The 57,671-nt window shown below is 64.5% G+C and carries 48 protein-coding genes (2 of these 48 cut by a window edge); 13 read left to right on the top strand and 35 right to left on the bottom strand.

Translation table 11 applies throughout. From position 1 onward, the window contains the following. The 9 genes from AC3WL8_RS18465 to AC3WL8_RS18425 form a co-directional block, all read right to left on the bottom strand. Nucleotides 1–252 carry the start of a gamma-glutamyltransferase family protein gene (locus AC3WL8_RS18465; protein WP_153954087.1) on the bottom strand. 1,329 nt of this gene lie to the left of the window's left edge, so the window shows 252 of its 1,581 coding nt (coding positions 1–252); the start codon lies at nt 250–252; its stop codon lies beyond the left edge, outside the window. 238 nt (nt 253–490) lie between these two features. Continuing rightward, nucleotides 491–1,573, bottom strand: a complete 1,083-nt coding sequence (locus tag AC3WL8_RS18460; protein ID WP_371827399.1) for a GntR family transcriptional regulator — start codon at nt 1,571–1,573, stop codon at nt 491–493. 19 nt (nt 1,574–1,592) lie between these two features. Then, complete coding sequence (locus AC3WL8_RS18455) at nt 1,593–2,513, bottom strand: 2OG-Fe(II) oxygenase (RefSeq protein WP_153954060.1); 921 nt, start codon at nt 2,511–2,513, stop codon at nt 1,593–1,595. 16 nt (nt 2,514–2,529) lie between these two features. After that, nucleotides 2,530–3,276, bottom strand: coding sequence for a hypothetical protein (locus tag AC3WL8_RS18450; RefSeq protein ID WP_492378523.1), 747 nt, complete (start codon nt 3,274–3,276; stop codon nt 2,530–2,532). Nucleotides 3,277–3,734: 458 nt separating this feature from the next. Beyond that, complete coding sequence (locus AC3WL8_RS18445; RefSeq protein WP_211981348.1) at nt 3,735–4,544, bottom strand: NAD-dependent epimerase/dehydratase family protein; 810 nt, start codon at nt 4,542–4,544, stop codon at nt 3,735–3,737. A gap of 105 nt (nt 4,545–4,649) precedes the next feature. Then, nucleotides 4,650–5,942, bottom strand: a complete 1,293-nt coding sequence (locus tag AC3WL8_RS18440; protein ID WP_211981349.1) for an MFS transporter — start codon at nt 5,940–5,942, stop codon at nt 4,650–4,652. 82 nt (nt 5,943–6,024) lie between these two features. Continuing rightward, nucleotides 6,025–6,966: an SMP-30/gluconolactonase/LRE family protein gene (locus tag AC3WL8_RS18435; protein WP_153954053.1), complete on the bottom strand. Its 942-nt coding sequence runs from the start codon at nt 6,964–6,966 to the stop codon at nt 6,025–6,027. Between the two features lie 37 nt (nt 6,967–7,003). After that, nucleotides 7,004–8,548 carry a UxaA family hydrolase gene (locus tag AC3WL8_RS18430; protein ID WP_211981352.1) on the bottom strand — a complete coding sequence of 515 codons (1,545 nt, stop codon included), beginning with the start codon at nt 8,546–8,548 and terminating at the stop codon, nt 7,004–7,006. Between the two features lie 45 nt (nt 8,549–8,593). Further along, complete coding sequence (locus AC3WL8_RS18425) at nt 8,594–9,619, bottom strand: Bug family tripartite tricarboxylate transporter substrate binding protein (protein ID WP_153954051.1); 1,026 nt, start codon at nt 9,617–9,619, stop codon at nt 8,594–8,596. Between the two features lie 203 nt (nt 9,620–9,822). On the opposite strand from AC3WL8_RS18425, the gene AC3WL8_RS18420 reads away from it, so the two are divergent. Further along, nucleotides 9,823–10,704 (top strand): LysR family transcriptional regulator, encoded by an 882-nt coding sequence (locus AC3WL8_RS18420; RefSeq protein ID WP_153954050.1) that lies wholly within the window; start codon nt 9,823–9,825, stop codon nt 10,702–10,704. A 51-nt stretch (nt 10,705–10,755) separates the two neighbouring features. On the opposite strand, the gene AC3WL8_RS18415 is transcribed toward AC3WL8_RS18420, so the two are convergent. From AC3WL8_RS18415 to AC3WL8_RS18370, 10 genes are all read right to left on the bottom strand, one after another. Further along, the gene (locus tag AC3WL8_RS18415; protein WP_153954049.1) at nt 10,756–11,487 is read right to left on the bottom strand and encodes a ribonuclease activity regulator RraA; all 732 of its coding nucleotides are present in this window, start codon (nt 11,485–11,487) and stop codon (nt 10,756–10,758) included. A 30-nt stretch (nt 11,488–11,517) separates the two neighbouring features. Beyond that, nucleotides 11,518–12,453 carry a dihydrodipicolinate synthase family protein gene (locus tag AC3WL8_RS18410; RefSeq protein ID WP_211981354.1) on the bottom strand — a complete coding sequence of 312 codons (936 nt, stop codon included), beginning with the start codon at nt 12,451–12,453 and terminating at the stop codon, nt 11,518–11,520. Nucleotides 12,454–12,527: 74 nt separating this feature from the next. After that, a complete protein-coding gene (locus AC3WL8_RS18405; RefSeq protein WP_153954047.1) occupies nt 12,528–13,313 on the bottom strand; it encodes an SDR family oxidoreductase in 786 nt (261 codons plus the stop codon). An 89-nt stretch (nt 13,314–13,402) separates the two neighbouring features. Continuing rightward, the gene (locus AC3WL8_RS18400) at nt 13,403–14,350 is read right to left on the bottom strand and encodes an NAD(P)-dependent oxidoreductase (RefSeq protein ID WP_153954046.1); all 948 of its coding nucleotides are present in this window, start codon (nt 14,348–14,350) and stop codon (nt 13,403–13,405) included. A 12-nt stretch (nt 14,351–14,362) separates the two neighbouring features. Further along, the gene (locus AC3WL8_RS18395) at nt 14,363–16,114 is read right to left on the bottom strand and encodes an IlvD/Edd family dehydratase (protein ID WP_153954045.1); all 1,752 of its coding nucleotides are present in this window, start codon (nt 16,112–16,114) and stop codon (nt 14,363–14,365) included. A gap of 14 nt (nt 16,115–16,128) precedes the next feature. Then, nucleotides 16,129–17,142 (bottom strand): Bug family tripartite tricarboxylate transporter substrate binding protein, encoded by a 1,014-nt coding sequence (locus tag AC3WL8_RS18390; RefSeq protein WP_211981356.1) that lies wholly within the window; start codon nt 17,140–17,142, stop codon nt 16,129–16,131. 254 nt (nt 17,143–17,396) lie between these two features. Then, nucleotides 17,397–18,026, bottom strand: coding sequence for a helix-turn-helix transcriptional regulator (locus tag AC3WL8_RS18385; RefSeq protein WP_153954043.1), 630 nt, complete (start codon nt 18,024–18,026; stop codon nt 17,397–17,399). 67 nt (nt 18,027–18,093) lie between these two features. Further along, complete coding sequence (locus AC3WL8_RS18380; RefSeq protein ID WP_153954042.1) at nt 18,094–19,548, bottom strand: N-acyl-D-amino-acid deacylase family protein; 1,455 nt, start codon at nt 19,546–19,548, stop codon at nt 18,094–18,096. A gap of 129 nt (nt 19,549–19,677) precedes the next feature. Further along, on the bottom strand, nt 19,678–20,790 hold the full coding sequence (locus AC3WL8_RS18375) for a DSD1 family PLP-dependent enzyme (protein ID WP_211981358.1): 1,113 nt from the start codon (nt 20,788–20,790) through the stop codon (nt 19,678–19,680). A gap of 11 nt (nt 20,791–20,801) precedes the next feature. Next, nucleotides 20,802–21,770, bottom strand: coding sequence for a Bug family tripartite tricarboxylate transporter substrate binding protein (locus AC3WL8_RS18370; protein WP_153954041.1), 969 nt, complete (start codon nt 21,768–21,770; stop codon nt 20,802–20,804). Between the two features lie 310 nt (nt 21,771–22,080). Between AC3WL8_RS18370 and AC3WL8_RS18365 the strand changes: the two genes are divergently transcribed. Beyond that, nucleotides 22,081–22,836 carry a sulfite exporter TauE/SafE family protein gene (locus AC3WL8_RS18365; protein WP_153954040.1) on the top strand — a complete coding sequence of 252 codons (756 nt, stop codon included), beginning with the start codon at nt 22,081–22,083 and terminating at the stop codon, nt 22,834–22,836. Nucleotides 22,837–22,965: 129 nt separating this feature from the next. On the opposite strand, the gene ggt is transcribed toward AC3WL8_RS18365, so the two are convergent. The 7 genes from ggt to AC3WL8_RS18330 form a co-directional block, all read right to left on the bottom strand. After that, on the bottom strand, nt 22,966–24,573 hold the full coding sequence (gene ggt / locus AC3WL8_RS18360) for a gamma-glutamyltransferase (RefSeq protein ID WP_211982173.1): 1,608 nt from the start codon (nt 24,571–24,573) through the stop codon (nt 22,966–22,968). 149 nt (nt 24,574–24,722) lie between these two features. Further along, complete coding sequence (locus AC3WL8_RS18355) at nt 24,723–25,715, bottom strand: tripartite tricarboxylate transporter substrate binding protein (protein WP_371827411.1); 993 nt, start codon at nt 25,713–25,715, stop codon at nt 24,723–24,725. A 304-nt stretch (nt 25,716–26,019) separates the two neighbouring features. Beyond that, nucleotides 26,020–28,338, bottom strand: a complete 2,319-nt coding sequence (locus AC3WL8_RS18350) for a xanthine dehydrogenase family protein molybdopterin-binding subunit (protein WP_211982177.1) — start codon at nt 28,336–28,338, stop codon at nt 26,020–26,022. Between the two features lie 20 nt (nt 28,339–28,358). Then, nucleotides 28,359–28,838, bottom strand: coding sequence for a (2Fe-2S)-binding protein (locus tag AC3WL8_RS18345; RefSeq protein ID WP_115213844.1), 480 nt, complete (start codon nt 28,836–28,838; stop codon nt 28,359–28,361). A gap of 197 nt (nt 28,839–29,035) precedes the next feature. Then, the gene (locus AC3WL8_RS18340) at nt 29,036–29,983 is read right to left on the bottom strand and encodes a LysR family transcriptional regulator (RefSeq protein WP_153954037.1); all 948 of its coding nucleotides are present in this window, start codon (nt 29,981–29,983) and stop codon (nt 29,036–29,038) included. A 162-nt stretch (nt 29,984–30,145) separates the two neighbouring features. Next, entirely contained in the window at nt 30,146–32,095 is a 1,950-nt protein-coding gene (locus tag AC3WL8_RS18335) for a sigma-54-dependent Fis family transcriptional regulator (RefSeq protein WP_249221285.1), read from the bottom strand. Between the two features lie 344 nt (nt 32,096–32,439). Continuing rightward, entirely contained in the window at nt 32,440–32,973 is a 534-nt protein-coding gene (locus AC3WL8_RS18330; RefSeq protein ID WP_492378522.1) for a lecithin retinol acyltransferase family protein, read from the bottom strand. 439 nt (nt 32,974–33,412) lie between these two features. Here AC3WL8_RS18330 and AC3WL8_RS18325 point away from each other — a divergent pair, with 439 nt between their 5' ends. The 5 genes from AC3WL8_RS18325 to AC3WL8_RS18305 all read left to right on the top strand — a co-directional run bounded on the left by AC3WL8_RS18325 (nt 33,413) and on the right by AC3WL8_RS18305 (nt 40,372). Continuing rightward, nucleotides 33,413–35,557 (top strand): hydantoinase/oxoprolinase family protein, encoded by a 2,145-nt coding sequence (locus AC3WL8_RS18325; protein WP_153954035.1) that lies wholly within the window; start codon nt 33,413–33,415, stop codon nt 35,555–35,557. A gap of 11 nt (nt 35,558–35,568) precedes the next feature. Beyond that, nucleotides 35,569–37,893: a hydantoinase B/oxoprolinase family protein gene (locus AC3WL8_RS18320; protein ID WP_153954034.1), complete on the top strand. Its 2,325-nt coding sequence runs from the start codon at nt 35,569–35,571 to the stop codon at nt 37,891–37,893. A 23-nt stretch (nt 37,894–37,916) separates the two neighbouring features. Next, on the top strand, nt 37,917–38,426 hold the full coding sequence (locus AC3WL8_RS18315) for an acetone carboxylase subunit gamma (RefSeq protein ID WP_153954033.1): 510 nt from the start codon (nt 37,917–37,919) through the stop codon (nt 38,424–38,426). A gap of 68 nt (nt 38,427–38,494) precedes the next feature. Then, entirely contained in the window at nt 38,495–40,042 is a 1,548-nt protein-coding gene (locus tag AC3WL8_RS18310) for a class I adenylate-forming enzyme family protein (RefSeq protein WP_492378521.1), read from the top strand. A 114-nt stretch (nt 40,043–40,156) separates the two neighbouring features. Then, a complete protein-coding gene (locus tag AC3WL8_RS18305) occupies nt 40,157–40,372 on the top strand; it encodes a hypothetical protein (RefSeq protein ID WP_153954031.1) in 216 nt (71 codons plus the stop codon). Nucleotide 40,373: 1 nt separating this feature from the next. On the opposite strand, the gene AC3WL8_RS18300 is transcribed toward AC3WL8_RS18305, so the two are convergent. The 4 genes from AC3WL8_RS18300 to AC3WL8_RS18285 all read right to left on the bottom strand — a co-directional run bounded on the left by AC3WL8_RS18300 (nt 40,374) and on the right by AC3WL8_RS18285 (nt 44,347). After that, nucleotides 40,374–41,780: a heavy metal sensor histidine kinase gene (locus AC3WL8_RS18300; RefSeq protein WP_211981364.1), complete on the bottom strand. Its 1,407-nt coding sequence runs from the start codon at nt 41,778–41,780 to the stop codon at nt 40,374–40,376. Then, nucleotides 41,777–42,451: a heavy metal response regulator transcription factor gene (locus tag AC3WL8_RS18295; protein ID WP_153954030.1), complete on the bottom strand. Its 675-nt coding sequence runs from the start codon at nt 42,449–42,451 to the stop codon at nt 41,777–41,779. The genes AC3WL8_RS18300 and AC3WL8_RS18295 overlap by 4 nt, the downstream gene beginning before the upstream one ends. A 212-nt stretch (nt 42,452–42,663) precedes the next feature. Then, nucleotides 42,664–43,173: a lecithin retinol acyltransferase family protein gene (locus tag AC3WL8_RS18290; RefSeq protein ID WP_153954029.1), complete on the bottom strand. Its 510-nt coding sequence runs from the start codon at nt 43,171–43,173 to the stop codon at nt 42,664–42,666. Between the two features lie 229 nt (nt 43,174–43,402). After that, complete coding sequence (locus AC3WL8_RS18285) at nt 43,403–44,347, bottom strand: COG4280 domain-containing protein (protein WP_492378520.1); 945 nt, start codon at nt 44,345–44,347, stop codon at nt 43,403–43,405. Between the two features lie 368 nt (nt 44,348–44,715). Here AC3WL8_RS18285 and AC3WL8_RS18280 point away from each other — a divergent pair, with 368 nt between their 5' ends. The 5 genes from AC3WL8_RS18280 to AC3WL8_RS18260 all read left to right on the top strand — a co-directional run bounded on the left by AC3WL8_RS18280 (nt 44,716) and on the right by AC3WL8_RS18260 (nt 52,719). Continuing rightward, nucleotides 44,716–45,945 carry an efflux RND transporter periplasmic adaptor subunit gene (locus AC3WL8_RS18280; protein ID WP_492378519.1) on the top strand — a complete coding sequence of 410 codons (1,230 nt, stop codon included), beginning with the start codon at nt 44,716–44,718 and terminating at the stop codon, nt 45,943–45,945. Between the two features lie 14 nt (nt 45,946–45,959). Next, entirely contained in the window at nt 45,960–49,121 is a 3,162-nt protein-coding gene (locus AC3WL8_RS18275; RefSeq protein WP_492378518.1) for an efflux RND transporter permease subunit, read from the top strand. 1 nt (nt 49,122) lies between these two features. Next, nucleotides 49,123–50,580, top strand: coding sequence for an efflux transporter outer membrane subunit (locus tag AC3WL8_RS18270; RefSeq protein WP_211981368.1), 1,458 nt, complete (start codon nt 49,123–49,125; stop codon nt 50,578–50,580). Nucleotides 50,581–50,684: 104 nt separating this feature from the next. Beyond that, entirely contained in the window at nt 50,685–51,365 is a 681-nt protein-coding gene (locus AC3WL8_RS18265) for a winged helix-turn-helix domain-containing protein (RefSeq protein ID WP_114135028.1), read from the top strand. Beyond that, nucleotides 51,358–52,719, top strand: a complete 1,362-nt coding sequence (locus tag AC3WL8_RS18260) for a sensor histidine kinase (protein WP_492378517.1) — start codon at nt 51,358–51,360, stop codon at nt 52,717–52,719. The genes AC3WL8_RS18265 and AC3WL8_RS18260 overlap by 8 nt, the downstream gene beginning before the upstream one ends. A gap of 38 nt (nt 52,720–52,757) precedes the next feature. On the opposite strand, the gene AC3WL8_RS18255 is transcribed toward AC3WL8_RS18260, so the two are convergent. Continuing rightward, nucleotides 52,758–52,943, bottom strand: coding sequence for a Rid family hydrolase (locus tag AC3WL8_RS18255; RefSeq protein ID WP_249679159.1), 186 nt, complete (start codon nt 52,941–52,943; stop codon nt 52,758–52,760). 123 nt (nt 52,944–53,066) lie between these two features. Between AC3WL8_RS18255 and AC3WL8_RS18250 the strand changes: the two genes are divergently transcribed. Then, nucleotides 53,067–53,735 carry a DUF2076 domain-containing protein gene (locus AC3WL8_RS18250; RefSeq protein WP_492378516.1) on the top strand — a complete coding sequence of 223 codons (669 nt, stop codon included), beginning with the start codon at nt 53,067–53,069 and terminating at the stop codon, nt 53,733–53,735. A 47-nt stretch (nt 53,736–53,782) separates the two neighbouring features. Here the strand turns inward: AC3WL8_RS18250 and AC3WL8_RS18245 are convergent, their stop codons facing one another. The 4 genes from AC3WL8_RS18245 to paaN all read right to left on the bottom strand — a co-directional run. Beyond that, a complete protein-coding gene (locus tag AC3WL8_RS18245; RefSeq protein WP_492378515.1) occupies nt 53,783–55,447 on the bottom strand; it encodes a cation acetate symporter in 1,665 nt (554 codons plus the stop codon). Beyond that, nucleotides 55,444–55,752 (bottom strand): DUF485 domain-containing protein, encoded by a 309-nt coding sequence (locus AC3WL8_RS18240; protein ID WP_153954022.1) that lies wholly within the window; start codon nt 55,750–55,752, stop codon nt 55,444–55,446. The genes AC3WL8_RS18245 and AC3WL8_RS18240 overlap by 4 nt, the downstream gene beginning before the upstream one ends. Nucleotides 55,753–56,005: 253 nt before the next feature. Continuing rightward, nucleotides 56,006–57,355: a phenylacetate--CoA ligase PaaK gene (paaK, locus tag AC3WL8_RS18235; protein ID WP_153954021.1), complete on the bottom strand. Its 1,350-nt coding sequence runs from the start codon at nt 57,353–57,355 to the stop codon at nt 56,006–56,008. An 81-nt stretch (nt 57,356–57,436) separates the two neighbouring features. Next, nucleotides 57,437–57,671, bottom strand: the 3' portion of a protein-coding gene (paaN, locus tag AC3WL8_RS18230) for a phenylacetic acid degradation protein PaaN (RefSeq protein WP_492378514.1). It continues 1,430 nt past the right edge of the window; the window shows 235 of its 1,665 coding nt (coding positions 1,431–1,665); its start codon lies off the right edge, out of view; its stop codon occupies nt 57,437–57,439.

Raw genomic sequence — 57,671 nt, 5'->3', positions numbered from 1 at the left:
CGTCGCGAGGCCCGCTTCACGGTAGCGCTCGATGCTGGCAGCCCCTGCCGCCGCACCGCACGCTTCGAGGCCGCGGGGCGCCTCATTCGGGCGCGCGATCAGCCAGAAGCTGTCGCCGCCGATGCTGTTCATATGCGGGTAGGCAACCGCGATCGTGGCCGCGGCCGCGATCATCGCTTCGACGGCGTTTCCGCCTTCGCGCAGGATCGCCAGTGCACTCTGCGAAGCCAGGGCGTGCGGCGCGACCGCCATGCCGCGGCTGCCGCGGATGGGGTTCCGATGAAATGTCACAATGTGCTCCGGAAATTATGTATACATAAAATTCACGGAACACAACGCAAGGCCTGTGCCACGCCATCCCCTGCCACTACTGCAGGGCAAGCGATGCCGCGCCGGTCAAGGCGTTGCTAGCGATAGCGGGGAATTCCCCGACAGGGGAAGGTAACGGGAAGTGGGAAAAATTATGGCGCCGACGGCACCATATTGGGGCTTACCCGAAGCGCCTGCGACGCGGCGGTGCGTCGGTGGCAAGCGGGCGCTCGAGGTTGGTGCGGGCTTGTTCCAGCCGTTCGGTGGTCAGGCGGCTGACCTCGACGCGCCCTTCTTCGATATGGCCGGTCAACAACTCGACCGCCCGCGCGCCATCACAGGCCAGCAGCGCCGTGAGGATATTGGCGTGCTCCTCATACGTGAGGGCGATGCGCTCGCCGTAGGCAAAATCGAGGCGCCGGATGATCCGGATGCGGTCCGTGACCTGTTGATGTACCGCGGCTGCCTCCGGATTACCCGCGGCGCAGACGATGGCTCGGTGGAACGCCTCGTCCAGGTCGGCAACCTGGTTGCCGTCGGTCAGGCGTTCGGCAGGCGGGACTTGCCACGTGGCTGCCAGCACCTCCAGGCACGCGCGATCCACGCGCGGCGACACCGGCTGCTGGCACAGGCGCATGGCGGCATGGGTCTCCAGCAAGGTGCGCAGGTCATAAAGTGCCTCGAAGCGCGCCAGGTCGATCGGCACCACCTCCCAGCCGTTGCGGAAGTGCCCGCGCACCAGTCCTTCGGACTGCAGGCGCAGCAGCGCCTCGCGTACCGGCGTACGGGAGATGCCGAACCGCTCCGCGACATCGTTCTCGGAAAAGCGGTCGCCAGGCAACAGCCGGAACGCAAAGATGTCGTCCCGCAGGCTGAAGTAGGCACGTTGCGAACGGGACGATTCGCCGGTTATTGCCGCGCCGCCCTGGCGCTCCTGTACCTCTGGCGGAGAGCCTGGAAAGCCGGAGTCTGCTTGGGTAGCTGAAGAAGGGCCTGGCAGGGGCGTCGTGCGGCGCATCGGACTGACATCGAAATGGGCATCGCTTTGGCGGGCGGCAGAGCGACACGCGTGGCGTGCGCGAAAGCATACCACCGATTTGCGGGCATCCCGAAGACGTTGAAAACCGGCCGGACCGCACCGGGCCTCGGCCTGTGCCTGCGCGAGCAGGCACAGGCCATCAAAGCAGCGGACAAGGCGGCCAAGGCACCGCTGCCGTTGTTCCCGATCATGCTTGCGCTGAGCTTGTTGATCGCCATCGTGCAAGTGCGCTCTATCTCGGCCACTAACTGGACACACGATCCTTTCCGCCGGCGGGCACGAAGCGCCGCTGCCGCATCCATTTAGTGACGACCCATTTCTCGCCGGCCTGCACTGGCGCCCCCGCGTGCAGCGTCCTGCCGTCGAGTTGACCGGCCGCATCGCAGTACTCGAAATACACCGCATTGCCCTTGCGCGGCGAAACCGCGAAGCCGATCTCGGGAAACGTGGTCTCGCCGCCGGCGTCGACATCGTTGAGATACACGACCAACGTGCTGACCCGTTGCCCGCTGCGCGCCAGCGAAGCCCGGTTGGCCGCGTTGGTTGGCATCAGGAAGTCGTAGTGCGGCGTGCTTTGCGCGCCCACGCCATAGCGCAGCACCTGCAAGCCTTCGCCGTTCTCCACTGGCAGCCGCATCAGCGCGGAGATGCGCTGGTCGATGCGCGCCACCAGCGCGTTTTCCTGCAGCCGGAAGAACATGCCGTGGCTGGTGCGCTCGTCGCTAACCACTGTGAAACCCGTCGAAGGATCGACCGTAGTGGAGGGCACGAGCCGCGGCTGCGCCATCGCGACCAGCGCGTCGCATTCGTCATGGCTGAGCACGCCTTCGAGCACGGCGACCGCCGGATTGTCCATGCGCGACAGCACGCGTACCTCGCGATCGGTGGCGCCGAGCAGCGTGCCTCGTCCCAGTCGCGCCAGGCGCACGCCAGGAGCCGTCGGCTTGCCGCGGGACACCGTGATGCTGTTCCGCGGCAAGGGCGCGCCGTCGCGGTACGCGCGCTCGAAGGCAGCCACCAGCTCGCGCGCGACCAGCGGATCGTAGCCCTGCGAGGCCAGGGCCTGCGCCATTTCGCCGGGCGCGCCGCCGCGCTGCAGCCCCTGCGTGATCCAGTCGCGCAGCGCGGGAGGGAAGTTGATTAGGGCGAGCGTAGTCTCTGACATGGCAGGCAGGCTCCGTTCAGCTGAGATCGTCGTTCGGGGCCCATCCATCCGTCGTCAGGTGGAAGCCTTCGCGCAACTGCATCGTCCCGGCCCCTTCAATCACGCGCGCGGCCATCGGGAATGCGCGCAGTGCTTCCGGCGTTCGCATCCACGGCGCGGCCGCCGTCCCCGACGCCGAGCCGATGTCTGCCAGCACCGCATCGATGCCGACGTCGAGGCGCTGGGCCAGGTTGGCCTTCTCAATCGCATAGCTCGTGCCGTTCGCCTCGACGAGGCGCTCCACCTCGCTCGACAAGGGGCTGATCACGACACCCCCGCCGATCTGTTCATTCACCTGATCCAGCGAGGCGCGCAGCACCATCCGGCTGGTGACGGGCGCGCGCGTCCCCGTGTTCACGGCCGAGGTACCAATATCGGCGATCAACGAAGTGGGGCCGCTGACGTTCAGCTTGAAGGCGCCATGCGCGTCGGTGGTAGCCGGATTCTCCGAGCTCTCACACTTGCCGTTTTCATTGGCGTCAGCGCAGACCAGGGCGCCCTGATAGTACCCGGGTTTCAGCGTGGGCTCGGTCGCGCTGCCGGGGATGAAGCCGCTGGTCGCGACGACGCCGGCAATGGACTGCGTGCCCTGGCCCTGGCCCTGGCCCGGGTCCGTGCTGGTGCCAGCGCTGGTGCTGCCGTCTCCGCCGCATGCCGTCAGTATGCAGGCCGATGCGACCGCGGGTAAAACAAGAATACAGCGAGTTGATTGGAACGTTGCCATTCCTGGTCCAGAATGTTGGGACCTGCCCTTTTGATCAAGGCGGTCGGAATAATGTGAGGGAGTTGTTCTTGCGTGAGGCGCGACCAGTATTAGATGACGACATGACAATTCTGTGTCGAGGTGCAGTTAGCACAAAAAGGACCGGAGACGGGACGACGCATTGCGGAGGGACGCGCCGCCGCCTGGATCCGGCGGCGCGGTGTTAAGGATGTATTGACGTATGCAGATTGTGCGTGAGCGCGAATTGCGCTGCAGCAGCGGGCGGCTCAGCTTCAATCCCGCCGCACCATCAACGGGGTGGCGGCGGGACTGCGTAATAGCGGACTGAGCCAATGCGCGTTCAGCTCAGTCAGTGCGGGGCATGGCCCGGAGGAGCGACGCGCAGTGCCCGTTCAAAGATAGCGAGCGTATCAAGGAAGACACCATACCGAGGCGATTATCGACCCAACAGTACACGTTCAATCGATATCCTCAAGCCGTCCCGCAAATTCGACAAGACAACCAAAACCGCCGTGGAACAGAGCTTCGCGCTTATCCTCACGGACACCGGATTCCAGGACGCCAGCACCGGATCGCTCCGCATCATCCTCTGGTACATAGCCAAGGAAGCGTACGTTGGCGTTGTCCCAACGATTTCTGGCATTGGCGGACACGCCATATGCGATCAGGAAGTGGTACTTCGGAGCATCTATCGCCCGGCGCGTCAACTGCACCATGTCTCGATGACTGATCCAAGAGAAAAGGTGGCGTTCCACCGTGGGTTGGTCGTCTGGACGGAATGACCCGATACGCAGACAAGCCACTGACAGGCCATATTTGTCCGCGTAGAGACGGCCAAGCGCTTCGCCAAATACTTTGGACAGACCATAGCGGCTGTCCGGTCGCGGCATGACTCGGTCATCGATCATCCGATCACGGCGATGAAAGCCAACAGCATGATTCGAGCTGGCAAAAATCACGCGTTTGACGCCAGCCATGCGGGCCGCCTCGAACACGTTGTAGCAGCCTTCAATGTTCAGGCGGCGAATACGGTCCCATGTGTCCTCGTCGGGAATGCCGGCCAGGTGAACGACACAATCGATTCCCTGCATCGCATGCGCTAGCTGTTCGATGTCGGTAATGTCAGCCGTCACGACTTCCTCGCCGGCAGCGGCAGGCGCCTGGGATGCGACATCGGCAAGCCGTATCAGTTCGTACTGCCCTTGCAACCCTTTGCGCAGCGCACGGCCGATGTGGCCGGCAGCACCGGTAATCAAAATCCGCTTCATGTACTTATCCAAAATGGTGTGTGGTCGGCCTGCTTATGCAAGCCGGCACCTCTGACGGGAAGGATGGACAGCCGCCATCCTTGCTGAGGCAGCGGTGAACGCAAGCTATGCAGCGGACCTGCTCACCGCCGGTTGACTCTGTGTGGCGCGGCCATTGATCACGAATACCATGGCCAGTACGCCCACCACGTCGATGGTTGCGCCAAGCGCGAAGGCGCTGCCGTAGCCTCCGAAGTACTGAACCGCGAAGCCTGTTACGGTGGGGCCGATGATGCCGGAGATATTGCCCATGAGGTGCACAAAGCCACTGACGCCGCCCAGATGCTTCCCCGGAACGAGTTCGTGCATCAGGGCCCAGCAAGACTGAGAGGCGGCGGTCAGGAACAGCACCGCAGCCGCCACCAGAGCCACTGCTGTCGCTGTCTGCGTAGCGAAACTCACTACGAGCATGGCGACTGCGGACAAGGCGAGCGGCACGACCGCAGAGAGCTTGCGTGCATTCAGCGGGTTCTTCATGCGCTTGTAGATGAAATCGCCCACGAGGCCGCCGCCGAAATAGCCGATTGCGCCGCACGCCCAGGGAATCGTGCTCAGCATGCTCATCTGTTTCAGGTCAAGGTGCAGGGCATTGGTGAAATAGCTCGGCAGCCACGATACAAAAATGAACAGTGTGTAGTTCACGGCAAACAAGCCGGTGCCCAGCGCCAGTACGCTGGGCTTGAACAGATGCTCGCGCAGCGTCGTTCCGCGGTCGCCGTCGTCGGCTGGGTGCGCGGCACTGCGGCTCTCTTCGATCAGACGCAATTCGTCCGCGCCCACACGGCGGCTCTGTACCGGGCTATCGGTAACGAAGAAGCGCCAGAAGACGATCCAGATCAAGCCAATCAGCGCAATCACGACAAAGGAAATACGCCACCCGAAAGCGATTGCCACCAGTCCCACAATCGGGCCGGCAATGGCACTGCCGAGCGTTTGCCCCGAGAAGGAAAAGCCGATCATTCGGCCGGTTTCACTACGCGGGAACCAGTTGGTAATGGTCCGGTTGGTGGTCGAATTCATCGGCCCTTCGCCGAAACCAAATAGCGCACGCGTCACCAGCAGGGTCGTGAAGCCGGTCACGGCGGCGGTGAGTCCACACACCAGTGACCAGCCGCCCATCGCCCAGGAAAAAACGCGCTTGGGCCCGTAGCGGTCGGCAAGATGTCCGCCGACAAAAGCAAAGATGGAATAGCCAAAAAAGAAGCTGCTAAAGACAATGCCGAGCTCCGACGGGGAAATGTCCAGCTCTTTGCTAATAATCGGTGCAACGACGCCCAGCGCTGCGCGATCCATGTAGTTGATCATCCCGGCCGAAAATAGTAACCCGGCTACTACATAGCGATACTTTCCAGACATCATTGCCTCCAAAAACCTATACTATTTGTAAATAAAATTACAAAAAAATTATTTGCGAATTAATTGAGTGCCAAAAGACTGAGATTCAGCCGCCGACGGCGCCTTGCGTGTTGACATACAAGGCATAGATCGACTGGGAAGAAGCCATAAAGAGGCGATTGCGCATTGGTCCGCCAAAACAAAGATTGGCACAGCGTTCCGGAAGTGCGATGCGCCCGATCAGTCTTCCTGCGGGTGACACGCACATGACGCCGTCAAGATCGTCGCTGCCCATGCCCCAGCCACACCAGAGGTTTCCGTGAACATCGCAGCGCATACCGTCGAGGGTTCCTGCGCCCGCATCAAGCAGGATCCTTCCGTTGGCGATGCGCGTGCCACTGTCGACGACGTCATAGGCCCAGATCTTGCGCCCGGGCGTCCCGCGCGACTCGATGACGTACAGGATGCGCTCGTCGGCCGAGAAGCACAGGCCGTTAGGCCCCTTCAGTTCCGTTGTCATGACGGTCGGCGAGCCCGAGCCGGCGTCGATCCGGTAGACCGAATGCGGCAGTTCCGGGGTCGCGGCGCGACCTTCGTAATTGCCCTGTATCCCCATGGGCGGATCGGTGAACCAGATGGAGCCGTCGGATTTGACGACGACGTCGTTGGGCGAATTGAGGCGCTTTCCCTCAAAGCTGTCGATCAGCACCGTGAGGCTGCCGTCATATTCGGTGCGCACAACGCGGCGGCCGCCGTGCTCGCATGTGATCAACCGCCCTTGCCGGTCGCGCGTGTTGCCATTGGCGTAGCCGGATGGTTGCCGGTACACGCTGACCGCGCCAGTCTCCTCTTCCCACTTCATCATCCGGTTATTCGGAATGTCGCTCCACAACAAAAAGCGGCCATCGCCGAACCAGACTGGCCCTTCCGCCCAGCGGAATCCAGTTGCGATCTGCTCCACGGCGGCGTAGGCGATCCGGTATTTCTCGAACTCCGGTTCCAGCACCTGGATGCGGGGATCGGGGTAGCGTGCACTTGGTTGCCACATGACTACTTTCCTTCTGGCTGTTCCCGTATGTCGGAAATCAGCTCATGATGCCGATATGCCAGGGCACGAATTCGTTGTCCCCGAGCCCAAGCAGTTCGCTCTTCGACGCCTTGCCCGAAGCGGTACGCAGCATCAACTGGAAGATCTCTTCGCCGACCTGCTCAATGGTTTTCTCGCCGTCGAGAATCGTGCCGCAATTCAGGTCCATGTCTTCCTCCAGCCGGCGATACATCGGCGAATTGGTGGCCAGCTTGACGCTGGGGACAGGCTTGGCGCCGAACATCGAGCCGCGTCCGGTGGTAAAGGCGATCAGGTTGGCGCCGCCGGCGATCTGGCCGGTGGCCGAGACCGGGTCGTAGCCCGGCGTGTCCATGAATACCAGCCCGTGCTGCGTGACCGGCTCGGCGTAGCGGTACACCTCCATCAGCGGACCTGTACCGCCCTTCATCGACGAGCCCAGTGACTTCTCGAAGATGTTGGCCAGGCCGCCCATCTGGTTGCCCGGGCTGACGGCGCCGTTGATCTGCACATCGCGTCCGACGGAATAGTCCTCCTTCCACCAGCGCACGCGTTCCAGCAGCTTCTCGCCGACTGCGCGGCTGGCGGCACGGCGCGTCAGCGTGTGCTCCACCCCATAGATTTCCGGCGTCTCCGACAGGATGGCGGTGCCGCCGTGGTGCACCAGCAGATCCACGGCCGCGCCCAGCGCCGGATTGGCGGTGATGGACGAAAACCCGTCCGAGCCGCCGCACTGCAGGCCCACGGTCAGGTGGCTGGCCGGCACCGGACGGCGCTCCACGCGATTGACTTGCGGTAGCAGTTCCATGACCGCGGCAATGCCGGCCTCAATGGTCTGGCGCGTGCCGCCGCTTTCCTGCATGACGAAGGTACGCAGCAAGGGGCCAGGTTGCAGAGACTGCGTGTCGAGCAGGCCGTTGAGCTGGTTGCGTTCGCAGCCCAGCCCCACGATCAGCGCGGCGCCCAGGTTGGCGTGGCGCGCATAGCCGGCCATGGTCCGGCGCAGCAGATCCATCGGCTCGCCGGACATCTCCATGCCGCAGCCCAGCGAGTGACTGAACGCCACCACGCCATCGACGTTGGGGAAATCTGCCAGCCGCTCCGCCGTGAACCACTCCGCTATCTTGCGTACAACGGTAGCCGAGCAATTCACCGTGGAAAGGATGCCGAGATAGTTGCGCGTGCCCACCCGGCCGTCGGCGCGCACGATGCCGTCGAAGCTCGCCTGCCGGCCGGCCTCGACCGGGACCACGGGCTGGTAGTCGCGGCCGAAGGCGTAGTCCCGCTCGTATTCCTGGAAGCTGACGTTGTGCGAATGCACGTAGCTGCCCGGCTGGATATCGGCCGCGGCAAAACCGATGCACACGTTGTACTTCAGGATCGGCTCACCGGCCTTGATCAAGCGGGCGGCGATCTTGTGGCCGGCGGGCACCTGGCTGCGCACGCCCCAGGTTTCCCCCGGCACTTGCGCGCCGATGGCCACGTTCATGCGGGCTACCAACACGTTGTCCGCGGGATGCAGGCGGATGCAAGGTCCGATGATGCTCTTCTTCTGGGTTTCCATACTACTTTTCCTGGATTGCGGAATCGGATAAAGGCCAGGCGCCGCTCACTCGGGCTGGATGCCGGCGCTCTTCACCACGCTGGCCCACTTGGGGACTTCGGTGGCCATGAACTTGCCAAACTGTTCGGGACTGGTGCCGAGGATAGTGAAGCCCTGCTCGGCGAACTTGGCGCGCAGCCCAGGATCCTTCAGGGCTACGCTGACTTCGTCGCTGATCTTGCTGGCGATGGCCCTGGGCGTCCTGGCAGGCACGAACAGGCCATACCAGGTCAGCACCTCGAAGCGGTTCAGCCCCCCTTCCGACAGCGTCGGCACCTGCGGCAGCGCCTGGGCGCGCGCGAGACTGGACACCGCGATTGCCTTGAGCTTGCCGCTCTTGATGAACGGCGCAGCCACCGGCACGTTGGCAAACATCACCGGCACCGTGCCCGCCATCACGTCGGTCAGCGCCGCCGACTCACCCTTGTAAGGCACGTGCGTCAGGCCGATGCCACCCATCGAATCGAACAGCGCACCGGCAATGTGCTGCGGGCCGCCAAGGCCCGACGAGGCATAGCTGCTCAGCTTGCCGGCGCGCGCGAGCGCGATCACGTCCCGCGCCGTACTGGCCTGCACCGACGGGTGCACCACCATCACCAGCGGCATCGACACCACTTGCGTCACCGGCATGAAGTCTTTCAGCGGATCGAAGGGCAGCTTTGCATACATGCTCGGCGCGATGACCATGGTCGACTGCGACGCCAGCATGATCGAATAGCCGTCGGCGGCCGACTGGGCCAGGTTGGCCGCCGCGATGGTGCCGGTGGCGCCGGGCCGGTTATCGACGATCACAGTCTGGCCGGTTTGCCTGGCGAGCTGGGCGCCAAGTTCGCGGGCCACGATGTCGGCGCCGCCGCCGGGGGCGAAGCCCACCACGATGCGGATAGTCTTGGTCGGATAGGCGTCGGCCGCGCCTGAAGGCGCGGCGCAGAGTGTCGCGACGATGCCGGCAATCGACGCGCAGAGCACAATGCGGCGGCGCTCATCGCTGACCCGGCGGCTGACGGGCGTGGTTGGGGGCGTGGTGGGCATGGACTGTCTCCTGGTTGTTATGTCCTGCTTTCAGCACTCGTCCATCGCAGATCTTTGTCCACGGATGGGGCGATGCTCCTGTTATCGATTCAGGCCGCGTTGTTTCCTGCGGAATCCTGATTTGATTTGAGACAGATTTTAGAAACTGGCAGAATGCAAAAACAGCATTGACCGCCTTGTTCAATCAATAGAATTTTTTTGTTATGGACACCCGCTACCTGCAGAGTTTTGTCGCCGTGGTCGAGTACGGTTCCTTCGCGGAAGCCGCGCGTCGCCTGGGCCTCACGGCAGCCGCCATTGCGGCGCGGGTCCAGGCGCTGGAGGACGCGCTGGATACCCCGCTGGTTCAGCGCGCGGGCCGCACGGTGCTGCCGACCCAGGGGGGCTTGCGCATCCTGCCCAAGGCGCGCGCGGTGGTGCGCGACGTGCGCGACCTGAGCGCGGTGGCGCATGACGACAGCCTGGTGGGAGAACTGCGGCTGGGCGTGTCGACTTCGTCGTTGACCGGCCTGTTGCCGCCGATACTGGAAGGGCTCTACACGGCGCATCCGCAGCTGAAGATTTACGTGGAGCCAGGCGCCTCTTCGCACCTGTACCGGCGCATCGTCTCGGGTGAACTGGACGCTGGCATCATCGTGGCACCGCAGTTCACGATTCCCAAGGCATTCGCCTGGCAAGTGCTGGTGGAAGAACCGTTCATCGTGCTGGCATCGCAGGCCATGGCCGGCCGCGGCGCGCATGACCTGCTCGCCGGCGAGCCGTTCATTCGCTATGACCGCGCCGTGTGGGGCGGCATGGTGGCAGACCGCTACCTGCAGGAGCACAACATCGTGCCGCAGGAGCGATTGGAGATCGATGCGCTCAATGCCATCGCCACCCTGGTCCACCAGGGCATCGGCGTCTCGCTGGTGCCGGACTGGACGCCGCCATGGCCCGAGGGCCTGAAGGTGGCGCGGATCCCGCTGCCCGGGCGGGCGCCGGTGCGCAAGGTGGGGTTCCTGTGGTCGCCACACGGCGCGCACGCCGCCCTGTCGCAGGCATTCCTGGAGTTCGGCATGGCCTCGCGGCGTGCACGGGGAACCTGAACGCGCGGCCGCCGCAATGACGGCGCGGGCGCGCGTTGGCGCCCACAGCGTTTAGCGGCCCGCGCCTTCGCCTTCCGTCCAGGCCTTGTACCGCGCCTTGTTCTCCTCATTGGGCGGATACAAGCCGGGCAACGGCATGCCGCGCTCCACTTCCTGCATGATCCAGCCCTCCAGGCGCTCCTGTTCCACCGAGGCGGCAATCACTTCGTCAAGCATGGCGGCGGGAATCAGCACCGCGCCGTCCTGGTCCACCACGATGACATCGTTGGGGAACACCGCAACGCCGCCGCAGTCGATGGGTTCCTGCCAGCCGACGAAAGTGAGACCGGCGACCGAAGCGGGTGCCGCTGCGCCCTGGCACCATACCGGCAATCCCGTGCCCAGCACCCCAGCCACATCGCGCACCACGCCGTCGGTCACCAGCCCGGCCACGCCGCGCTTGCGCAGGCGCGCGCACAGGATATCGCCGAAGATGCCTGCATCGGTCACACCCAGGGCGCCCACCACCGCAATGCAGCCGGCCGGCATGTCCTCGATGGCCGCGCGCGTGGAAATCGGCGAACCCCAGGAGGCCGGCGTGGCCAGGTCTTCGCGCGCGGGCACGAAGCGCAAGGTAAAAGCGCGGCCGACCAGGCGCGGCTGTCCGGGTGCCAGAGGCCGCGTGCCGCGCAGCCAGACGTTGCGCAGGCCATGCTTGAGCAGCACGGTGGTCAGGGTTGCGGTGGTCACGCCTTGCAGCGCCTTGATCACACTTTCGTCGAGGGGAAGCGATGTGGTCGCCATGATGTTTCCTTGTTGCATTTGGTTTGGGGATTAATCTGCCAGTGCCGCGCGCGAGTCATGCCTTGCGAGACGCCGCAGCAGATGCTCCACTTCGTGCCGGGCCGTCGCCGACATGGCCGCCGCTGGCTTGCGCTGCGCCGCGGAGGCGAGGAGCCCACGGCGCATCATCACGTACTTGCGCACGGCCAGGCCGGCACCGGGCTGCTGCTCATAGCGCAGCAGCGGCAGGTGGCCATCGAAGAGATCGTGCGCGGCCTCGCGCTCGCCCTGGGCCGACAAGCGCACCAGGTCGCAGAGCATATCGGGGAAGCTGTAGCCGGTATTGGCGCCATCCGCGCCGCGCTCCATTTCATAGTCCAGGAACAGCCCGTTGTTTCCACAAAGAATGGAGATGTGCCGCATTGAACCGTCCTTCTCGAAAGCGCGCAGGGCGGAGATCTTTTCCAGGCCGGGCCAGTCTTCGTGCTTGAGCATGACGCACGAGGGCAACTCGCCGACGATGCGGCGGATCACGCCGGGCGTCATCTGCACCGAGAACGTCAGCGGATAGTCCTGCAGCACGAACGGCACGTCGGCGCCGATCGCGTCTACCGCCTGCCGGTAGTAGCCGACGATCTGGTCGTCGGTGCGCAGCGTGTTGGGCGGCGCGATCATGACGCCGGCCGCACCCAGGTCCATCACCTCGCGCGTCAGCGCGCGCATGGCGGCGAAACCCGGCGCCGAGACCCCGACCACCACCGGCAGCCCGCCCGCGCGCCGGATCATGCGCGCGGCCACGTCGATCGACTCGGCGTGCTCGAGCTTGGGCGCTTCGCCGAGTTGGCCGAGCACGGTCACGCCGGTCGCGCCGCAGCCGAGATAGAAGTCCATCAAACGATCGATCGAACTCACGTCGATCGATCCGTCGTCCAGGAATGGAGTGGGCGCGATGGGGAAGACGCCCTTGGCGTCAGCGGTCAACAGCATCTTTGGGTCTCCGCGAAAGCTGGTGTTGGGTCGGGTCGGTCGTGCCGGGGCGCGGGGGGCAGTTCCCGCGAGCCTCAGATACTCTGGATAAGGCCGCCGTCGATGCGGATGGTGGAGCCGGTGATATAGCCGGCGCGGTCGCTGGCCAGGAACGTCACCGCATCGGCATATTCCTCCGGGCGGCCGTAGCGGCCCACCGCGATGGCCGCGGTGCTTTCAGCCGACACCTCCTCCACCGGGCGCTGCTCGCGGCCGGCCTTGACTTCATCCAGGAAGCGGATGCGGTCGGTGGCGATGCGCCCCGGCAGCACGATATTGACCGTCACGCCGTCTCGGCCGACTTCACGCGCCAGGGTCTTGGACCAGCCCACCAGCGACAGGCGCAGCGCATTGGAAATGCCCAGGTTCGGAATCGGCGCGACCACGCCGGACGAGGTGCTGGTGACGATGCGCCCCCACTGCCTGGCCCGCATGCCGGGCAGCACCCGGTCGGTGATCGCGATCACCGACAGCACCATGCTTTCGAAGTGCTTGCGCCACAGTGCCGGTTCCTGGCCGAACGCGGTGGTGGGCGGCGGGCCGCCGGTATTGTTGACCAGGATATCGACCTGGCCAAACTGGGCCTCGATGGCGGCGACATGGGTCTCGATCGACGCCAGGTCCGCCAGATCCCAGGTGCGCGCAAGCGCCGTGCCCCCCTTGGCGACGATCGTTGCCACGGTGCGGCTTGCCGCTTCCTCATTGACATCGGCGACCACGACCTTCACACCCTCCGCCGCCAGCGCCAGCGCGATGGCGCTGCCCAGGCCGCCGCCGCCGCCCAGCACCAGTCCTACCTTGCCTTCGATTCCTAGTTGCATGAATACCTCGCTTGAATATCTTGAAACGCCTGGATTGACAAATTACGTTCGCCGCGCGCTCGATTGAGCTGCCGCGCCAGGGCCCGCCCTCACGCCACCGCCACCGCCACCGGCGTCAGCGCCGTTCGCCCTGCCAGCACGGCTTGCACGTTGTCCAGCATCAGCCGCAGCATCACCGCGCGCGTTTCCCGGGTGGCCGTACCCGCGTGCGGAGACAGCAACACGTTGGGCAGCGCGGTCAGCGGCGAATCGGCCAACGGCTCGAACTCGAACACATCGAGCGCCGCGCCCCGGATCGTGCCGGCTTGCAGGGCCTCGCAGAGTGCCGCCTCGTCGACCACGCTGCCGCGCGCCAGATTGAGCAGGTAGCCGTCCGGCCCCAGCGCAGCCAGTAACGCGGCATCGACCAGGTGGCGATTCTGTTCGGTCGCACGGCAGGTGAGGAGCAGGATGTCCACCGACGCAGCCAGCGCGATCGGGCTCTCGCAATAGCGGTATGGCAGGCTTGCTCGCTGCGTGCCGGTGTAGGCCAGCTCCACGCCGAAGGGCGCCAGCCGCTGCGCAATGCCCGTGCCGATGCGACCGAGCCCGATGATGCCGACGCGCTTGCCGGCCAGGCTGGTGGTGAGCGGGAAGTCGTCCTCGCGCCAGGCGCCGCCGCGCACATGGCGATCGGCGGCGGGAATCCGGCGCAGCAGCGCCAGCAACAGGCCGATGCCGAGTTCGCAGACGGCCGCGTCCAGCACCCCGGGCGTGTTGGTGACCACGATGCCGCGCCTGGCGGCATGGGCGACGGGGATGCCGTCGTAGCCCACGCCGGAAGTCGCAATCACCCGCAACGCAGGCAGGCTGTCTATCACCGCCGCGGGTACCTGGTAATTGCTGCGCGTGACGATGGCGCGCACCGCGCCGCGCAAGCCGGCGTCAGCCGCAATCTCGGCCTCGGAGACGCAGCGGAATGCGGCGTCGATCGCGTCTTGCTGCGCAGCTTCAAAGACGCCGATGCGCAGCACGGGCTCACGTGTATCGCTTGTCATGTCCCCCCCTTCTTACTCAGGTGCCTTGCCGCGCGTTTCGGGCGCGCGCAGGAAGTCGAAGTCGACGCCCTGGTCGGCCTGCGTCACGGTCTGCAGGAACAGCTTCAGGTAGCCGCGCGGCGCGCTCGGCTCAACCACCGGGGCGGCCGCGCGGCGGCGCGCCAGTTCCTCATCCGATACCAGCAGGGCCAGCTCGCGGCGGCTCACGCTCAGGCGGATGCGGTCGCCAGTCTGCACCAGCGCCAGCGGCCCGCCCACGGCGGCTTCGGGGGTCACATGCAGCACCACCGTACCGAACGCGGTGCCGCTCATGCGTCCGTCGGAAATCCGCACCATGTCCTTGACACCGGCCCGCGCCAGCTTGCGCGGGATCGGGATATAGCCGGCCTCGGGCATGCCGGGCGCGCCCTTGGGGCCGATGTTCTTCAGCACCAGGATGTCATCGGCGCTCACGTCGAGGTCGTCCAGGTCGATGCGCTCGATCAGGTCCTGCGCGTTCTCGAACACCACCACGCGGCCCTCGTGCTCCATCAGCTCCGCGCTCGCCGCGGACTGCTTGATGATGGCGCCGCCAGGCGCCAGGTTGCCGGCGAGCACGGCAATGCCGCCTTGCGGGTAGATCGGGTTGTCGAAGCTGCGCACCACATCCTGCGCGAAGCCCGGGCCGGCATTGTCTATCTCCTCGCCCAGCGTGCGCCCCGTGACGGTCAGCGCATCGAGGCGCAGCAGCGGGCGCAGTTCACGCAGCAAGGTGGCCATCCCGCCGGCCTTGTGGAAGTCCTCCATATAGTGCTGGCCGTTCGGCTTCAGGTCGAGCAGCACCGGGGTTTCGCGGCCCATGCGGTCAAGCGCCTGCATATCGATATCCAGGCCCATGCGACCCGCGATGGCCGCCAGGTGCACGATGCCGTTGGTCGAGCCGCCGATGGCCAGCAGCACGCGCATGGCATTCTCGAACGCGGCCGGCGTCAGGATGCTGTCGATAGTCAGGCGCTCGTGTGCCATCGCCACGGCACGTGCGCCGGTTTCCTCGGCAATGCGGATGCGGTCGGCGGTCACGGCCGGCGGCGTGGCGCTGCCTGGAAGGCTCATGCCCATCGCTTCGGCCAGGCAGGCCATGGTACTGGCGGTGCCCATCACCGAGCAGGTGCCGACGCTGGCCACCAGCTGGTTGTTGACCTGCGAGGCTTCCTCCGCGTCGATTTCCCCGGCGCGGAACTTGCCCCAATAGCGGCGGCAGTCGGTGCAAGCACCGACCCGCTCGCTGCGGTGCGAACCCGTCAGCATCGCGCCAGTAACCAGTTGGATCGCGGGCACACCGGCAGAAGCCGCGCCCATCAGCTGCGCAGGCACGGTCTTGTCGCAGCCGCCGATCAGCACCACCGCATCCATCGGCTGGGCGCGGATCATTTCCTCCGTATCCATCGACATCAGGTTGCGCAGATACATGCTGGTCGGCGCGGCAAAGCTCTCGTGGATGGAGATGGTCGGGAATTCCATCGGCAGCCCGCCGGCAAGCATGATGCCGCGCTTCACCGCATCGATCAGCTGCGGCATGTTGCCGTGGCACGGGTTGAATGCGCTGCCGGTATCGGCGATACCGATCACCGGGCGGTCGAGTGCTGCATCGGTATAGCCCGAGCCCTTGATAAACGCCTTGCGCAGGAACAGCGAGAACCCAAGGTCGCCATAGTTGGTCAGTCCCTTGCGCAGGCCTGTATCCCCGGAGGAAGCGTCCGGTCCTTTGGGTTTATTGGTGGTCATGGTTCGTGGTCGGTTCAGCTATCGGAATTGATATGGGCGTCGGTGATGACCTTCTCCCAGCGTGTGACTTCGGTACGCAAGCGCTCGGCCGATTTTTCAGGGCTGGTTGGCGGCAAGGCATAGACACCCTGTTTCAGGAACTGTGCCTTGACGTCGGGCAATGCCAGAATCCTGGCCAGCGCCGCATTCAGGCGCTCAACCACCGGCGCGGGCGTGCCCGCCGGTGCCAGCACGCCGAAGGTGGAGCTGACGTCCAGGGTAGGCATGCCGCTCTCTGCGGCAGCCGGCACGTCCGGCAGCATCGAGATGCGCTTGGGTGCTGCCACGGCAAGCGCGCGCAACTGGCCTGCCTTGATGAACGGCTGCGCGGCCGGCACCGTCTCCACCATCATGTTGACCTGCCCGGCCACCAGGTCTGTCATGGCTGGACCACTGCCTTTGTACGGCACGTGGGTCATGTCGATATTGGCCTCTTTCTTGAAGATCTCAGCCGCCATGCGCTGCGGGGCGCCGGCACCGGAAGAGGCGTAGTTAAGCTTGCCGGGATTGGCCTTGCCGTAGCTGACCAGTTCCTGGAGCGTCTTGACCGGCACCCTCGGATTGACCACCACGACCAGTGGCACCGAGCCAACGACCATCACCGGGGCGAAGTCCTTGAGGATGTCGTAACGCAAGTGCCCTTTTTCCAGGGTCGCCATGGTTGCATGGGAGGTCAGTGCGCCCATCAGCAACGTATAGCCGTCTGGCGCGCTGCGGGCGACCACTTCCGCGCCGATGTTCCCGCCCGCGCCGCCCCGGTTGTCAACCACCACCTGCTGACCCAGCACTTCGCCCAGGCGGGTGGCAACGATGCGGCCGATCACGTCGGTGGCGCCGCCCGGCGGATAAGGCACGACCAGCCGGATCGGCTTGTCCGGATAGGCCGCGAACGCGGCCGGGGCACTGGTGAAAGCGGCCATGGCGGTGAGGGCCAACAGCCCTGCCCGCAGCAGGGTGCGACGAGTCGCATTGGTGGTAGGGAAATCCATGTCGTCTCCGGTCTCTTGTTGTCAGCGCACCCACAGCCGGGGATGCGTCATGCACGGAGTTTGACGAAGACGGAAGGCGAAAAAAAGCGATCTCCAGACCGATTAACCAAAAGATTATTTTGGTTTCCGCGGCCCCCCAGGGCCGCTCGCTGCTAAACGGGCCGACCCTGGCCGAGGCCGGCTTGGGGGGCTACGCTTGGCGTAACCCGCGTTAGCGGAATGAATGCGGAAACGAGCCGGGCAGCAGGCCAGCGTCACTTAGCATAGCTGTACACCGAGGCTCGCGAGACGCCCAGATGCTGCGCGACGATCTCCATGGCTCGGCGCACCTCCATACAGCCCGACTCCTTGAGCTCGCGCATCAGTGCGCGACGCTCTTGCGCCTTGAGGGAACGGGGCGTGGTCGCAAGCCGCGCAGCGAACTGGTCAATGCGGCGCCTGATGGCCTCGGCGCCGGCCGGATCGAGCGATTCGCTCACACCTGCAGCAGAGCCGACGCTGCCAAACTGGTTCAGCGCATTTTGCAAGCCTCGGAAAAGCGTCAGGTCTACATTCATGCACAAGGCCGCCACGTAGCGACCACTCGAATCCTTGATGCCTATGGACGTGCTCTTTGCCTGGCGGCCATCGGCGAACTGATTCGCGTAGTTCGCGATGACTTGCGGAAACTCCGGATCGGCAATGCGTGCGATACCGAGTTCTGTGGCCGGATCGCCAACCTTGCGGCCCGATAGATTGTTGTGGATCGCCAGGATGGCCTGCTTTGGATGCAGCAGGTCATGTACAACGACTTCACAGAACGGTGCCAGGGTCTCGCCGAGACCCTGCGCGACCTGCTCAATTTGTTCAAGCAGCGCTTGCTGCTCCGCCGAAAGTTTTTTCATTTGGAAATAATATCTAAAATCAAGATATTACGTCAAAGAAACGGCCCGGCCACTCCTGGCTCGGCGATTACGCTCGCTCCCGCCGTAGCACCTGGCCGGGCCGCGCGCCGCTGGACTTGCCATCGCGCCACACGACGCTGCCGTTGACAAGCACAGTATCAATGCCTATGGCCGGTGCAATCGGCCTGGAAAATGACGCTCCCTCGCCAACTGTTTCGGGATTGAGAACGGTCAAGTCTGCGAAGGCGCCCTCCCGCACTACCCCACGGTCGGCGAGCCCGAAATTCCTGGCGGTCAGTCCGGTCATCTTATGGATCGCGGTCTCAAGCGAAAACAGGCCCAGGGACCGTCCGTAGTGGCCAAGAACACGTGGGAAGCTTCCCCAAAGACGCGGATGCGGAGAGTCGTCGTGGGGCAAACCGTCCGAGCCGATCATGGTCTGGTCGAAGGCCAGGATGCGCTGCACATCCCGGTCGTCCATCATGTAGTAGATCGCACCGGCGGGGGACAGCCGGTCGACTACCTCTTCCTGTGTGTCACCGAGTTCGGCCATGATGTCGGCCAGATCCTTGCCGGCATACTGTGGCAGGGGCTTTGACCAGGTCACGGTCACCCGGGTCGCATTACGTGCGCGATGCGCGGACAGAATGGTGGACGACGCCGGATAAGGATAGCAGTCGAGGCAAACCTCTTGCTTTTCCATATGTTCAGCAATGAACTTCAGCGTTTCCGCGGAGCGACCATAATTGTTGACGCCGACCAGCTTATGATGCGAGATGACGACCGGTACACCGACTTCGCGACCGATGCGGAAGGTCTCGGTCAGTGATTGAATGATGTGGTCGCCCTCGTTTCGCATATGCGTGCAATAGACTCCGCCGTACTCGCGTAGCGGCTCGCATATTTCAATGACTTCTTCCGTTGGCGCCCCAATCGACGGTTCATAGAACAGCCCCGTTGACACGCCAATCGCGCCGGCGCGCATGGCTTCATCGACCAGCGCGCGCATGGCTGCGATTTCGTCCGGATTTGCCGGCAGGGAAAGATCATTCATCGTCGCGACCCGCAATGTCGTATGGCCGACCAGCATGGCGCAATTCGTTGCCGCGGGCTGGGCGCGCAACGCTTCCAGGTATTCCGCAAAGGCAGCAAACCGAAACCACGCACCGCCATCATCGAGCAGGTTAAGCGGCGGGGTGACCGGATCGGGAATCTGCCGCGGCATCGGCGCCAGCGAAACGCCGCAATTGCCGCCGATCACAGTAGTGATACCCTGGCTGACCTTGGGAGCCATGTCCCCACCAGAGAGCAGCAAGCGGTCGTCATGCGTGTGCGCATCGATAAAACCAGGCGCCACCACAAGGCCAGATGCATCGATTTCCGTGGCTGCGCTGCCCCCCCGCAAATCGCCGATGCGCACAATACGGTCACCTTTGATACCGACCTCGCCTGCATAACGTGGAGCCCCCGTTCCGTCGACAATCGAGGCATTGCGGATCATGACGTCATAACGCTCACTCATCGGGTACTCCCTGGTATCGTGTTCATCAATTGCTCCGGAAGCCGGGCTGTGTGGTGATGCATCGCGTCGCGGGATCGGCGACGCGATCAATGCATGTCAATCGTGCTCGCAGACCATCGGCAATGGCAGTCAGAGCAGAGCGCCACGCGCCGCAATCGGCCATAGCGCTTCGACCCTTCCATCGCGTACGCAGACCAGAGAATCATAAAGATTGACGGTGGGATCGCAGTGGCCGGGAATGAGCATCAGTTTCTCTCCCAGCTCCACTGAAGCGGGACTGGGGGTAGCAATTACGCCATGTTCGTCTGATGCTTTCAGGTATTTCAGATCGCTGCGCTTCCACACTAGTGGCATGCCGGAATCAACACTGGAGGCCTTCAGGCCGGCATCCACGATAGCCCTCTCGCCAGTGGCCCTGCTCATCACCGTCGTCAGGACAAAGAGCGCATGCTCGAAGGGAATGTCGTCCGGCCCACGCGTATTTTCGCCGTAGTCGCGATCCATGAAGACATAGGAGCCACACTGAAGCTCGTTATAGACGCCGGAGTCGCGCTCGAGGAGGAACGTGCCAGTGCCTGCGCCAGCGATAATCTCAACCGGAATGCCACGTGCCTCGATGATTTTCTTTGTCGACAGCGCGAGTTCAGCGGCATCGCGAATTGCGGCAGTACGCTCCTGCGGCGTGCGCAGATGCTGGGCCGGTCCGTGATAGCACTGCAGCCCGGCAAAGCGCAGCGGTGAGGAGACAATCAATTCTGCGAGATGCGCCGCTTCTTCACCTGGAGGGATGCCGCAGCGATGGGCGCCGACGTCGATTTCGATATAGACATCCACGCTCTTCCCGGATGCTTGTGCGGCGGCGGCCAGAGCCTGAATCTGCGAGGCATCATCGACCAGAACCCCAATGCGGGCAGAGCCGGCAAGTTCCATCAGGTGGCGGATTTTCGCTGCACCGACGATCTCGTTGCTGATGAGGATGTCGGTAACGCCGGCCTCGACAAACACGGCAGCCTCGCTGACCTTCTGGCAGCAGATTCCCACAGCGCCCAATGCGATCTGTCGCAAGGCGATCTCCGGACACTTGTGGCTCTTGGCGTGGGCACGCAGACGCACGTTCCGGCCGCGCAATGCGTCAGCCATTCGCTTCAGATTACGCTCGAATGCATCCAGGTCGAGCACGAGCGCGGGTGTATCGATGGCAACGGCAGGGTCGCCGATTTGGGCTGCTTTCCAGGGACTCACGGGGATTTCCTTTAATCGATCTTGGCACCGGAGAATTTCACGATCCTGGCCCACTTGACCGTCTCGCGGCGGGAGAGGTCCAGGAACTCCTCAGGCGTGCTGGGCGCGATTTCCGCCCCCAGCAGCTTGAATCGCTCTCGCACGGCGGGGCTCTCCAGCGCGATGCGAATCTCGCGGTTGAGGCGGGTAACGATGTCTTTAGGCATGTGGGCCGGGCCGACGATGCCTCCCCACGCCGACACCTCGAATCCGGGCACGGATTCGGCGATCGCGGGAACTTCCGGATATCCAGCCAGGCGCTGCGCCGAGGAGACGCCAAGCGCCCGCGCCTTGCCCGCCTTGGCCATCGGTGCGGAAACCGGCGTGTTGATCATCATCAGCTGTATGCCACCGCCGATCAGGTCCGTGACGGCCGAAGTCGCTGCGCGATAGGGCACATGCAGCATGTTAACGCCCGTCATCGCCTTGAAGAGTTCGACGCCCAGATGTGCCGTGGTGCCGTTGCCATCCGATCCAAAGGCCAGCTTGCCCGGATTCTTTTTCGCATAGGCAATCAGCTCGGGAATGGTCCTGACCGGCACACTGTCGTTGACGATCATCATGTTGGACAGGCGCAGCGTGTTGGCGATCAGCGTCAGGTCCTTTTCGACGTCGTACGGCACCGATGGCAGCAGCGACTTGTTGGTCGCCAGCGAGACGATATTGCCGTAAGCCAGCGTGTAGCCGTCGGGCGCGGCCTTTACCACCTCCATGGTGCCGATCACATAGGAACCGCCAGGCTTGTTGTCAATCACGATGGACACGCCCAATTGCTGTGCCAGCTGCGGAGCGAGGGCCCGCATTAACGCATCCGGAGCACCGCCGGGGGCCGACGGCACAATCAGCCTGATCGGTTTGTCCGGATAAGCCGCGAAGGCGGAAACCGGCAACGCTGCACACAGCGCTAACACAAACTTCACCAAAAAACGTCGGGAACTCATTGGACCATCTCCTGTACGTGATTCGCGTTTTCGAGTCATTCCATCAGCAGCACCTGCGCCATCGAAGTTCCATGCTTACGGTTTGTGTTCTAGACAAAATATACAGTTCTGGATAGAATGTCAACCAACGCAGGAAGTAACGGAACAACTCGCGCCAGCCCCCTGCCCCAGAGCAACGCGCGCCCGAAGGCCAATATGGATTCCGGCCTGCAGACCACGCGCTTCACCGTTGCTTCATAAGGTCCCATGTCGCCAGGCTGGTCACTGCGGACACTCATATGACGCCCCAATAGGAAAGAGGCCCTTACGCATGGATCCGGTAATCTTGGTCGTGGCACTGGGAGCCATTGTTGCTGGCTTCGTACAAGGGCTTTCGGGCTTCGCCTTTGGTCTCACTGCAATGTCGTTCTGGGCGTGGTCGCTGGATCCCAGGCTGGCCGCGTCAATGGCGGTTTTTGGGGCGCTAACGGGGCAGATCATTGCCGTGGTAACCATGCGCCGAGGATTCAAGCTGGGCAGGCTATTGCCTTTCCTGATCGGCGGCCTGGCTGGCATACCCGTTGGCGTCGCGATTCTCCCGTCGCTCGACCTTCAACTCTTCAAGGCCTTCCTCGGTACGTTCCTGGTGCTGTGGTGCCCGACGATGCTTGCCGTACGAAACCTGCCGAAGATCACAGCGGGCGGGAGGCTGGCCGACGGGATCGTGGGCGGCATCGGCGGGATCATGGGTGGCATCGGCGGCTTTACCGGCACGATTCCCACACTGTGGTGCTCGTTGCGGGGATTCGACAAGGATGAACAGCGTGCGATCATTCAGAACTTCAATCTCGCCTTGCTGCTTGTGACCATGGCCATCTACGTGGAAAAGGGATTCGTGACACGTGCCATGCTGCCGATGCTCGGAATCGTCGGGCCGGCGATGCTGATTCCCACTATCCTGGGCGCCCGGCTGTATGTTGGGATTTCCGAAGCGACCTTCCGCAAGATTGTATTGAGCCTGCTCGCGGCATCCGGGGTCGCGTTGCTGACATCGTCCGTCCCGCATTTGCTTCAGCGTTTGGCGTAGGGCTTCTGTCGCAGCAACAGCGAGGCCGTCGACGCCACCCCAAAGAATGCTCGCGCAGCGAAAGTTCTTGAGGGCCAGCCTCGGTCGAGTGAGGCGCCTGACGGCTCGGTGCTCCTGCTCGACCGCCGATCAAATTCCGACCGGATAGCCATCCTTGCGGTGATCGCTTGCCGCGACATAGCCGCCATTTTCCAGGCGCAGAGCCGCCTGGGCGCTGCCGAACTCGGTATCAAAGCGTTTGGCAACCGTGATCGGATGCCCGCGCGAGATCAGTCCTTCAATCACCGCTTGCGGCATATTCCATTCGACGGTAACGCCATGATTGTCGTCAAGTACGCGCCAGCGCGGCGCGTCGCTTGCCGCCTGCGGATTCAGCCCGTGATCGACCATGCGGGAGACCATCTGCATATGACCCTGCGCCTGCATGGATCCGCCCATGAGGCCAAAGCTCATCAGCGGCCGGCCGTTTTGCATCAGGAAGCCGGGGATGATGGTGTGGAATGGACGTTTTCCAGGCGCCACCTCGTTGGTATGGCCGTGACGCAAGTTGAAGCCCCAGCCGCGGTTCTGCAAGGCGATGCCGGTATTGGGCACGACCACGCCCGAACCAAAGCCCTTGAAGTTGGATTGAATAAACGAAACCATCATGCCGTTGCGATCCGCCGTGGTCAGGTAGACGGTGCCGCCGCCAAGCGGTTTGCCGGTGCGGGCCGGCGCTGCCCGCTCGGGGTCGATCAACCTGGCGCGTTGTGCCAGATATGCCGGGTTGAGCAGGTCGGCCGCTGTGACTTCCGTCATGTGATCCACATCGCCGACGTATTCATGCAAGTCGGCAAAGGCCAGTTTCATTGCCTCGATCTTCAAGTGCATCGCCAGCGCGCTATCCTGATCCAGGCTCTTCAGATCGAAATGCTCAAGCATGCCCAACGCCATTTGCGCCGCAATGCCTTGACCGTTTGGCCCGATCTCGTACAGTTCAACATCCCGGTAGCGGATGCCGATCGGCTCGACCCAGTCCGCCTTATGCGCGGCGAGGTCGGCTTCAGTGATCGCGCCACCGGTATTGCGCGCATGGTCGACAATCGCACGGGCCAGTTCGCCATGGTAAAAATCGTCGCCCTTGCTGCGCGCGATGCGCTCGAGTGCCTTTGCCTGTCCCGGGCAAATAAAGCGCTCGCCCTGGAGCGGCGCCCGGCCGTTGGGGGCAAACGCTTCGCGGTAGCCCGGCTGATCGATCAGTTCGCCGACCTGTTTTTGCCACTGATTGTGGACATTGTGCGAAACCAGATAACCTTCCCGCGCATAGCGCAGCGCCGGTTCGAACAGGTCTTCGAACGGCAGGCTGCCAAAGCGCTCCCACATGGCGCGCCACGCTGAAACGGTGCCTGGCACGGTTACCGAGTCCCAGCCCCGCTTCGGCATCTCCTTGTATTTTGAAAAATACTCGCGCGTCCATGCGGCCGGTGCCCGGCCCGATCCGTTCAAACCATGCAATGTGTCGCCATCCCAGATCAGTGCAAACGCGTCGCCGCCGATACCGTTGTTGCAAGGCTCGACCACAGCCAGGGCGATTGCCGTGGCAAGCGCCGCATCGGCTGCATTGCCGCCGCGCAGCAGCATCTGCAAGCCGGCCGCGGAGGCAAGCGGCTGCGAGGTCGTCACGACGTTGTCGGCGACCAGCGGCAAACGCTGCGACGTGTACGGGAACGTCCAGAAAGCACCTTGATTCGATTGCATGTTGTCCTGGTGTAAATAGCAGCCCACGCGAAGTCTGGCGGCGGCAAGCCGTTCAGCTAAGCATGGCGGTTGAAAAAAAGTCGGCGCAATTAGGCGCTGTTCTCCGGGCAATTGGCATTGCGGGCGACGCGAAAACGCATCGACCCATATCAATCCACGACGATGTTCTGTCGCTTGGCAAGCGCCCTCCATCGCTCCACGTCCTGCGCGATGGTGGTGGCGAACTGGGCCGGCGTGATGGGCCTGGCTTCGGCGCCCTCTTTCAGGATCGCCGCCTTGATCTCGGGCTTGGACAAGACCGCATTGACGGCGGCGTTCAGTTGGTTGACGATCGCCGGCGGCGTGCCCGCCGGCGCCAGCAGGCCCCACCACAGCTCGAACTCGTAGCCCGGCACCGCGCTGGACATGGGCGTGAGTTCCGGCGCGATCGGGCTCGGCTTGAGGCTGGTGATGCCAATGGCGCGCACCTTGCCGGCGCGGACCATCGGCAGCAGCGACGGGCCGGTGGAGATCAGCAACTGCGTCTGGTTGCCCATCAGGTCGGTCAAGGCGGGGGGCATGCCGCGATACGGGATATGCGTGATGAGCAGGTTGCCGGCCATGGCCTTGAGCAGTTCGGTGCCGAACTGGTTGACGCCGCCCGGCCCGGACGAGGCGTAGTTGTACTTGCCTGGATTGGCGCGGATCGCGGCGATCAGTTCCTGCGGTGTCCTGGCGGGGAATGCATTGTTGACCGCGACGATGAACGGCCCTCGCGCAAACATCGCCACCGGCGCGAAGCTCCTGATTGCATCGAACGGCAGTTTGGCCTGCACCGCGGCATTGGTTGTCATGCTGGACGACACGGCGGCCAGCGTATACCCGTCCGGGGCGGACTTGGCGACGATGCCGGTGCCGGTATTGCCGCTGGCGCCGGGGCGGTTGTCGATGACGACGGCTTGCTTGAGCTCCTCGCCGATCCCCTTGGCGACGATGCGCGCGAAGATGTCGTTGGAGCCGCCCGGCGGATAGGGCACGACGATGGTGATGGGCTTGCCTGGATACCCATCCCGCGCGAAGACCGCGCCGGACACCAGGCAGGCAATCAGCGTGGCGGCGAACGCCACGCTACGGGAAACGGATGCGGATGCTGATTTCAAGATGCCTCCATCGGTGTCCTTGTTTGTCCCACGCGGGGCAGCCTGATCCCGGCAGTGTCAGGCGGGCGGAAATCCAAGGTTCTGGACAATATATTCAATAGTAGATATTTTGTCCAGGCTATGAGAACTACTTTGAGGCAGCATGAAGCGCTGCCCGAGCAACTGAGACGGCAAGGCGACGCCGGCGAGGGAACGCACAACGCACTGTCAGCTTCTTGGGTAGCGAGGCGAAACAGTGGCAAGCCGGACCTGCCGCCCACTGGGGCGGCCGATCGCATGCGTGTGACGACGGCGCGATCCGGTCAGATCAGCCCTTGAGCTGGTCCCGGATCGGCAGCGTGCGGATGCGCGTGCCGGTGGCGGCGAAGATTGCGTTGCACAGCGCCGGCGCAATGGTCGGCGTCGCCGGCTCGCCGACCCCGCCGAGCGGCACGTCGAAGCGGCTCGGCAGCAGGTGCACATGGATCTCCCGCGGTGCGGCTGGCGCGCGCAACACCTCGTACTGGTGGAAATTGTCCTGCTGTGGCCGCCCGTTCCTGAAGGTGATCTCGCCGCTGGTGGCCAGGCTGAGGCCCATGATGCAAGCGCCTTCGACCTGCGAGCGGATGCGATCCGGGTTCACCTGGGGACCGCAGTCGACCGCAACGTCGATGCGCGGTACGCTGATGCTGCCGTCCTGCCCAACCACGACTTCCACCACCGCGGCAACGTAGGTCACGAAGCTGTAGCAGACCGCCAGGCCCAGGCCGCGGCCCGACGGCAGCTTGCGGCCCCAGCCCGCTTCGCGCGTGGCCACTTCGATGGTCTTGCGCAGCCTGCCCGTATCCAGCGGATACTGCTGCGGCGACTCGCCGTAGTTCCAGGTGTCGCCCATCTGGCCAGGGTCGATGCGGCGATCCCGCCCTAGCAGCGCCAGCAGGTAGTCGCGATGATCCTGGCCCGCCGCCGCAGCCAGTTCAGCGGCAAATGACTGCACGGCGAAAGCATGCGGAATATTGGACACGGAGCGGAACCAGCCGATGCGGGTATGCGCCTCCACCTCGGGGTTCTCCACCCGGAGGTCGGGGATGTCGAAGGGCACATTGATCGCGGACATGCCCAGCTCCACCGCCGATTCCGACCTGGCGCCGGCGGTGAACGTAGAGCTGATCGATGACGCCGCGGTCCGGTGCAGCCACGCGAGTGCCTTGCCGTCCGGGCCGAGCATGGCCTCCAGATGCTCCACGGAGACGGTGTGGAAGTAGTCGTGGTGCAGATCGTCGTCCCGCGTCCAGGTCACCTTGACCGGCTTGCCGCCCATTGCCCTGGATAACAGCGCGGCCTCCGCGACAAAATCAGGCTTGGATTTGCGGCCAAAGCCGCCGCCCAGCAGCGTCACGTGGACGGTCACGTTCTCAGGCTTGAGACCGAGAGCCTTGGCCACGGTCTCGCGCGTGGCCTGGGGCGCCTGCACCGGCGCCCACACCTCGCACGACCCGTTGCGCACCTTTGCGGTAGCCACCGGCGGTTCCATCGATGCGTGCGCGATATGCGGCAGGTAGTATTGCGCCGTGATCCGCTTGCCGCTGCCGGCCAGCGCCGCCATCGCGTCGCCCTGGTTTCTCACCACCCGGCCCGACCGGCTGGCCGCCGCCTCCATGCTGGTCCTGAAGGCGGCCGAATCGTAGCCGGCATTGGGGCCGTCCTCCCACTGGATCTTCAGCGCCTCGCGGCCCTTGATGGCGGCCCAGGTATTGGTGGCAATCACCGCCACCCCGCCCAGCGGATTGAACAGGGCCGGCGCCGGGCTGCCGGCAAGCGGCACGACCTTGACCACGCCCGGCACCTTTTCGGCCTGCGCCGCGTCGAAGCTGGCCACCTTGCCGCCAAAGACCGGAGGACGGGCGATCACGGCGTAGAGCAGGCCGTCCATGCGCACGTCGATGCCATACTGCGCACGGCCGGTGGCGATATTGCGGCCATCGATATTGCGTGTGCTGTCCTTGCCGATATAGCGGAAGGCGGCGGGATCCTTGAGCTTGAGACTCGCGGCCGGGGGCACGGGCAGGCGGGCCGCGTCGCGCGCCAGCGCGCCGTAGCCCAGCTTCCTGCCGCTCGCGGCATGCACCACCTCATGGTTGCGCGCCTGCACTTCGCTCACCGGCACGCCCCAGCGCGCGGCGGCGGCGGCTTCCAGCATCTGCCGCGCACTGGCGCCGACGCGCCGCATCGGCTCGAAGAAATGCCGGATGCTGCGTGAGCCGTCGGTATTCTGGTTGCCATAGCGCGTTTCGTCGCCCGGGGCCTGCACCACCGCCACGCGGGCCCAGTCGGCTTCCAGCTCGTCGGCCACCACCATTGGCAGGCTGGTGCGCACGCCCTGCCCCATCTCGGAGCGATGGCACACGACCGTGACGCGACCGTCCTCGCCGATCTGCACGAAGACCAGCGGATCGTCCACCGCGCCGCCGGGCATCGCGTCACGGCCGTACTTCTTGACCTCGTGCGCCAGCACGACGCCGTCCATGCCGACCGTCAGTGCCAGTCCTGTCATCGCGCCCATACCCTTGAGCCAGCGGCGCCGACCTGCCGATGCGGGCTCGCCATTGGCGGCGTCCTGCGCCGTTGCCAGTTCAATACCGCTCATCCCGCGCATTTGTGCCGGTTTCATTTGGCGCCCCCCTTGCCTGCCACGTTCGATTTCGCCACATGCTGGATGGCGGCGCGGATGCGCGTGTAGGTGCCGCAGCGGCAGATATTGCCGCTCATGGCGCCGTCGATATCGGCTTCGCTGGGATGCGGGTTGGCCTTCAGCAGCGCCGTGGCGGACATCAGCTGGCCGGCCTGGCAGTAGCCGCACTGGGCCACGCCGAACTGCTCCCACGCTGCTTGCAGCGCCTGCCCGACCTTATCGGCCGCCAGGCCCTCGATGGTGGTCAGCTTCCTGCCAGCCGCCGCGGAAACGGGCGTGACACAGGAGCGGATCGGCTGCCCGTCCAGGTGCATGGTGCAGGCGCCGCACAACGCCATGCCGCAACCGAACTTGGTACCGGTCATCCCTAGGTGGTCGCGCACCGCCCACAGCAGCGGCGCATCGTCGGGCAAATCGATCTTCTGGGGCTTACCGTTGATGGTGATTGTTCTCATGTCTTCTTGCAGGGCGTGCCAGTGGGAACGGACGGCCTTTACAAGGCCGCACGCGGCGAATGCAACGGAGATTCTGGTGCGCGCACGGCGCCCCCGGAATGAGAGTTTTGGGAATTCACAATTCCAGGCGTCGGAATTCCTCTTTTGCCCGGAAGACGGCCGGCGCGGCAGCGATGCCGCGATGGCAAGCGCGCCGCCTACGCTCCGCCGGACGCTCTGCGCCTGCCACCCTGTCCGCTGCCGGGGAACAGGTCGGGATCGGTGAAATACGCAACCAGTGCATCGAACACCAGCCGCACGCGCTTGGGTACCGGCGCCCGCCGCGGACGGAATACGTAGAGGCCCCATGGCTGCGGCGTGTGCTTTTCCAGCACGCTGACAAGCTGGCCAGTGCGGAGGTACGCGCCTGCAAGGTAGTCCGGCAGCTGGCCATAACCGAGGCCGGACAGCACTGCGCCGAGCTCCGTTTGCGGGTCGTCCGTGAGGAACGCCGGGGCGCGGGGAATGAACTGCTCGTCCTGCGCGAAGTACCAGGGCCAGGGTCGGCGGGTGCTGCCGGCCACCAGGCCGGTGGTCGGCAGCCTATGGAGATCGGCGGGGACCGAAGGGCTGCCGGCGCGCGCCACCAGCTCTGGCGTCGCTACCACATGGAACGAAATCCGCCCGGTCATGCGGGCGACGAAGCGTTGGTCGCGAAACATGCCGAGACGCACGCCGATGTCGATTTCCTCGTCCACCACGTCGGCAACCTGGTCCGACAGCCGCAGGTCGAGCATCAGGCCCGGATGGTCGAGCGCAATCTGCCGCAGGGCCGGCAGCAGGTGTTCGCGGCCAAGCGTATACGGGGCCGTGATTCGCACGGCGCCCCTCAGCTCAGTCGCGGCGCGGGCCGAAGGCTGGGCGAACAGGCCGTCAACATCGCTCAATGCCTGACGTGCGCGTTCGGCCAGCCGCTCTCCCGCGGCGGTGATTCGCACACTACGCGTATTGCGGTGGAACAGGGGCTCCCCCACCAGGTCTTCCAGCTCCTTCACCGCGCGCGTGACGGTCTGGGGCGAGGTGCTCAGACGAGCTGCAGCCGCCTTGAAGGAAGGCGCTTCCGCGGTCACGCAGAAAATCCTGAGCATTTCGAGTCGATTCAGCATGCACCCTCGGCGATCCCGGCCGGCAACTTCGCGTCCCGGCTGGCGCGCATATTCCAAATCGTGGAGTATAAGTGCGGACGATGCGATGCTTCACCGGCGCGAGTTGGCACCCGGCGATGCGATAGCGGCGCAAGGATGCCACGCCGCGGGCCAATCGACCCGCTACATGCCGGCGCCTGAACTGCCGGGCCCGGACTGGATCGCGGCCAGTTTGACGTACAACGTACTCCGCGAAATTCCCAGTGTCCGGGCGGCCATGGACATATTGCCGTGGGAATTCGCGATCGCATCGAGTATCGCTTGTCTTTCCACTTCCTCAAGGCGACCGCGCGGAACAGGCAGTGACGTCGAGGTGGATATGGAAACTGAGTCCTTTGGCATCTGCGCGATGCCCGGGGGCAACAGAGGAGTATCGATGATGTGGCCTTCGCTGAGCGCGAACATCACCTCGAAGACATTGTGCAGTTCACGTATGTTGCCCGGCCAGCGATAGCGCAGCAGCGCCTGCCACACGGCGGGCTCGAGCTGCTTGGGCGCACAGCCATACTTGCGCGCCAGTTTGCCGTTGAGATGCGCAATGATTGCCTCGATATCGCCGGGCCGGTCGCGCAGCGGCGGTAGCAGCAGGCTGACGACGCAGAGGCGGTGGTACAGGTCTTCGCGAAAGTGCCCGGCTGCGATCTCCTTCTGCAGGTCACGGTTGGTGGCTGCGACGACGCGCACCGCGACGCGCCGCTCGCGGGTATCGCCCAGGCGGACCACAACGCCGTCCTGCAGCACGCGCAACAGGTGGGGCTGCATGTCCAGCGGCATCTCGCCAACCTCGTCCAGGAACAACGTACCGCCGTCGGCCTGCTCGAACTTGCCCGGAAGGCCACCACGGCGGGCGCCTGTAAAAGCGCCGTCGGTATAGCCGAAGAGTTCGCTGGCCAGCAGCTCACGGGTAAAAGCGCCGCAGTTGACGGCAACGAACGGACCGTCGGGGCGGTTACCCGCCCGATGAAGCGCCCGGGCAAAGAGTTCCTTCCCGGATCCGGTTTCGCCAAGCAGCAGTACCGGCAGATCGAGTGGTGCGATACGTCGCGCGCGCGCCTTGGTCGCCACCAGGACCTCGCTTGACCCGACGATCTCGCCAAACGCATCGTTGGCTGCCATCGGTGCCGTAGCCGTCGGCAACGATACCGCGCCCTGATGCTGGCGCGCCTCGAGTGGGATCACCAGCATCGTACCCAGCATGCCGTCATGGTCCTTCACCGGGTGCAGCCATTCGGGGCGCAGCCATTGCGGGCGTTGGCAGCTCCGGTCGATATCGGGCAGTGCAAGGTTGAGTCCAGGTACCTGGGCGCCAGCTTCCAGGGGCAGCCGCACGTCATGGCTCTCGCGCGCCGCCTGCGCATTGCCGTTGGTACGGACAACGCGCCCACGGCTGTCTACGAGCACCACAAAGTCGCTGGCGTAGCGGATGAAATGATCGATCGATCGGGTCAGCAGCCGCTCGTGCATGGCAACGCTGCGGCGGGCCAGCTCGCATTCGATCTGCCTGGCGGCGGCCACCACCAGGCCCAGGGTGTGGCCATGGAAGGTTTCCTTGACGCCGGAGACATCCACCACGCCCAGCAGGGTGCCGCCAAAGGGGTCGAGAATGGGCGCCGCGGCGCAGGTCCAGTTCTTGACGTCCACACAGAAATGCTCGTTGGCATGGATCTGAACCGCAGCGGCGGTGGCGATCGCGGTGCCGATGGCATTAGTGCCGATCACGTCCTCATTCCAGCAGCCGCCGGCTGCCAGGTTGATCCTCTCGCCAACGCTGCGGGCCCGGGTCTCACCGTTGAGCAGCAGAATGGTGCCGCCCGGATCGCAGAGCATGATGAGGGTACCGCATTCGCGCAGGATCTCGCGCAGGCTCTCGAGTGCCGGCCTGGCGGCATCGCACAGGTCCCGGCTCTGGCGCTGCAACTGGCGCACATGCTCGGCGCCAGCCCCCGGTGCGGAGTGCTTGGCCGGATCAACGGCCTCGGACCGACACCGCTGCCACGATGCGAGGACAACGCTTCGCACCCCCTTCGCTTCCACGGGCTGGTCCTGCAGAAAACGCTCCCAGGCCGACGCCACGACCAGTTCGTCGCCGATGCGGGGGATCAGGGCGCTGCAATGTAGAGACGGCATGGAACGATCACTATCAATTGACTGCAGTAACCGTATGCCCGCGCTATCCCCAAGTCAACAACCTCTTTGAAATCAACAGTTTGTGCTCTGCAGCAAATCAATCGGAGGTGTCCGGTTTCCGGTCAACGCCGCTTCAGGTGTCCGGAAACCGGACAATGCCAACCGTCCGCCCGCGACAGGTCCGGTTTCGTTAGCCGTAGCCGTAGCCGTAGCCGTAGCCGCCACGAAGGTAGCGGCCGTCTGATCGTTGGCCGATGTGCCGGAATCCATGCATGTCGCACGAGCACGGCTCAGGAAGAGGATTGCGTTGAATTCGCGAACGTCCCGCACTCGAATCCGAAGCGGGAATCGGCTCGCACCACCGGCACACTGCGCGCGTCCGCGAGCCGCCTGATGGCCTTGCGGCAGGCAGCCAGCATATCGCTTGCCCAGGACTTCCAGAGGTCGATCTGATCGCTGCGGCTCTCGCCATACAAGCACCACATGCAGAAGTGCTCACAGTTGTTGGAAATCAGGCGATAGCGATCCTCGCCGAGGCGCGAGTAGGCGCGCCGGACGGCTTCCACACCAGCGAACCTGGCACCGGGGCTTTGCCGGACCCGCACCGGATGCCCGTTCGCGAATTCCTCGAGCGTGACCTCGTGCACCGGGGCCGGACGCAGCGACCGCGACAGACCCGCGTAATGCACGACCTTGCCGGCGCCCGCATAGACGCCATGATGCGTGTACCCAAATCGATCGGTGACGAGATGGGCGCCGGGAGCCAGGTCGGTGTCGGCAACCGCTTCGACCAGCAGGCGCCTTGTCATCATTGAATTCTTCATGGACTTCACCACGTTTCGCTGCCATTCGCAGGAAACCAGCGCACAGGTCGTGCCAGCGCTGTGTCCGGGCACAGGGAAGTCAAAGACCATCGCTGCGGCGACAGGCAAGCGGCCCATCCCCACGCCCGGCGCCATCCGCGCAGGGCAACAGCGCATGCCCCCGGCCGCTAAAGCCTGGGCTCGCCGCAAGACAACCGCATCGAATCGCTGGCCAGAAGATGTCCGGTTCCCGGACACCACTGTGCAGGGGCGTCGTGAATCCGGACAGCGACGGCAGGCACCCCTGCTACCACCGGAGTGGCCGGGGAATGCCCGCAACGTGTTGATTCCATTGCATACCGGCGCTGCGCGTCTGTGCCAGCCAGCGCTTGGCACAGGCCTTGCCATGGTTGGGTCGTGGGGAACTCCCACCATGACTACACCAACGACAGGAGGCAGTATGCAACCGCAGTCCACCGTACAGGTGATGGGCATCGATGCTGGCGGCACGATGACCGACACATTCTTTGTGCGCTCCGATGGCCGCTTCGTGGTCGGCAAGGCGCAGAGCAATCCCGGCGACGAATCCCTTGCCATCTTCAACTCTTCCGAAGACGCCCTTGCCCACTGGGACCGGACCGTGGACGATGTCTATCCGGAACTGGTGACTTGCGTCTACTCCGGAACGGCCATGCTCAATCGCATTCTCATGCGCAAGGGCCTTGCCGTTGGCCTCATCTGCAACCGCGGCTTCGAGCAGATCCATTCGATGGGCCGCGCGCTGCAGAGCTATCTGGGCTATGCCCTGGAGGACCGCATTCACCTGAACACGCACCGCTACGACGAGCCTCTTGTGCCCGTCTCGCGCACGCGCGGCGTCACCGAACGTACCGACGTGCAGGGAAAGGTGGTCATCCCCCTGCGTGAAGACGAGGTCCGCCAGGCTACCCGGGAACTGGTGGAGGCCGGCTCGCAAGCCATCGTCATTTGCCTGCTGCAATCCCACAAGAACGAATCGAGCGAGCAGCGCGCCCGGGATGCGGTAAGGGACGAGCTGCAAAAACTGAAGGTGGATATCCCCGTCTTCGCCTCGGTGGACTACTACCCGTCGCGCAAGGAAAGCCACCGCATGAATACCACCATCCTCGAGGCCTATGGCGCCGAACCCTCGCGCCAGACCTTGAAGAAGGTGAGCGACCGGTTCAAGAAGCATGGCGCCAGGTTCGACCTGCGGGTGATGGCCACGCACGGCGGCACCATCAGCTGGAAGGCCAAGGAGCTCGCGCGCACGATCGTCTCCGGTCCCATCGGCGGCGTCATTGGCTCCAAGCTGCTGGGCGAATACCTGGGGGACGAGAACATCGCCTGCTCCGACATCGGCGGCACCAGCTTCGACGTGGCCCTGATCACCAAGGGCAATTTCGCCATCAAGTCCGACCCCGACATGGCCCGCCTGGTCCTCTCGCTGCCCCTGGTGGCGATGGACTCGGTCGGTGCCGGCGCCGGCAGCTTCGTGCGCCTGGACCCCTACAGCAAGTCGATCAAGCTCGGCCCCGACAGCGCCGGCTACCGCGTCGGCACCTGCTGGCCGGAAAGCGGCCTCGACACGGTGTCGGTCTCCGACTGCCACGTCGTGCTCGGCTACCTGAACCCGGAGAACTTCCTGGGCGGTGCCATCAAGCTCGACGTGCAGCGCGCGCGCGACCACATCAAGGCCCAGATCGCCGACCCGCTCGGCCTGTCGGTCGAGGATGCAGCCGCCGGCGTCATCGAACTGCTCGATCTCACGCTCTCCGAGTACCTGCGCGCCAACATCAGTGCCAAGGGCTACAACCCGGCGGAATTCACCTGCTTCTCCTACGGCGGCGCCGGCCCGGTGCACACCTACGGCTACACCGGGGGCGTCGGCTTCAAGGACGTCGTCGTGCCGGCCTGGGCGGCCGGCTTCTCGGCCTTCGGCTGCGCCTGCGCCGACTTCGAGTACCGCTACGACAAGTCAGTGGACCTTGGTGTCGCCCAGCACGCCCCCGACGCCGACAAGGAAGCCGCCTGCAAGAGCCTGCAGGAAGCCTGGTCTGAACTGGCAGTCAAGGTCATCGAGGAATTCGTCCTCAACGGCTACAAGCCCGAGGACGTGCTGCTGATCCCCGGCTACAAGATGCAGTACATGGGCCAGCTCAACGACCTCGAAATCGTCTCGCCGGTGACCCGCGCCGCCACCGCCGCGGACTGGGACCAGATCGTCGAGGCCTTCGAGAACACCTACGGCCGCGTCTACGCGAGCTCCGCCCGCTCGCCGGAACTGGGCTTTTCGATCACCGGCGCCATCCTGCGCGGCACCGTCGTAACCCAGAAGCCGGTGCTGCCGGAAGACCCGGATGCCGGCCCGACGCCGCCCAGGGAAGCCTATCTCGGCACTCGTCCCTTCTACCGCCACAAGAAGTGGGTGGATGCCGCGCTCTGGAAGATGGAAGCCCTCAAGGCCGGCAATCACATCGTGGGTCCCGCCATCATCGAATCCGACGCCACGACCTTCGTCGTGCCAGACGGCTTCGAAACCACGATCGACAAGCACCGCCTGTTCCATCTCAAGGAAGTGAAGTAAGGAGACCCGCCATGAACATGATGAGTAATAAAGAAGTCGGCTTCGCCGACCTGCTGCAGAACGGCCAGACGCTCAAGCAGCACCGCGACGGCATCATCGAGCGCACCAAGGCCACGGGCCACTACAACGGCCTCGAGAAGCTGGAATTCCGTGACGGCGACCCGATCGGCTACGAGAAGCTGTTCTCCAAGCTGCGCGGCGGCCTGGTGCATGCCCGCGAGACTGCCAAGAAGATCGCCGCCAGCCCCATCGTCGAGCAGGAAGGCGAACTCTGCTTCACGCTCTACAACGCCGCCGGCGACTGCGTCCTGACTTCGACCGGGATCATCATCCACGTCGGCACCATGGGCGCGGCGATCAAGTACATGATCGAGAACAACTGGGAAGCCAACCCCTGCATCAACCCTGGCGACATGTTCACGACCAATGACTGCGCCATCGGCAACGTCCACCCCTGCGACATCGCCACCATCGTCCCGATTTTCTGGAAGGGCCGGCTGATCGGCTGGGTGGGCGGCGTCACCCACGTCATCGACACCGGCTCGGTGACGCCGGGCTCAATGTCCACCGGACAGACCCAGCGCTTCGGCGACGGCTACATGATCACCTGCCGCAAAACCGGCGTGAACGACGAGCCGCTGCGCGACTGGCTGCACGAGTCCCAGCGCTCGGTGCGCACGCCCAAGTACTGGATCCTCGACGAAAAGACCCGCATCGCCGGCTGCCACATGATCCGCGAACTGGTGGAGGAGGTGATTCGTGCCGACGGCATCGAGGCTTACGAGAAATTCACCTACGAGGTCATCGAAGAAGGCCGCCGCGGACTGCAGAGCCGTATCAAGGCCATGACCCTGCCGGGCAAGTACCGCAAGGTCTCCTTTGTCGACGTGCCCTACAAGCATGACGACGTGCAGGTCTCCAACGCCTTCGCCAAGCTCGACTCCATCATGCACTCGCCGGTGGAGATGACCATCAAGCCGGACGGCAAGTGGCGCCTCGACTTCGAAGGCGCGAGCCGCTGGGGCTGGCATACATTCAACGCCCATCAGGTGGCATTTACTTCCGGCATCTGGGTGATGATGTGCCAGACCCTGGTGCCCACCCAGCGCATCAACGACGGTGCCTACTTTGCCACCGAGTTCCGCCTGCCAAAGGGCACCTGGTGCAACCCGGATGACCGCCGCACCGGCCACGCCTACGCCTGGCACTTCCTGGTCTCCGGCTGGGCGGCCCTGTGGCGCGGTCTTTCCCAGTCCTATTTCAGCCGCGGCTATCTGGAAGAGGTCAACGCCGGTAATGCCAACACCTCCAACTGGCTGCAAGGTGGCGGCATCAACCAGGACGGCGAGATCCACGCGGTCAACAGCTTCGAGGCCAGCTCCTGCGGCACCGGTGCCTGCGCGGTCAAGGATGGCCTCAACCATGCCGCCGCGATCTGGAACCCGGAAGGCGACATGGGCGACATTGAGATCTGGGAGATGGCCGAGCCACTGCTCTACCTTGGCCGGAACGTCAAGGCCAACTCCGGCGGGTATGGCAAGTACCGTGGCGGTTGCGGCTTCGAGACGCTGCGCATGGTGTGGAACGCCCAGGACTGGACCATGTTCTTCATGGGCAACGGCTTCATGAACAGCGACTGGGGCATGATGGGCGGCTATCCCTCAGCCACCGGCTACCGCTTCGAGGCACACAAGACAGGGCTGGACAAGCGCATCGCCATCGGCGACTCCTTGCCTCTGGGCGGCGACATCGATCCGGGCAACCCCGACTACGAGCGCCACATCGATGCCACTGCCGTGGTCAAGCGTGACAAGCAGTGCATCACCACCGAGGACTGCTACGCCAACCACGACCTGTACCTCAACTATCTGCGCGGGGGCCCGGGCTTCGGTGACCCGATCGACCGGGATCCGAAGGCCATCGAAACGGACCTCAACCAGAAGTTCCTGCTCCCGGAATATGCGCAGAAGGTCTATGGCGCCGTCTTCACCCAGGACGCCAAGGGCGTATTCACGGTAGATGCAGGCAAAACCCAGGCTCGCCGTGCCGAGATCCGCAAGGAACGCCTGGCCCGGTCCCTGCCCACCCGCGAATGGATGAAGGAAGAGCGCGAACGCATCCTCAACAAGCACGCATCCGTCCAGGTGCAACACATGTTCGCCACCAGCTTCGCACTGTCGGAGAAGTTCACTCGGGAATTCAAGGCATTCTGGAACCTCCCCGCGGACTGGCAGTTGCTGGAGGAAGACCTGGGCGTGCCGTCCTACGGTTCCAAGCACCGCATGGACCTCTCCCTGCTGCCCGACGTCACCACCGTCGTCCAGGTCGAAGAGTAATCACCGTATCAAGGAGCTGAACAATGTCTGCCTACACCAATGAACAGGTTGCCCACCTCGTCGAAGGCTCCCTGGACTGGGAAACCACCTTCCGCATGCTCTCGATGCCCAAGGATGACAGCCGCTTCGAGCAATACCTGGCGGCCCTGCAGGCCAAGGTGAGCTTTCCGGACCGCATCGTGCTTCCGCTCGGCCCGCATATGCACATTGTGCAATCGGCCAGCAACATGAAGTGGCTGGTCAAGTGCGATTGCGGCCATGAGTTCTGCGATTACCGCGAGAACTGGAAGCTGCATGCCTCGATCTACGTGCGCGACACCGAGGAGGCAATGACCGAGGTCTATCCCAGGCTCATGGCCCCCGACACCCAGTGGCAGGTCTATCGTGAGTACTACTGCCCGGCGTGCGGCACCATGCACGACGTCGAAGCACCCACCCCGTGGTATCCGGTGATCCATGACTTCGAGCCGGACATCGAGGCCTTCTATAAGGAATGGGTGCACCTGACGGTTCCGGAGCGCGCCCCAGACTGATCGCAGCGTGAAGAGCGGGGGCAGGCGCTGCCTGCCCCCCGCAGACACCGGTTAAGAAGGGAGGCAGCATGAACCCCAACCTTGCGCAAATGCTCGTCCGCACGGCCCGCGCCTATCCCGATCAGGCAGCGCTCTATCTCGGCACCGAGCGGCTATGTACCTTCGAGCAACTCGCCGACCGCGTGGCACGCTGCGCCTGCGGCCTGCGTGACTGGCTCGGCCTGCAGGCCGGGGACCGGGTCGCGTTGGTCATGAAGAATTGCCCGCAGTACGTCGAGCTTTTGTATGGCATCTGGCATGCCGGCCTGTGTGCCGTGCCGATCAACGCCAGGCTGCATCCGCGCGAAATCGAGGGCATCCTGCACGACAGCGGCGCCCGCGTCAGCTTCGCCGCCGATGCCGAAGCAGTGTCTGGCGCCCGGACCATCGTGGTCGGTTCCACCGACTACCATGCCCTGTTTGCGGCACACGGCATGCCGGTCACCGATGTGTCCGAAGACGCCCTCGCCTGGCTGTTCTATACCAGCGGCACGACCGGCAAGCCCAAAGGGGTCATGCTCTCGCACCGCAATCTAGGCGCCATGTCCCACGCCTATGCCAGCGCGGTCACCCGCATCCTTCCAGGCGACAGCCTGATTCACGCGGCGCCAATGTCCCATGGGTCGGGACTCTACGTGGTCCCCCACATGGCCGAAGGTGCGAGTCAGGTGGTCCCACCTTCAGGCGGCTTCGACGCCGGCGAACTGGCGGGCCTCGTCGCCGCACACCAGCGCCCGAGCGTCTTCGCTGCGCCGACCATGCTCAACCGCCTGGTCGAATACGCACGCCGGACCCGGGCCGACGTCTCCAATCTCAAGGTCGTAGTCTGTGGCGGTGCGCCCCTCTATGTGGAGGACGAGATCGCCGCAGTCGAATGCCTGGGCCCCCGCATCGCGCAAATCTACGGCCAGGGCGAAAGTCCGATGACCATCACCGCCCAGTCGTCCCACGAAATCGGCCGCGCCTACGCCGTCGGCGACCTCAAGGCGCTGGCTTCGGTCGGGCATGCCCTGCCCGGCGTGGAGATTCGCATCGCCGATGCCGGGGACCGTGCGCTCCCGGTGGGGGAAGTCGGTGAAGTCCTGGTGCGCGGGCCCACCGTGATGCAAGGCTATTGGAACAACCCGGAGGCCAGTGTGGCGACGCTGCGCAATGGCTGGCTGCATACCGGCGATGTCGGGTGCGTGGACGAGCAGGGGCAGCTCACGCTGAAGGACCGCAGCAAGGACACGATTATCAGCGGTGGCTCCAATATCTACCCGCGCGAGGTGGAGGACGCCCTGCTCGCCCATGCCGCGGTGGCTGAAGTCTCCGTGCTCGGCCGCAGGCATCCCGTCTGGGGAGAGGAAGTGGTAGCCGTCGTCGTGCTGAAGGCCGGGATGCGGATGACCCAGTCCGAACTGGATCAGTGGTGCCTGCGCCGGATCGCCAGATTCAAGCGGCCGAAAGCCTATCTGTTCGTCAATGCGTTGCCGAAGAACAGCAACGGCAAGGTACTCAAGACCGCGCTACGGGAGCTGTTGGCCCAAGGTGGCGAACAGGCGAATGCCAGGACGTGGCGCTGGCAGCTTGCGTAGGCCGAGACTTACAACTCTGTCATCAAGCAGCAATGCATCGGTTGGCATCGGATACATAGACTGCTTTGCACGGCGCGACGATCCGCGCGCCGCGCAAGTCAACAGGAGAGTGTCATGATGCCTACCCGCCGAATCCTCATTGCCGCCGTGTTACTCACGGTACTGGGCTCCGCAGCGCCCTTTGCCTCAGCGGCTGTCGATCCCGCCAACGATGCCAACGGGACCACCGCCGACCAGGTCCACCGCCAGCGCGACCCCTTCACGGACGGCGCCAACAACAGCGCGCGCGATCCCTACCTCGATGGCGCCCACCTGCCTGCGCAGACCTGAATCATTGGCCCGGCTCCGCGCGGCCCGGAAAGACCAGCCGGAAGCAGGTCACCTGCCCCGGTGTCGATTCCGCCTGCGCGGTGCCATGGTGCAGGTCCATGATGGTCTTGACGATGGCGAGCCCGATGCCTGATGACTCGCCGGAGTTGGCCCGGGCCGGGTCCGCACGGAAAAACCGGTCGAACAGCTTCGGCAAATGCTCCGCGGCAATGCCCGGGCCCGGGTTCGACACCTCGATCCGCACCTGCGCGCCCATCTCGCGCGCCCACAGGCGCACCTGTGTGCCGGTGGGCGCGTACCGAACGGCATTGGAGATCAGGTTGCCGACGGCGCGCCGCAGCAGCGCGGGATCCGCATGGACCTGGCCCCGCGCATCGACGAGGATGGTGATCCCCCGGGCGTCCGCCAGCAGCTCGAAGTAGTCCGCCTGCCGCTCCAGCTCGGTGGCGAGGTCCAGCTCGGCGTAGCGCACCGCCACGCGCGCGTTGTCGGCGCGGGCCAGGAACAGCATGTTCTCGATCATGCGTCCAAGGCGTTCGTATTCTTCCACGTTTGACACCAGCAGCGCCTGGTATTCCTCCACCGACCGGTCGCTGGCAAGCGCCACTTGCGTCTGTCCGAGCAGATTATTGATAGGCGTGCGGAAGTCATGCGCCAGGTCCGCGGAGAACTGCGACAAGCGCTCGTAGCGCTCGCGCAGCCGCTCGATCATGTGCTGCAACGCCAGCGCCAGCTCATTGAGTTCCGCGGGAAGCAGCGACGGATCGACGGGCAGCGCTCCGCTGGTGAAGGTCACGGCCCGGGTGCCGGCGGCGATGCGACGCAATGGCGCCATGCCGGTGCGCAGGGCGGCATAGCCAAGCCCGCCCGCCGCCAGGGCACCGAGGCACGTCGCCAGGACCAGCTTCCAACGGTAGGCGCGCAACAGTGCCATGCGCGACACAGCAACCTGGTAGACCGTGACTTGCACCGGCAGCGGCTGCGCGCCGGCGTGCGCGAGCATCGAGATGCCGCGCACAGGCAGTCCGTCGGCGCCGCTCCATGCGCGAATCGATGCCGGCCCGAGCGGCGCGCCCGGCGGCAGCAACGGGGCTTCGGGCGGCACTCCCGGCTCTGCTCCCGCTGCCACCAGCGGCGTGCCGTCGGGCGCGCTGGCGAGCAAGCCGTACTCGGCATTGCCGGCGACCACGCCGCCGAGTTCGCGCCATCGCTCGGCGTTGCTCCCGCCCGTCTCGGCCAGTTCGGCGCGGGCGCGCGCGGCCTTGCGCAGCAGTTCGGCGTCGTCCCGCTCGATGATCTGCATGGCCAGCGCGTGATACAGGTATAGCCCGACCCCGGCAAAGGCGCCCCCCGCAATCAGCGCAAAGGCCAGCGCGAGCCGCGCGGTGAGCGAACCGGCTGACTTCACGACTGGCGCGCTTCCAGGACGTAGCCGATGCCGCGCACGCTGTGGATCAGCTTCGGCGCGAAATGGTCATCCATCTTGGCGCGCAGCCGCCGCACGGCAACATCGACCACGTTGGTGTCGCTGTCGAAGTTCATATCCCACACGTGCGACGCAATCTGGGTACGGCTCAGTACCTCGCCATGCCGGCGCGCAAGAAAGTGCAGCAGCGCGAATTCACGCGGCGTCAGGTCGATACGCTGGCCGCCACGGGTAACCCGGTGGCGAATCAGGTCGATCTCCAGGTCCGTGATCTCGATCCGGTCGGCTTCGCGCAAGGGCCCGCGCCGCAGCAATGTGCGCACGCGTGCCAGCAACTCCACGAACGCGAACGGCTTGGCCAGGTAGTCGTCGCCGCCCAGCTCCAGGCCGCGCACCCGGTCCTCCAGGTCGTCGCGGGCGGTGAGGAACAACACCGGCGTGTCCTTGTGCTCGCGCAGTTGCTTGAGCAGGTCCCAGCCGTTCATCCCGGGGAGCATGACGTCGAGGATGATCAGGTCATAAGCATGCTCCATGGCCTGATGCAGCCCATCGGCACCCGTCACCGCGACATCCACCACGAAGGCCGATTCCGTCAGGCCTTTGCGCAGGTATGCCGCCGTCTTGGGCTCGTCTTCCACTACCAGGATCTTCATTGTCTTGCGCTCCCTGTTGCCGCCGTCTGTATTACATGCCGCGATCATATTCCCGCCGCACCGTGCGCGGAATGACAAGGCTGTAATCGTTTGGCCCGCCGTCTGATGCCCAGGGATGGCATCGTCGCCGGAGCGCGCCGACAACGCCGTCAAATACAGAGCATCGTTCATCGGGCTTACCGCGACCGCGCTGTACGAAGAACCGGGGCCGGTCAGGTCACGTAGGCTCCGGTGCGCCGCATCGGCCATGCCGCCGCAAGGCATGCCGCGAACAGGCATAACGCGGTCCGAAGGGCTGCGCGCGGGTCGATGAGGCACGCGAGCACCTGTTCGCTACGGCTTTCCCCATACAGGCACCAGGCGCAGAAATGCTCGCAGTTGTTGGTCAGCAGCCTGTAGCGATTCTCCCCTAACCGCGAGCGTGCACGCCGCACGGCTTCATGCCTGACGTAGACCGGATCAGCACTTGGTTCGATCAGGACTTCGAATCCGGCAGCGAAATGCGTGATGCTGATTTCCTCGACGGGGCCGCGACGCAGCGACCCGGCAAGTCCGGCGTAATGCACCACTTTGCCGTCGCCTACATAGATGCCATGGTGACTGTAGCCGCGCCGCGGGGTGACGAGATGGGCACCGAGCGGCGGTTCTGCGCCGGCATCGAGGCGTCGCTGTGCCACGGCTGCGCTGGCGGTGCGACGTTGGCTGGAGGTTGGCTGGCCCATGTTCGGAATGCCCAAGCGATCAGGTGAACTTGAGAAAAGCCTATGTCCGGCAACACATTAATAACAATTAAACATTCTTCTACTGTTCATAAGTTTTTGTTTATGCCATGCGTTTTGCTACTGGATCGGCCAGGGAGTATCAACGGCGCCCTGGTTGCGCGCTGAATCGGACCCTCGTCAGTCGACTTCGCTGTACGGTTCGGGCGCTTGCGATGCCGGGGACCGCTCCTCAGGCGCGCGCACGCCGGACCGCGCTGGCTGCCAGCAGCACCGTCAGTCCGACCGCGAACAGCGGCCCCGCCCTGGCCGCAGTGACGGCATGCATGGCCCCCATCTCCCACGACGCCATCACCCAGGCCACCACGCCGATGGCCAGCCAGCCGTCATCGACGAAAAGCCCCATCACTTCCTCGGCCACCATCGCCAGGCGGCCCCGAGCGGGCGGACGCGCGCCGGCGGCTGCACTTGACAGTGCCGTGGCCGGCTTGCGCAGCCGTTTACAGGGATGAACCATTGCCAGCGCAACCACGGCGAAAACGCCGATCAGTGCCAGGATTGCCCAGTCTTCACCCGGCCACGACAGGCCGATGCCCTCGCCTGCCCAGAAGGTGCCGAAAGCCGCGAGCATGACACCGACGCCGAACTTGAGCGCATTCTCCGGAACATTGGCCAGCGGCCGATGCAGCCACACGCCGAGCGCCATCACCGCAAGCAACGCCAGGCCGGCACCAATGGACGCGGGGATGATCATCCGGCCGCCCGCGCCAATCGCAATGACGATGAACACCACCTCGATCCCTTCGAGCATCACGATCTTGAAGGCGGTCGCGAATGCCACCGCATCGATCGCCCGACCGGATGTTGCGGCTTGCCGGCGCAAGGCTTCGGTTTGCGCGCTGAACGCCTGAGCTTCATCGTGCAGCGGCAAGATGCCCGCCGCCCGCAGCACCGCCTTGCGCAACCAGCGCAGGCCGAACAGCAGCAACAGCGTGCCAACGACCAGTTGGGCCACCGGCAGCGGAATCCTGGCGAGCGCGGGGCCGGCGACTGCCACCAATAGCATCAGGGCGGCCAGCGAGGCTGCGGTCCCCAGCAGCGCCGAGCGCCAGCCGCGCACGGCGCCAACCGCCAGCACGATGGTGAGTGCCTCCACGAACTCGACCAGCGAGACCATGAATGCTGCAAGTATCGAAGGTCCTGCCGAAGTCCATTCAGGCATGTCCCGCTCCAGTTCTTCAGGGTGACAGGGTTCGCTCGCTGGCGCGTTCGGTGCGCTCCAGCGAAGCAATTCCAGACAAGGAGGCCGCTTTTTTTTGCGGCGGTGCTGCGCCGGGGTGCGCTCCGGCCGCCGTCCTGCGCGTGCGACGGCGTGGATTCTAGTCAGTGCGGCGGCGTGCAAAGATGTCAATTCGATTACGGATTTGTCATTCTTGCTCCCTCCGGGACATTAACAATCGTTAATGAACCGCCAACCCAGCCTTCATTCGCGATCGTGCAGAGTGCAACCACCCGCTCTTCACAAACTCCTGGGATGGAGCCTCGATGCCTTCACACAACACACTTCGGCGCAGTGCCTGCCTGGCGGCTGTCACGCTGGCAGTCCTCGCGCTCGCGGGCTGCGGTCCCGCAAAGCAGGCTAGTCCAAAATCAGCGACGCCGGAAGTCACGGTAGTCACGGCCAGGCGGACCAGCGTCCCGGTCTCGGTGGAACTCCCCGGCCGCACCTCCGCCTACCTCATTGCACAGGTCCGCGCCCGTGTTGACGGCATCGTGCAAAAGCGAAGCTTCCAGGAAGGCGCGGACGTCAAGGCCAACCAACCGCTGTACCAGATCGATCCGGCGCAGTATCGCGCCGCCCTGGACAGCGCATCGGCGGAACTGCAGAAGGCAGAAGCGAATCTCGCCACCACGACCGCGCAGGCCGAGCGTTACCAGACCCTCGTTGCCGGCAACGCCATCAGCAAGCAGGCTTATGACAACGCCGTCGCGGCCCGCAAGCAGGCCGCCGCCGATGTTGCCGCCGCCAAGGCTGCCGTCGAGATGGCAAGGCTCAACCTGGGATATACCGACGTGGTGGCGCCGATTGCCGGCCGCAGCGGCATTTCGCAGGTCACCCAGGGCGCCTATGTGCAAGGCAGCGCGGCAACGCTGCTGACCACGATCCAGCAGATCGATCCGATCCACGTGGACCTCAACCAGGCAAGTGTCGCCGGCTTGCAGCTTCGGCGCGATGTCGCCAGCGGACAGGTAAAGCTGCATGGCCTGGACCAGGCCAGGGTGACGCTCACGCTGGAGGACGGTACGCAGTATCCGCTGGCCGGCAAGCTCGAGTTCAGCGGCATTACGGTCGATCCGGCCACCGGCTCGGTGACAGTGCGCGCGGTCTTCCCGAATCCGGACCATGTCCTGCTTCCCGGCATGTTCGTGCGCGCCCGCCTCGAGCAAGGGGTGAATGACAACGCCTTCCTGGTGCCGGTCCCGGCCGTCGGTCATAACCCGCAGGGGCAGGCAACCGCGCTGGTTGTCGGCCCTGACAACAAGGTCGTCCAACGCACGATCCAGGCACAAAGCACGTCCGGCGACAAATGGATTGTCACCGGCGGCCTGAGCGATGGCGACCGGGTCATCGTGACCGGCGGCCAGAAAGTGCAACCCGGGATGCTGGTGCAGGCTGTCGACGCGCAAGCCCGGACCGCGCAGGCCGCGGCCAAAGCGAATGCCGGCGGCGCGTCTGCAACGCGCCAGGCTCCTGTGCTTGCGCAGGCAAGATAAGGGCGGACCCTGACATGGCACGATTCTTCATCGACCGCCCCATCTTCGCGATCGTCCTCTCCCTGCTCATCATGCTGGCTGGAGGACTGGCGATCCAGTCCCTGCCGATCGAGCAGTTTCCGCCCGTGGCGCCGCCCTCGGTCCAGATCAGCACCACGTATCCCGGGGCTTCCGCGACCACCGTGCAGAACACCGTGGTCCAGGTGATCGAACAGCAGATGAGCGGGATCGACAACCTGCTCTATATGTCCTCGACCAGCGACGATACCGGCCAGTCGACCACGACGCTCACGTTCGCCAGCGGCACCGATCCGAACATCGCCCAGGTGCAGGTGCAGAACAAGCTGCAGCTCGCCGTGCCATTGCTGCCGGCCCAGGTGCAGCAGTCGGGCGTGCGCGTCACCAAATCCACCAACGCGTTCCTGATGGTGATCGGCTTCGTGTCGGCTGACAACAGCATGAACAAGTTCGACATCGCCAACTACGTGGTCTCCAATGTCCAGGATCCGATCAGCCGGATCAATGGCGTCGGCAACATGAACGTGTTCGGTACGCAGTACGCGATGCGGATCTGGCTCGACCCGAACAAGCTCAATAGCTACGCCCTCACGCCGACTGACGTCACTGCGGCACTGCAAAGCCAGAACGTGCAGATCTCCGGCGGCCAGCTCGGCGGAACGCCGGCCGTGCAGAACCAGCAGCTGAGCGCAACCATCACTGAAGCGACGCTGCTGCGCACGAGCGAGGATTTCGGCAAGGTATTGCTCAAGGTGCTGCCCGACGGTTCGCAGGTAAGGTTGCGTGACGTCGCGCGCATCAATCTCGGCGCGGAGAGCTTCAATGTCGACAACAAGTACAGCGGCCAGCCCGCCTCCGGCATCGGCATCCAGCTCGCGCCGGGCGGCAACGCGCTGGTCACCGCCGCCGCGATACGCGCCCGCATCAAGGAGCTGGAACCGTATTTCCCGCATGGGCTGAAGGTGGTCTACCCGAACGACGTCACGCCCTTCGTCAAGATCTCGATCGAAGAAGTGATCAAGACCCTGCTGGAAGGCATCGTCCTGGTGTTCCTGGTGATGTACCTGTTCCTGCAGAATATCCGCGCCACGCTGATCCCCTCGATCACGGTGCCGGTGGTCTTGCTCGGCACCTTCGGCGTGATGTCGGCGCTTGGCTTCACCATCAACACGCTGTCGATGTTCGGCCTGGTGCTGGCCATCGGCCTGCTGGTGGACGATGCCATCGTGGTGGTCGAGAACGTCGAGCGCGTGATGCACGAGGAAGGACTGTCGCCGCTCGAGGCCACCCGCAAGGCGATGAGCCAGATCAGCAGTGCGCTGATCGGCGTGGCGATGGTGCTGTGCGCGGTGTTCGTGCCGGTGGGGTTCTCCAGCGGCACCGTCGGCGGGATCTACCGCCAGTTCTCGCTCACGATCGTTTCGTCGATGCTGCTGTCGGTGTTCGTCGCGCTCTCGCTCACGCCCGCCTTGTGCGCCATGCTGCTGAAGCCGCCACGCGAGGACCATGGCGAGAAGAAAGGGTTCTTTGGCTGGTTCAACCGCACCTTCGACAAGGGCCGGGACAGGTATGTGCATGGGGTGCGGCACGTCGCGGCCCGCTCCGGGCGCTGGCTGATCATCTACGCGGCAATCGTGGCTGCCGTGGGCATCATGTTTGTCAAGCTGCCGACATCGTTCCTGCCGAACGAGGACCAGGGCTTTATGTTCGTGCAGGTCCAGACTCCGCCGGGCGCCACGCAGGCGCGCACCGGTGCGGTACTCGACGAGGTCAGCAATTACCTGCTGAAGGATGAAGCGGCGATGGTCGAGGCCACCTTCATGGTCAATGGCTTCAACAATGCCGGCCGCGGTCAGAGCCAGGGCCAGTTGTTCGTCCGCTTCAAGGACTGGAGCCAGCGGAACCGTCCCGACCTGACCGCCAAGGCGCTGTCCGAGCGCATCGTCAAGCGCTATGCCGCCTACAAGGATGCCGTCATTTTCCCGGTCAGCCCGCCGCCGATTCGCGGCCTGGGCGTTGCCGCCGGCTTTGACTTCGAGCTCGAGGACCGCGGCGGGCTCGGTCATGAGGCGCTGGCCAGGGCGCGCGAGCGGCTTCTCGCGCTGGCCAAACAGGATCCGGAGCTTGCGCAGGTGCGCTTCAACGGGCAACAGGACAATCCGACTTTCAAGGTCAATATCGATCGCGAGAAAGCCGCCGCGCTCGGCGTCAGCCTGAGCGACGTCGACCAGACCTTCTCGACTGCCTGGGGTTCGCGCTATGTCAACAACTTCCTCGATACCGACGGACGCATCAAGAAGGTATACGTGCAGGCGGATGCGCCTTATCGCATGAATCCCGACGACATCAATCTGCTCTATGTGCGCAACAGCGGCGGCAGCATGGTGCCCTTCTCCGCTTTCGCGAGGTCCGCATGGACCTACGGCCCGCCCGTCCTGCAGCGCTATAACGGCGTCGAAGCCATGGAGATCCAGGGCCAGTCCGCACCGGGCAAGAGCTCCGGACAGGCAATGCTGGCGATGGAGCGGCTGGCCAAGCAACTGCCCCCGGGTATTGGCTTCGAGTGGACGGGCACCTCACTGGAGCAGCAGCAATCGAGCTCGCAGGCCCCCCTGCTGTACGGCTTGTCGATCCTGGTGGTATTCCTGAGCCTTGCCGCCTTGTATGAGAGCTGGTCGATCCCGGTCTCCGTCATCATGGTGGTGCCGCTCGGCATCCTGGGCGCGCTCGGTGCCACGTCATTGATGGGCCTGTCCAACGATGTTTACTTTCAGGTCGGGCTGCTCACCACCATAGGCCTGTCGGCAAAGAACGCCATCCTTGTCGTCGAATTTGCGCGCGAGCGTCACGCCCAGGGCCTCACGGCGCTCCAGGCGGCCATCGAAGCGGCACATATGCGCATGCGGCCGATCGTGATGACCTCCATGGCCTTCATGCTTGGAGTGCTGCCGCTGGCGCTGGCAAATGGCGCGGGCTCCGCCAGCCAGAACGCCATCGGCACCGGGGTGATAGGCGGCATGTTGACCGCCACCTTTGTTGCCACCTTCCTGATCCCGATGTTCTATGTCGTGGTCAGCAACAGGCTTGGCAGAAAGAAGCCGGCCGAGCCGGCAGCATCCGCGATGGCCGCGGCTGACCAAAGCGCAGGAGGACACTGAGATGAAGCGATACCGATACGCAGCCTGCGCACTGCTCGTGACCCTTGCCGCCGGTTGCTCGCTGCAGCCCGTGTACCAGCGACCAGCAGCACCCGTGTCGGCCGCCTTTCCCGCGGGCGAGGCCTACAAGACCGCTTCAGCCGGGACCGCCAGCGCCACGCTGCCGGCCGCGGAGATCGGCTGGCGCGATTTTCTTGCCGATCCTCGCCTGCAGCGGCTGGTCGAACTCGCACTGCAGAACAACCGCGACTTGCGCATCGCGGCGCTGAACGTCAGGAAAGTCCAGGCGCAGTACCGCATCCAGAATGCGGCACTGTATCCGCAGGTGGACGCCGGCGCGAGCGCTACGGCCAAGAGCACGTCTCCCGGCGGTTCCATCACCGGCGCGGGCGCCTCCCACAGCTATTCGGCGGGTCTTTCAGCGTCCTGGGAGATTGACTTTTTTGGCCGCCTGCAAAGCCTCTCGGATGCAGCATTCGAGCAGTACCTGGCAAGTGCCTACGCGCGCCAGGCGGCCAAGATCCTGCTGGTGTCCGAGATCGCTGACCAGTACCTCACCACGCTCGCTTACGACGAGCAACTCGCGGTGACGCAGAGCACCCTGGAGACCGCGCAGGCAGCCTACAAGATCGTGAAACTGCAGTTCGACACAGGCACCGCGTCCGAACTGGACCTGCGCCTGTCGGAGACCACGGTCGAGCAGGCACAGGCAAATTACGCCGCCCAAGTCCGCTTGCGCGCGCAGGCCGAGAATGCGCTGGTGCTGCTGGTCGGCCAGCCGATGCCGCCCGACCTGCCTGCGCCCGTCAGGCTCGGCGACCAGCCGATCCTGACCGACCTTCCGGCCGGCCTGCCCTCGGATCTGCTGCAACGCCGTCCTGACATCCTGCAGGCCGAGGCAACCCTGCGCTCGGAGAACGCGAACATCGGCGCCGCGCGCGCGGCCTTCTTTCCGCGCATTTCGCTGACAGGCACCCTCGGCACGGCCAGCGCGGCACTCGGTGGCTTGTTTGCAGGCGGATCCAGCGCATGGTCTTTCATCCCCTCCCTGGTCATGCCGATCTTTACCGCTGGCGCGAACCAGGCCAACCTGGATGTCGCGACGGTCCAGAAGGACATCGGCATCGCGCAATACGAGAAGACCGTCCAGACCGCGTTCCGGGAGGTTGCCGACGGGCTGGCGGCGCGCGGCACCTATGACAACCAGCTGGCGGCGCAGCAGCGCTACACCGATACCCAGCAGCGCCGGCTGGCGCTGGCCAACATGCTCTACACGAGTGGCACCGACAGCTATCTGAGCGTGCTGACCGCACAGACCGACTTGTATAACGCGCAGCAGGCACTGGTCACGACCCGCCTGAACCGCCTGACCAGTCTGGTCGACCTGTACCGCTCGCTCGGCGGCGGCTGGATCCAGCGCACTGGCGATGCGCCGCGGCAGGCGGCAAGTGCCTCATAATTCCCGGAATCGTGAGGATGGGCCTTCGGATCGCCGCGAGGCTGGCAACCAGAACACACTGTGCCTAATATCTCATCAGGCCATGCCTGGGGACCGGATTCATCATGAAACTACTGATCGTCGAGGACAACGAGCGCGTCGCCCAATTCCTCAAAAAGGGATTGAGCGAAGCGGGGCACACCGCGGATCACGCCGACAACGGACGCGACGGCATGTTCCTCGCTGCAAGCGAGCCTTATGATGCGATCATCATGGATCGGATGTTGCCAGGCGGCATTGACGGCCTGGCGATCATCGAGGCGTTGCGCAGGACCGGAAGCAAGGTCCCTATCCTGATCCTGAGCGCCCTTTCGGATGTGGACGATCGCATCCGGGGTCTCAAGAGCGGCGGTGACGACTACCTGGTCAAGCCCTTTGCCTTTGGCGAGCTGCTGGCACGCCTCGATGCACTGCTGCGGCGTTCGCAGGAGGGCCGGGCCGAGACCACGCTGACGCTGGGCGACCTCTCCATGGACCTGCTTGCCCATAAGGTAACGCGGGCGGGCAAGGCCGTCGCGCTCCAACCGCGTGAATTCAAGCTGCTCGAATACCTGATGCGCCACGCCAACCAGGTGGTGACGCGAACCATGCTGCTGGAAAACGTGTGGGACTATCATTTCGACCCACAGACCAATGTCATCGACGTCCATGTCAGCAAGCTGCGGCAGAAGATCGATGACGGCAGCGGGCGGCAATTGCTGCGGACCATTCGCAACGCCGGCTATATGCTGACAGCAGATGATTAAGCGCTTGCGCTTTTCAGCGCTGAACGTCGGGCTTGGCTATGTTGCCGTGAGCCTGGTCGTGCTCACCCTGTTTGCCACACCGCTCTTGTACGCCTGGCACAACACCATCGAGCAAAGTCGCACCGAAATGCTACAGGCCGATGCGCGGAATATGGAAAATCTCTTTGCCAGGCACGGAGCCGATGCGCTGGTCATGGCCATTGAAACCCGGGTCGGCGGGCAACTTGAGGACGTCGAAACCACCATCATCCTGTTCGCTGATCCGGCCCTGGCGAAGCTTGCCGGCAATTTGCCGGCATGGCCCCGCGAGGTTCCCGCATCGACTGGCATGCACGCCGCATCAATCGGTGTACGCGAGCGGGTGGTAAGGGCCGTGCTGATCCACAAGGTACTTCCCGGGGGCTATCACCTGTTATTGGGGCGGGACGTCAGCCGCTTTGAGAAGCTCGAAGCACTGTTCATGTCCGCGCTGGCGGGCGCAGCCTGCATGGTCTTGCTGCTAGGCGTAGCGGGTGGGCTACTGGTCCGTCGCACGCTGCTCTCGAAGGTGCACGACATCAACCAGGCAGCCGCTGCCATCATGCAGGGAAATCTCGCACACCGGTTGCCGGCTTACGGCGGTGAAAGCGAGCTCAATACGCTCGTAGAGACCCAGAACCGCATGCTCGACCAGATCGAGCACCTGGTCGAGGGCATCCGCAACGTGTCCAATGCGATCGCGCATGACCTGCGCACACCGCTGGCGGAGTTGCGCTCCCGCCTGGAAGAATTGTCGGTGACCCGGCCGCGCCCGGAACAAACCTTCGCCGAGATCGACAGCGCCATTGCCGACGTCGACCGCGTCATGGGCATCTTCAACGCGCTGCTGCGCCTGGCGGAGATTGACTCCGGAATGCGCCGCTCTGGCTTCATCGAAGTCGATGCCGCTGCCGTGGCGGGCGAAGCCGCTGAATTCTATCAACCCGTGGCGGAACTCCAGGGGGTGGCCCTGTCTTTCGCGTCGTCCGGTCCGCTCCCGCTGGCTGGCGATCCCCTGTTGCTGGCGCAGGCGGTCGGGAATCTTATCGACAACGCGCTCAAGTATGCCCAGCAGCGCGGGACAATCACAGTCGAGGCGTCACGCCGCGCTGACGGGGCGGTCGTCATCTCTGTGTCAGACGATGGGCCGGGCATCCCCGATGACGAGAAGCACAAAGTCCTCGAACGCTTCTACCGCGGCGACGCAAGTCGAAGTACACCGGGTGTGGGATTGGGGCTCAGCCTCGTGGCCGCCGTTGCAAAGCTGCATGGCGGCGCCCTGGAGCTGACCGACAATCACCCGGGGTTGAGGGCAACGCTGGTCCTCTTTTCTTAGAGTTCATACTTGGGGAGGGTCGTGATCTCCCCTGCCGATCACGCAGCGCGTGTCGCGGCCACTGCCCTGATTTCGACGAAGAGCGACGGCGGGGCCAATGCGGCCACGCCGAGGATGGTCCAGGCGGGAGCGTCTTCCCGGATGTAGCGGTCCTTGATTTCGCGGAACACCTGGAGCTGCTTGTCGACATCGACGTGATAGCTGACCAGTTCGACAAGATCCACGCGGGCTGCGGCCCAAAGCCGTTTGCAGCGAGCATCACCTTCGATGTCCCCTCCCCTTTAAGTCTCCCTTAAGTCTTTCCTCATAGAGTGAGGTTGTACCACCAACAACCGGATACAGAGGCCATGACCCTCCAAGATTCGCAAGCACTCGAAGTCTTCCTGACTCAATTGACCCAGGCCCGCGCCGGCGCGAAGGACCCGCAGGCGCAGGCGCTCATCGCCCAAGCGGTCGCGATACAGCCGGACGCCGCCTATTTGCTGGTCCAGCGGGCCATGCTGCTCGATCATGCCTTGTCGATGGCAAAGGCGCAGATCGCTGCATTGCAGGACCAGTTGCAGGCTGCGCAGGCCAACGGCTCCCGCAGCTTCATCGATCAGCAGATTGCGTGGGGCGCCAGTGCGAATCCTGCTGCCGCGACGCCCGTGCCTGCGCCCGCTCAGTCAGTGTCACCCGCGTTGCAGATCCCCCCGGCGCAGCCGCCCCGGCCGGGCTTCCTGAGCGGCGGGCTCGGCGGCACGCTGGGCAGCATCGCAACCACGGCTGCCGGCGTGGCCGGCGGTGCCTTCCTGTTCCAGGGTATCGAGAACCTGTTCGGCCACAGCAGCAAGAACGCGTTCCTGGAGCCGTCCGGCATGAACACGCCAGGAACGGAAACGAACGTCGTCAACAACTACTACGGGAACGATGACCAGACATCGGTCGCTGCGCGCGATGGGGGATCGGATAGTGGCAATCTCGATGCAGGCCTGAGTGACGACGGTTTCCTGGACGACGATTCGACCGTGATCTAGCGCCATCGCGCTGCCCGCGTGGCACGCGGCTGCCCTGCCCCCCAGGATCAATGCTGACTCGCCCCGGCAGCGCCAATCCCGGTCATCGCACGCACGAACTGCGCACCATATCGCTGGCGCTCGGTGCTGGCCTGGGTGGAGCGGTCCAGCACCGACGCCAGCCAGGCGCTGGCGAAGGCCAGCGTCATCGAGAACAGCGCCGGGTTGGCATACGGGAAGATCGCCTTGTCATGATGCAGGATGCCTACCCAGACCGTCGGGCCCAGCACCAGCAGCGCCACCGCCGACACCAGGCCGGCCATGCTGCCGGTCACGGCGCCGCGAGTGGTCAGGCCTTTCCAGAACATCGACAGGAACAGCACCGGGAAGTTGACGGAGGCCGCGATCGCCAGCACCAGGCCGGACAGGAAGGCGATGTTCTGCTTCTCGAACATCACGCCGAGCACCATGGCCAGCACGCCGATCACCAGGGTGGCCGCCTTGGACACCCGGATCTCGTCCTTCTCGTTGGCCTGCCCGCGGCGGAACACGTTGGCGTACAGGTCGTGCGAGACCGCCGAAGCGCCCGACAGGGCCAGGCCCGCCACCACCGCCAGGATGGTCGCGAACGCCACCGCCGAGATAAAGCCGAGGAAAAGATCGCCGCCGATCGCATGCGACAGGTGCACCGCCACCATATTGCTGCCGCCGATGATCTTGCCGGCGGCGTCGCGGTAGGCCGGGTCCGCGCCCACCATCACGATCGCACCGAAGCCCACCACCAGGATCAGCACGTAGAAGTAGCCGATGAAGCCGGTGGCATAGAGCACGGACTTGCGCGCCTCGCGGGCGTCGGCCACGGTGAAGAAGCGCATCAGGATGTGCGGCAGGCCCGCGGTGCCGAACATCATCCCTACCCCCAGCGAGATCGCATCGACGGGATTGGACACCAACCCGCCCGGCGACAGGATCGCCAGCCCCTTGTCATGCACCTTCGCCGCGCCGGCGAACATGGCTTCCGGGCTGAAACCGAAGTACGCCAGCACCATCACGGCCATGAAGGTCACGCCGCCAAGCAGCAGCGCGGCCTTGATGATCTGCACCCAGGTGGTGGCCAGCATGCCGCCGAACATCACATACAGCACCATCAGCAGGCCGACGATCACCACGGCGGACTCATAGCTGGTGCCGAACAGCAGCTCGATCAGCTTGCCGGCGCCGACCATCTGCGCCACCAGGTACATGATCACCACCGTCAGCGTGCCGCAGGCGGCGGTGATCCGCACCGGCTTCTGCGCCAGCCGGTATGACACCACGTCGGCGAAGGTATAGCGGCCGAGGTTGCGCAGCCGCTCGGCGACGATGAACAGGATGATCGGCCAGCCGGCCACCACGCCCAGCGCGTAGATCAGGCCGTCATAGCCCTTGTCGAACATCATCGCGGAGATGCCGAGGAAAGAGGCCGCGGAAACCATGTCGCCGGCAATTGCCAGTCCGTTCTGGAAGCCGCTCAGCCCACCCCCGGCGGCATAGAAGTCGGATGCCGAGCGCGTGCGGCGCGCCGCCCAGCGGGTAATGCCGAGCGTGAACAGCACGAACAGCATGAACATCACGATGGCGCTCCAGTTCAGCGGCCGCGGCGCGGCATCGCCCTGGATTGCGGGTGCCGCCGAGGCGGCCATGCTGGCAAGCCCGAGCAGGGCCGCGCACAGGTAACGGTTGGCGGGCTTCATGCCTGGCACTCCTTGCGCACGCGTTCGTTGAGCGGGTCCAGGTCGCGGTTGGCCCGGTACACGTAGATCCCGGTCAGCAGCACGGCCGAGACGATCACCGCGACGCCGAGGGGAATGCCGACGGTCATCACACCCGCGCCCAGCGGTGTGCCGAGCGTGGTCGGCGAGAACGCCAGCAGCAGGATAAAGCCGAAGTAGATCGCCAGCATGACCAGCGTCAGCGACCAGCCCAGGCGGGTCCGCCCGTTGGTCAGCCGGATGAAATCGGGGTGGTTCTGGATGGTTTCCAGTTGTCTCGCGTCCATGGTGGTCTCCTTTGGCGCAGGGGGGCGCGGCGCCTCTGGGTGGGCGCCATCGGTGGATGAATTGCTGCGGGGATGAATCTGCCGGCGGTTTGCTCCCCTCTCCCGCGCGCGGGAGAGGGGCCGGGGGAGAGGGCAGGCGTGTGGCAAGCACGTTGCCGCCACACTCCGTGGATACTCCTGCCCTCTCCCCCACCCCTCTCCCGCAGGCGGGAGGGGGGAACGTTTGCCACGGGTGTTGGTAGAGAACAGTGCTTCAGATCGCCCCGACCGGCTGCTCGTGCGTCACCTTCGGCCGCATATCGAGCACCCGCCGTGCCTTGCCGACCGTGGTGCGCTCGATGCCGTCCGCATCCACCACCTGCACGCGCGTGGTCACGCCCACGTAGGTCTTGATCTGGTCCTTCAGCTCACGCTCCAGCGTCGCGCGGGCGTCGGCACAGAGGGCTGCCGAAGGTCCGGGCCGCGCTTCGACCCGAACTTCCAGCTTGTCCAGGTGGCCGTCGCGGGTCACCACCAGCTGGTACTGAGGCGCCAGGGCCGGCGTCTTCAGGATCAGCTCCTCGATCTGCGACGGGAACACATTGACGCCGCGGATGATCAGCATGTCGTCCGAGCGGCCGGTGATCTTGCCGATGCGGCGCATCGAACGCGAGGTGGGCGGCAGCAGGCGCGTCAGGTCGCGCGTGCGGTAGCGGATCACCGGCAGCGCTTCCTTGGTGAGCGAGGTGAACACCAGTTCGCCCTCTTCGCCATCCGGCAGCACCTCGCCGGTCACCGGATCGATGATCTCGGCGTAGAAGTGGTCTTCCCAGATCACCGGGCCGTCCTTGCTCTCGATGCATTCGCATGCGACACCCGGCCCCATGACTTCAGACAGTCCGTAGATGTCCACCGCGTCGATACCGGCGCGGGCCTCGATCTCGGCGCGCATCGCATCCGTCCACGGCTCGGCGCCGAAGATGCCGACCTTGAGCGAGCTCTCCGACGGATCCATGCCCTGGCGCTCCATCTCCTCGATCAGGTTCAGCATGTACGACGGCGTCACCATGATGATGTTGGGCTGGAACTCGCGGATCAGCTGCACCTGTTTCTCGGTCTGCCCGCCGGACATGGGGATCACCGTGCAGCCGGCCTTCTCGGCGCCATAGTGGGCACCCAGGCCGCCCGTGAACAGGCCATAGCCATAGCTGACATGGACCAGGTCGCCGGCGCGGCCGCCGGCGGCGCGGATGGAGCGCGCCACCACGCTGGCCCAGGTATCGATATCCTTCGCGGTATAGCCGACCACGGTCGGCTTGCCCGTGGTGCCGCTCGACGCATGCACGCGCGCCACCTTCTCGCGCGGCACAGCGAACATGCCGAAGGGATAGTTGTCGCGCAGGTCCTGCTTGGTCAGGAATGGAAACTTCGACAGGTCTGACAGCGACTGCAGGTCGTCCGGATGCACCCCGGCCGCATGGAAGGCCTTGCGGTAATGCGGCACGTTGTCGTAGGCATGGCGCACGCTCCATTTCAGCCGTTCCAGCTGCAGCGCCTGCAGTTCGTCGCGGCTGGCGCGCTCGATCGGCTCCAGCTCGTTGGGGTTGGGGATGCGTTGAACCATTGTCTACTCCATCATCGTTATGATCGCGCCGCATACGTATTTGGGGGCCGGCGCCGGGTACTGCGACTGCTAGCTAGTACATCAGATATGGGAACGGCTCTGCACCACGCGGAAGCGGTTGGCGACGAAGGCCGCATCCGACAGCGAGGCATTGGCTGCCGGGTTGGCGCCGGTGGCATGGAAGTCGCTGAACGCGGCCGACTGGTTGACGAACACGCCCCCGGTCAGGTTCAGCGACAGGGCCACGCCCGCGTCCTCGGCGGCATCGCGGATGGCCTCATTCACGCCGGCATCGGTGGTATAGGCCGACAACGTC

It is taken from the genome of Cupriavidus sp. FW305-F7, from assembly GCF_058782875.1.
This window is presented reverse-complemented; position numbering and strand designations above follow the sequence as displayed.

Coding starts and splice junctions, on each gene's coding strand:
- paaK (WP_153954021.1), bottom strand. CDS start 57,355: ATGGTTCAACGCATCCCCAACCCCAACGAGCTGGAGCCGATCGAGCGC.
- AC3WL8_RS18250 (WP_492378516.1), top strand. CDS start 53,067: ATGACCCTCCAAGATTCGCAAGCACTCGAAGTCTTCCTGACTCAATTG.
- AC3WL8_RS18305 (WP_153954031.1), top strand. CDS start 40,157: ATGATGCCTACCCGCCGAATCCTCATTGCCGCCGTGTTACTCACGGTA.
- AC3WL8_RS18435 (WP_153954053.1), bottom strand. CDS start 6,966: ATGTGGCAACCAAGTGCACGCTACCCCGATCCCCGCATCCAGGTGCTG.
- AC3WL8_RS18415 (WP_153954049.1), bottom strand. CDS start 11,487: ATGGCGACCACATCGCTTCCCCTCGACGAAAGTGTGATCAAGGCGCTG.
- AC3WL8_RS18285 (WP_492378520.1), bottom strand. CDS start 44,347: ATGGTCTCGCTGGTCGAGTTCGTGGAGGCACTCACCATCGTGCTGGCG.
- AC3WL8_RS18430 (WP_211981352.1), bottom strand. CDS start 8,548: ATGGAAACCCAGAAGAAGAGCATCATCGGACCTTGCATCCGCCTGCAT.
- AC3WL8_RS18275 (WP_492378518.1), top strand. CDS start 45,960: ATGGCACGATTCTTCATCGACCGCCCCATCTTCGCGATCGTCCTCTCC.
- AC3WL8_RS18295 (WP_153954030.1), bottom strand. CDS start 42,451: ATGAAGATCCTGGTAGTGGAAGACGAGCCCAAGACGGCGGCATACCTG.
- AC3WL8_RS18365 (WP_153954040.1), top strand. CDS start 22,081: ATGGATCCGGTAATCTTGGTCGTGGCACTGGGAGCCATTGTTGCTGGC.
- AC3WL8_RS18260 (WP_492378517.1), top strand. CDS start 51,358: ATGATTAAGCGCTTGCGCTTTTCAGCGCTGAACGTCGGGCTTGGCTAT.
- AC3WL8_RS18290 (WP_153954029.1), bottom strand. CDS start 43,173: ATGGGCCAGCCAACCTCCAGCCAACGTCGCACCGCCAGCGCAGCCGTG.
- ggt (WP_211982173.1), bottom strand. CDS start 24,573: ATGCAATCGAATCAAGGTGCTTTCTGGACGTTCCCGTACACGTCGCAG.
- AC3WL8_RS18310 (WP_492378521.1), top strand. CDS start 38,495: ATGAACCCCAACCTTGCGCAAATGCTCGTCCGCACGGCCCGCGCCTAT.
- AC3WL8_RS18320 (WP_153954034.1), top strand. CDS start 35,569: ATGAACATGATGAGTAATAAAGAAGTCGGCTTCGCCGACCTGCTGCAG.
- AC3WL8_RS18385 (WP_153954043.1), bottom strand. CDS start 18,026: ATGAAAAAACTTTCGGCGGAGCAGCAAGCGCTGCTTGAACAAATTGAG.
- AC3WL8_RS18450 (WP_492378523.1), bottom strand. CDS start 3,276: ATGGCAACGTTCCAATCAACTCGCTGTATTCTTGTTTTACCCGCGGTC.
- AC3WL8_RS18390 (WP_211981356.1), bottom strand. CDS start 17,142: ATGGATTTCCCTACCACCAATGCGACTCGTCGCACCCTGCTGCGGGCA.
- AC3WL8_RS18445 (WP_211981348.1), bottom strand. CDS start 4,544: ATGAAGCGGATTTTGATTACCGGTGCTGCCGGCCACATCGGCCGTGCG.
- AC3WL8_RS18280 (WP_492378519.1), top strand. CDS start 44,716: ATGCCTTCACACAACACACTTCGGCGCAGTGCCTGCCTGGCGGCTGTC.
- AC3WL8_RS18370 (WP_153954041.1), bottom strand. CDS start 21,770: ATGAGTTCCCGACGTTTTTTGGTGAAGTTTGTGTTAGCGCTGTGTGCA.
- AC3WL8_RS18410 (WP_211981354.1), bottom strand. CDS start 12,453: ATGCTGTTGACCGCTGACGCCAAGGGCGTCTTCCCCATCGCGCCCACT.
- AC3WL8_RS18405 (WP_153954047.1), bottom strand. CDS start 13,313: ATGCAACTAGGAATCGAAGGCAAGGTAGGACTGGTGCTGGGCGGCGGC.
- AC3WL8_RS18340 (WP_153954037.1), bottom strand. CDS start 29,983: ATGCTGAATCGACTCGAAATGCTCAGGATTTTCTGCGTGACCGCGGAA.
- AC3WL8_RS18350 (WP_211982177.1), bottom strand. CDS start 28,338: ATGAGCGGTATTGAACTGGCAACGGCGCAGGACGCCGCCAATGGCGAG.
- AC3WL8_RS18380 (WP_153954042.1), bottom strand. CDS start 19,548: ATGAGTGAGCGTTATGACGTCATGATCCGCAATGCCTCGATTGTCGAC.
- AC3WL8_RS18455 (WP_153954060.1), bottom strand. CDS start 2,513: ATGTCAGAGACTACGCTCGCCCTAATCAACTTCCCTCCCGCGCTGCGC.
- AC3WL8_RS18345 (WP_115213844.1), bottom strand. CDS start 28,838: ATGAGAACAATCACCATCAACGGTAAGCCCCAGAAGATCGATTTGCCC.
- AC3WL8_RS18400 (WP_153954046.1), bottom strand. CDS start 14,350: ATGACAAGCGATACACGTGAGCCCGTGCTGCGCATCGGCGTCTTTGAA.
- AC3WL8_RS18245 (WP_492378515.1), bottom strand. CDS start 55,447: ATGAAGCCCGCCAACCGTTACCTGTGCGCGGCCCTGCTCGGGCTTGCC.
- AC3WL8_RS18325 (WP_153954035.1), top strand. CDS start 33,413: ATGCAACCGCAGTCCACCGTACAGGTGATGGGCATCGATGCTGGCGGC.
- AC3WL8_RS18425 (WP_153954051.1), bottom strand. CDS start 9,619: ATGCCCACCACGCCCCCAACCACGCCCGTCAGCCGCCGGGTCAGCGAT.
- AC3WL8_RS18440 (WP_211981349.1), bottom strand. CDS start 5,942: ATGATGTCTGGAAAGTATCGCTATGTAGTAGCCGGGTTACTATTTTCG.
- AC3WL8_RS18315 (WP_153954033.1), top strand. CDS start 37,917: ATGTCTGCCTACACCAATGAACAGGTTGCCCACCTCGTCGAAGGCTCC.
- AC3WL8_RS18330 (WP_492378522.1), bottom strand. CDS start 32,973: ATGAAGAATTCAATGATGACAAGGCGCCTGCTGGTCGAAGCGGTTGCC.
- AC3WL8_RS18240 (WP_153954022.1), bottom strand. CDS start 55,752: ATGGACGCGAGACAACTGGAAACCATCCAGAACCACCCCGATTTCATC.
- AC3WL8_RS18265 (WP_114135028.1), top strand. CDS start 50,685: ATGAAACTACTGATCGTCGAGGACAACGAGCGCGTCGCCCAATTCCTC.
- AC3WL8_RS18395 (WP_153954045.1), bottom strand. CDS start 16,114: ATGACCACCAATAAACCCAAAGGACCGGACGCTTCCTCCGGGGATACA.
- AC3WL8_RS18420 (WP_153954050.1), top strand. CDS start 9,823: ATGGACACCCGCTACCTGCAGAGTTTTGTCGCCGTGGTCGAGTACGGT.
- AC3WL8_RS18270 (WP_211981368.1), top strand. CDS start 49,123: ATGAAGCGATACCGATACGCAGCCTGCGCACTGCTCGTGACCCTTGCC.